General features: G+C 72.4%; 50 protein-coding genes (2 of these 50 only partly in view). 28 read left to right on the top strand and 22 right to left on the bottom strand.

Annotation, left to right across the window (positions count from 1 at the left end):
* On the top strand, positions 1-1,759 hold the 3' portion of the coding sequence (locus CFP66_RS35755) for an AAA family ATPase (protein WP_094929763.1). The gene continues 920 nt to the left of window position 1, outside the view; only the last 1,759 of its 2,679 coding nucleotides appear in the window; its start codon lies off the left edge, out of view; it ends in the stop codon at positions 1,757-1,759.
* A 24-nt stretch (positions 1,760-1,783) separates the two neighbouring features.
* Here CFP66_RS35755 and CFP66_RS35750 read toward each other — a convergent pair whose 3' ends face one another.
* Genes CFP66_RS35750 through CFP66_RS35725 form a run of 6 tightly spaced genes read right to left on the bottom strand, consistent with a single transcriptional unit; the run spans position 1,784 to position 10,363 of the window.
* Complete coding sequence (locus tag CFP66_RS35750) at positions 1,784-3,016, bottom strand: aminotransferase class III-fold pyridoxal phosphate-dependent enzyme (RefSeq protein ID WP_094929762.1); 1,233 nt, start codon at positions 3,014-3,016, stop codon at positions 1,784-1,786.
* A complete protein-coding gene (locus CFP66_RS35745; protein ID WP_094929761.1) occupies positions 3,013-4,047 on the bottom strand; it encodes a transketolase family protein in 1,035 nt (344 codons plus the stop codon). Before CFP66_RS35745 ends, CFP66_RS35750 begins: the two co-directional genes overlap by 4 nt.
* On the bottom strand, positions 4,044-4,883 hold the full coding sequence (locus CFP66_RS35740; RefSeq protein WP_094929760.1) for a transketolase: 840 nt from the start codon (positions 4,881-4,883) through the stop codon (positions 4,044-4,046). The genes CFP66_RS35745 and CFP66_RS35740 overlap by 4 nt, the downstream gene beginning before the upstream one ends.
* A gap of 10 nt (positions 4,884-4,893) precedes the next feature.
* Positions 4,894-7,068, bottom strand: coding sequence for a N,N-dimethylformamidase beta subunit family domain-containing protein (locus CFP66_RS35735; protein ID WP_094929759.1), 2,175 nt, complete (start codon positions 7,066-7,068; stop codon positions 4,894-4,896).
* Positions 7,065-9,341, bottom strand: coding sequence for a N,N-dimethylformamidase beta subunit family domain-containing protein (locus CFP66_RS35730; RefSeq protein ID WP_094929758.1), 2,277 nt, complete (start codon positions 9,339-9,341; stop codon positions 7,065-7,067). Before CFP66_RS35730 ends, CFP66_RS35735 begins: the two co-directional genes overlap by 4 nt.
* Entirely contained in the window at positions 9,317-10,363 is a 1,047-nt protein-coding gene (locus CFP66_RS35725; protein ID WP_158228332.1) for an extracellular solute-binding protein, read from the bottom strand. The genes CFP66_RS35730 and CFP66_RS35725 overlap by 25 nt, the downstream gene beginning before the upstream one ends.
* 254 nt (positions 10,364-10,617) lie before the next feature.
* Here CFP66_RS35725 and CFP66_RS35720 point away from each other — a divergent pair, with 254 nt between their 5' ends.
* The 9 genes from CFP66_RS35720 to CFP66_RS35680 all read left to right on the top strand — a co-directional run bounded on the left by CFP66_RS35720 (position 10,618) and on the right by CFP66_RS35680 (position 18,423).
* The gene (locus CFP66_RS35720; RefSeq protein WP_094929756.1) at positions 10,618-11,523 is read left to right on the top strand and encodes an ABC transporter permease; all 906 of its coding nucleotides are present in this window, start codon (positions 10,618-10,620) and stop codon (positions 11,521-11,523) included.
* Complete coding sequence (locus tag CFP66_RS35715; protein WP_233159985.1) at positions 11,520-12,308, top strand: ABC transporter permease; 789 nt, start codon at positions 11,520-11,522, stop codon at positions 12,306-12,308. The genes CFP66_RS35720 and CFP66_RS35715 overlap by 4 nt, the downstream gene beginning before the upstream one ends.
* Positions 12,301-13,410 carry an ABC transporter ATP-binding protein gene (locus tag CFP66_RS35710; protein WP_094929754.1) on the top strand — a complete coding sequence of 370 codons (1,110 nt, stop codon included), beginning with the start codon at positions 12,301-12,303 and terminating at the stop codon, positions 13,408-13,410. The genes CFP66_RS35715 and CFP66_RS35710 overlap by 8 nt, the downstream gene beginning before the upstream one ends.
* Positions 13,407-14,039, top strand: coding sequence for a class II aldolase/adducin family protein (locus CFP66_RS35705; RefSeq protein WP_094929753.1), 633 nt, complete (start codon positions 13,407-13,409; stop codon positions 14,037-14,039). Before CFP66_RS35710 ends, CFP66_RS35705 begins: the two co-directional genes overlap by 4 nt.
* Positions 14,036-14,977 carry a carbohydrate kinase family protein gene (locus CFP66_RS35700; protein ID WP_094929752.1) on the top strand — a complete coding sequence of 314 codons (942 nt, stop codon included), beginning with the start codon at positions 14,036-14,038 and terminating at the stop codon, positions 14,975-14,977. The genes CFP66_RS35705 and CFP66_RS35700 overlap by 4 nt, the downstream gene beginning before the upstream one ends.
* Positions 14,978-15,010: 33 nt before the next feature.
* On the top strand, positions 15,011-15,793 hold the full coding sequence (locus CFP66_RS35695) for an IclR family transcriptional regulator (RefSeq protein WP_094929751.1): 783 nt from the start codon (positions 15,011-15,013) through the stop codon (positions 15,791-15,793).
* Between the two features lie 32 nt (positions 15,794-15,825).
* Positions 15,826-17,034, top strand: a complete 1,209-nt coding sequence (locus tag CFP66_RS35690) for a DUF480 domain-containing protein (RefSeq protein WP_198961888.1) — start codon at positions 15,826-15,828, stop codon at positions 17,032-17,034.
* A 77-nt stretch (positions 17,035-17,111) separates the two neighbouring features.
* The gene (locus tag CFP66_RS35685; protein WP_233159984.1) at positions 17,112-17,414 is read left to right on the top strand and encodes a helix-turn-helix transcriptional regulator; all 303 of its coding nucleotides are present in this window, start codon (positions 17,112-17,114) and stop codon (positions 17,412-17,414) included.
* Positions 17,404-18,423 carry a serine/threonine dehydratase gene (locus tag CFP66_RS35680; RefSeq protein ID WP_094929749.1) on the top strand — a complete coding sequence of 340 codons (1,020 nt, stop codon included), beginning with the start codon at positions 17,404-17,406 and terminating at the stop codon, positions 18,421-18,423. The genes CFP66_RS35685 and CFP66_RS35680 overlap by 11 nt, the downstream gene beginning before the upstream one ends.
* A 53-nt stretch (positions 18,424-18,476) precedes the next feature.
* Here the strand turns inward: CFP66_RS35680 and CFP66_RS35675 are convergent, their stop codons facing one another.
* From CFP66_RS35675 to CFP66_RS35665, 3 genes are all read right to left on the bottom strand, one after another.
* Positions 18,477-19,796 (bottom strand): aspartate aminotransferase family protein, encoded by a 1,320-nt coding sequence (locus CFP66_RS35675; RefSeq protein ID WP_233159983.1) that lies wholly within the window; start codon positions 19,794-19,796, stop codon positions 18,477-18,479.
* A complete protein-coding gene (locus tag CFP66_RS35670; RefSeq protein WP_094929748.1) occupies positions 19,793-20,854 on the bottom strand; it encodes a phosphotransferase in 1,062 nt (353 codons plus the stop codon). Before CFP66_RS35670 ends, CFP66_RS35675 begins: the two co-directional genes overlap by 4 nt.
* A gap of 109 nt (positions 20,855-20,963) precedes the next feature.
* The gene (locus CFP66_RS35665; protein ID WP_094929747.1) at positions 20,964-22,574 is read right to left on the bottom strand and encodes a PucR family transcriptional regulator ligand-binding domain-containing protein; all 1,611 of its coding nucleotides are present in this window, start codon (positions 22,572-22,574) and stop codon (positions 20,964-20,966) included.
* A 96-nt stretch (positions 22,575-22,670) separates the two neighbouring features.
* Between CFP66_RS35665 and CFP66_RS35660 the strand changes: the two genes are divergently transcribed.
* From CFP66_RS35660 to CFP66_RS35630, 7 genes are all read left to right on the top strand, one after another.
* A complete protein-coding gene (locus CFP66_RS35660) occupies positions 22,671-24,752 on the top strand; it encodes a hydantoinase/oxoprolinase family protein (protein WP_094929746.1) in 2,082 nt (693 codons plus the stop codon).
* Positions 24,753-24,759: 7 nt separating this feature from the next.
* Complete coding sequence (locus CFP66_RS35655) at positions 24,760-26,538, top strand: hydantoinase B/oxoprolinase family protein (RefSeq protein WP_094929745.1); 1,779 nt, start codon at positions 24,760-24,762, stop codon at positions 26,536-26,538.
* Positions 26,535-27,938, top strand: a complete 1,404-nt coding sequence (locus CFP66_RS35650; RefSeq protein ID WP_198961887.1) for a cytosine permease — start codon at positions 26,535-26,537, stop codon at positions 27,936-27,938. The genes CFP66_RS35655 and CFP66_RS35650 overlap by 4 nt, the downstream gene beginning before the upstream one ends.
* An 11-nt stretch (positions 27,939-27,949) precedes the next feature.
* Entirely contained in the window at positions 27,950-28,885 is a 936-nt protein-coding gene (locus CFP66_RS35645; RefSeq protein WP_158228331.1) for an aminotransferase class IV, read from the top strand.
* 1,049 nt (positions 28,886-29,934) lie between these two features.
* Positions 29,935-30,480 carry an HD domain-containing protein gene (locus tag CFP66_RS35640; RefSeq protein WP_094929743.1) on the top strand — a complete coding sequence of 182 codons (546 nt, stop codon included), beginning with the start codon at positions 29,935-29,937 and terminating at the stop codon, positions 30,478-30,480.
* 189 nt (positions 30,481-30,669) lie between these two features.
* On the top strand, positions 30,670-31,422 hold the full coding sequence (locus tag CFP66_RS35635) for a dienelactone hydrolase family protein (RefSeq protein WP_094929742.1): 753 nt from the start codon (positions 30,670-30,672) through the stop codon (positions 31,420-31,422).
* Positions 31,423-31,427: 5 nt separating this feature from the next.
* On the top strand, positions 31,428-31,685 hold the full coding sequence (locus tag CFP66_RS35630; RefSeq protein WP_094929741.1) for a DUF6295 family protein: 258 nt from the start codon (positions 31,428-31,430) through the stop codon (positions 31,683-31,685).
* A gap of 10 nt (positions 31,686-31,695) precedes the next feature.
* Here CFP66_RS35630 and CFP66_RS35625 read toward each other — a convergent pair whose 3' ends face one another.
* Genes CFP66_RS35625 through CFP66_RS35610 form a run of 4 tightly spaced genes read right to left on the bottom strand, consistent with a single transcriptional unit; the run spans position 31,696 to position 35,624 of the window.
* Positions 31,696-33,144, bottom strand: coding sequence for an FGGY-family carbohydrate kinase (locus CFP66_RS35625; RefSeq protein WP_158228330.1), 1,449 nt, complete (start codon positions 33,142-33,144; stop codon positions 31,696-31,698).
* Complete coding sequence (locus tag CFP66_RS35620) at positions 33,141-33,755, bottom strand: bifunctional 4-hydroxy-2-oxoglutarate aldolase/2-dehydro-3-deoxy-phosphogluconate aldolase (protein ID WP_094929739.1); 615 nt, start codon at positions 33,753-33,755, stop codon at positions 33,141-33,143. The genes CFP66_RS35625 and CFP66_RS35620 overlap by 4 nt, the downstream gene beginning before the upstream one ends.
* A complete protein-coding gene (locus CFP66_RS35615; protein WP_094929738.1) occupies positions 33,752-34,801 on the bottom strand; it encodes a mannonate dehydratase in 1,050 nt (349 codons plus the stop codon). The genes CFP66_RS35620 and CFP66_RS35615 overlap by 4 nt, the downstream gene beginning before the upstream one ends.
* 1 nt (position 34,802) lies before the next feature.
* A complete protein-coding gene (locus CFP66_RS35610) occupies positions 34,803-35,624 on the bottom strand; it encodes an SDR family oxidoreductase (protein ID WP_094929737.1) in 822 nt (273 codons plus the stop codon).
* Positions 35,625-35,711: 87 nt separating this feature from the next.
* On the opposite strand from CFP66_RS35610, the gene CFP66_RS35605 reads away from it, so the two are divergent.
* The 3 genes from CFP66_RS35605 to CFP66_RS35595 all read left to right on the top strand — a co-directional run bounded on the left by CFP66_RS35605 (position 35,712) and on the right by CFP66_RS35595 (position 38,974).
* Positions 35,712-36,455, top strand: coding sequence for a GntR family transcriptional regulator (locus tag CFP66_RS35605; RefSeq protein ID WP_094929736.1), 744 nt, complete (start codon positions 35,712-35,714; stop codon positions 36,453-36,455).
* Positions 36,456-36,532: 77 nt separating this feature from the next.
* On the top strand, positions 36,533-37,918 hold the full coding sequence (locus CFP66_RS35600; protein WP_233159982.1) for an Nramp family divalent metal transporter: 1,386 nt from the start codon (positions 36,533-36,535) through the stop codon (positions 37,916-37,918).
* Positions 37,919-37,990: 72 nt separating this feature from the next.
* A complete protein-coding gene (locus CFP66_RS35595; RefSeq protein WP_094929734.1) occupies positions 37,991-38,974 on the top strand; it encodes a zinc-binding dehydrogenase in 984 nt (327 codons plus the stop codon).
* A gap of 7 nt (positions 38,975-38,981) precedes the next feature.
* Here CFP66_RS35595 and CFP66_RS35590 read toward each other — a convergent pair whose 3' ends face one another.
* The gene (locus tag CFP66_RS35590; protein WP_094929733.1) at positions 38,982-39,761 is read right to left on the bottom strand and encodes an SAM-dependent methyltransferase; all 780 of its coding nucleotides are present in this window, start codon (positions 39,759-39,761) and stop codon (positions 38,982-38,984) included.
* Positions 39,758-41,077, bottom strand: coding sequence for an APC family permease (locus tag CFP66_RS35585; protein ID WP_233159981.1), 1,320 nt, complete (start codon positions 41,075-41,077; stop codon positions 39,758-39,760). Before CFP66_RS35585 ends, CFP66_RS35590 begins: the two co-directional genes overlap by 4 nt.
* Positions 41,078-41,197: 120 nt before the next feature.
* Between CFP66_RS35585 and CFP66_RS35580 the strand changes: the two genes are divergently transcribed.
* On the top strand, positions 41,198-41,455 hold the full coding sequence (locus CFP66_RS35580) for a DUF1707 domain-containing protein (protein ID WP_094929731.1): 258 nt from the start codon (positions 41,198-41,200) through the stop codon (positions 41,453-41,455).
* A gap of 4 nt (positions 41,456-41,459) precedes the next feature.
* Here the strand turns inward: CFP66_RS35580 and CFP66_RS35575 are convergent, their stop codons facing one another.
* The 6 genes from CFP66_RS35575 to CFP66_RS35550 form a co-directional block, all read right to left on the bottom strand.
* Positions 41,460-42,359, bottom strand: a complete 900-nt coding sequence (locus CFP66_RS35575) for a slipin family protein (protein ID WP_233159980.1) — start codon at positions 42,357-42,359, stop codon at positions 41,460-41,462.
* 267 nt (positions 42,360-42,626) lie between these two features.
* On the bottom strand, positions 42,627-44,468 hold the full coding sequence (locus CFP66_RS35570) for a glycoside hydrolase family 2 protein (RefSeq protein ID WP_233159979.1): 1,842 nt from the start codon (positions 44,466-44,468) through the stop codon (positions 42,627-42,629).
* 11 nt (positions 44,469-44,479) lie between these two features.
* Entirely contained in the window at positions 44,480-45,916 is a 1,437-nt protein-coding gene (locus tag CFP66_RS35565) for a sulfatase (RefSeq protein ID WP_094929729.1), read from the bottom strand.
* On the bottom strand, positions 45,913-46,806 hold the full coding sequence (locus CFP66_RS35560) for a carbohydrate ABC transporter permease (RefSeq protein ID WP_094929728.1): 894 nt from the start codon (positions 46,804-46,806) through the stop codon (positions 45,913-45,915). The genes CFP66_RS35565 and CFP66_RS35560 overlap by 4 nt, the downstream gene beginning before the upstream one ends.
* Positions 46,803-47,735 (bottom strand): carbohydrate ABC transporter permease, encoded by a 933-nt coding sequence (locus CFP66_RS35555; RefSeq protein ID WP_094929727.1) that lies wholly within the window; start codon positions 47,733-47,735, stop codon positions 46,803-46,805. Before CFP66_RS35555 ends, CFP66_RS35560 begins: the two co-directional genes overlap by 4 nt.
* Complete coding sequence (locus tag CFP66_RS35550; RefSeq protein ID WP_158228329.1) at positions 47,732-49,201, bottom strand: ABC transporter substrate-binding protein; 1,470 nt, start codon at positions 49,199-49,201, stop codon at positions 47,732-47,734. The genes CFP66_RS35555 and CFP66_RS35550 overlap by 4 nt, the downstream gene beginning before the upstream one ends.
* 150 nt (positions 49,202-49,351) lie before the next feature.
* On the opposite strand from CFP66_RS35550, the gene CFP66_RS35545 reads away from it, so the two are divergent.
* The 6 genes from CFP66_RS35545 (at position 49,352) to CFP66_RS35520 (ending at position 56,642) form a co-directional block, all read left to right on the top strand.
* On the top strand, positions 49,352-50,410 hold the full coding sequence (locus tag CFP66_RS35545; protein WP_198961886.1) for a LacI family DNA-binding transcriptional regulator: 1,059 nt from the start codon (positions 49,352-49,354) through the stop codon (positions 50,408-50,410).
* 492 nt (positions 50,411-50,902) lie between these two features.
* Positions 50,903-52,435 carry a sulfatase-like hydrolase/transferase gene (locus tag CFP66_RS35540; protein ID WP_198961885.1) on the top strand — a complete coding sequence of 511 codons (1,533 nt, stop codon included), beginning with the start codon at positions 50,903-50,905 and terminating at the stop codon, positions 52,433-52,435.
* A complete protein-coding gene (locus tag CFP66_RS35535) occupies positions 52,435-53,706 on the top strand; it encodes an ABC transporter substrate-binding protein (RefSeq protein ID WP_094929725.1) in 1,272 nt (423 codons plus the stop codon). The genes CFP66_RS35540 and CFP66_RS35535 overlap by 1 nt, the downstream gene beginning before the upstream one ends.
* Entirely contained in the window at positions 53,703-54,632 is a 930-nt protein-coding gene (locus CFP66_RS35530) for a carbohydrate ABC transporter permease (RefSeq protein WP_094929724.1), read from the top strand. Before CFP66_RS35535 ends, CFP66_RS35530 begins: the two co-directional genes overlap by 4 nt.
* Entirely contained in the window at positions 54,632-55,525 is an 894-nt protein-coding gene (locus CFP66_RS35525) for a carbohydrate ABC transporter permease (protein WP_094929723.1), read from the top strand. The genes CFP66_RS35530 and CFP66_RS35525 overlap by 1 nt, the downstream gene beginning before the upstream one ends.
* Before the next feature lie 49 nt (positions 55,526-55,574).
* Positions 55,575-56,642, top strand: a complete 1,068-nt coding sequence (locus CFP66_RS35520; protein WP_094929722.1) for a LacI family DNA-binding transcriptional regulator — start codon at positions 55,575-55,577, stop codon at positions 56,640-56,642.
* A 6-nt stretch (positions 56,643-56,648) separates the two neighbouring features.
* On the opposite strand, the gene CFP66_RS35515 is transcribed toward CFP66_RS35520, so the two are convergent.
* Complete coding sequence (locus tag CFP66_RS35515; RefSeq protein WP_198961884.1) at positions 56,649-57,413, bottom strand: polysaccharide deacetylase family protein; 765 nt, start codon at positions 57,411-57,413, stop codon at positions 56,649-56,651.
* Positions 57,414-57,570: 157 nt separating this feature from the next.
* Between CFP66_RS35515 and CFP66_RS35510 the strand changes: the two genes are divergently transcribed.
* Positions 57,571-57,671, top strand: partial view of an enoyl-CoA hydratase gene (locus tag CFP66_RS35510; RefSeq protein ID WP_094929721.1) — the start only. Its footprint extends 688 nt past the window's final position; the window shows 101 of its 789 coding nt (coding positions 1-101); its start codon is at positions 57,571-57,573; its stop codon lies beyond the right edge, outside the window.

The following is a 57,671-nucleotide window of genomic DNA, read 5'->3' as shown; positions in this document are numbered from 1 at the left end:
CCGCGCGCGGTTCTGCCACCCGCTGGCGCGCTCGGGCGCCTACCGCGCCGCGGAACCGACGCTGCGCCGGACCGCGCATCGAGCGCTGGCCGACGCCACCGACCCGGTGGCCGCGCCGGACCGGCAGGCCTGGCACCGTGCCCAGGCCACCACCGGCCCCGACGAACAGGTCGCGGTGCAGTTGGAGTCGTCGGCGTCGCGGGCGCAGGCGCGCGGGGGCGTCGCCGCGGCCGCCGCGTTCCTCCGCCGTGCTGCGGCGCTGTCAGGCGATCCCGGCAAGCAGGTCGAGCGCACGCTCGCCGCTGCGCGCACGACGCTCGAGACGGGCGGGGCGGACGCGGCCGCCGACCTGCTGGGCAGCATCGACACCGAGACACTGGACGACCCCCGGCACGCGGCCGTCGACATGCTGCGCGGGCAGATCGCCTTCGTCCACGGTGCCGACGGCGTGGTCCGAGGGCCGGAGCTCATCGTCCGGGCGGCGCGGCGGCTCGCGGCCGTCGATCCGGAACGCTCGCGCGAGTACCTCGTGGCAGCGCTGGACATGGGGCTCGTGGTCGGGCGGGCCGCCGGGGTGATGGACCGCGTACTCGAGGCGGCCCGTTCGGCGCCTCCGGCCGCGCGACAGCCGGACCTCCTCGACGCGCTGGTGCGGCTGAACGCCGACGGGCACCGCGTCGCTGTGCCGATGGTGCGGCAGGCCCTCACCGGCGAGGACGCCGGCTGGACCCGGAGGCCGGCTCTGGCCACGGTGCTCGCGGGCGAGCTGTGGGACATGGACCTGCACACGACGATCGTCGACTGGCTGGTGCGAACCGGGCGCGAGACGGGCGCACCGATGACCATCCGGCTCGGCCTGGGCCAGGCGGCGCTGCACGCGGTGCTCACCGGGCACTTCGGGCAGGCGATGGCGGCGATCGCCGAGGAGGAAGCGATCGCCGACGCCCTCGGTGACCTGCCGCAGCTGTATCCGAGGGTCCATCTGGCCGCGATGCGTGGCCGTCGCCAGGAGGTGCTCGACCTGTTCGCGGAGGCCACGAGCCGGGGCACCGGCTTGCTCACCGCGAACCTCAGCTGGGCGAAGGCCGTGCTCGACAACGGCCTGGCCGACTATCCGGCCGCGCTCGACGCGGCACGCAAGGCCGTGGCGAGCGGTGACCTCTTCCTCGCAGGCTTCGCGCTCCCCGAGCTGGTGGAGTCCGCCGTCCGGTGCGGTGAGGACGCGGTCGCGCGGTCGGCGCTGGAATCCCTGCTCGAGCGCACCGATGCCGCCGGAACCGACCTCGCCCTCGGCGTGGCGTCCGGCGCGCGGGCACTGGTCAGCGACGCGGAAGACGACTACCTGGAGGCACTCGACCACCTCACGGGCAGGTCGCTGCCGTCGCACCTCGCGCGGGCGCACCTGAGGTACGGGGAGTGGTTGCGCCGGGCGGGCCGCCGTCGCGACGCCCGGGAACACCTGCGCATCGCCTACGAACAGGCCTCGAAGATCGGGTTGGAGGCGTTCGCCCAGCGGGCCGCAGGCGAGCTGCGGGCGACCGGGGAGGTGGCCCGCAGCCGCTCCGAGCACACCTACGACCACCTGACCATGCAGGAGATGCACATCGCGCGCCAGGTCGCGACGGGTGCGACGACGAAGGAAGTGGCCACGAACCTGTTCCTCAGCCCGCGGACGGTGGACGCCCATCTGCGCAACATCTTCCGCAAGCTCGGCGTCACCTCGCGCAGACAGCTCAGAGACATCCCCGACCTCGGGTGAGGCGGGATCTCGCCCGGAGTCGCGTCAGAGGCGGACCGCGGTGAAGGCGTCGTCCGTGCGCGTCAGGATCTCGTCGATGTCCTCGTCGGTGTGGGCGGCCGAGAGGAACCAGTTGTGCCACGGGTGCAGGTACACCCCGCGCTGCACCGCGGCCTCGGCGAACGCGGTGGCCAGCCGGAAGCCCTCGTCGCCCGCGAACGAGAGCATCGGCATCTGCACCGGTCCGGTCTGGCTGATCTCGACCCCGTGCGCGGCGGCCTGTGCGGCGAGCCCCTCGCGCAGCCGGGTACCGGTGCGGGCCATGTCCGGCAGCGCCACGCCCTTGCGCAGCTCGGTGAGGGTCGCGAGCCCGGCGGCGAGCGGCACCGCCGCCGTCCAGAACGACCCGGTCACGTAGATCTTTCCGACCGCGTCGCGCAGCGCCTCCACACCGGTGACCGCGCCCAGCGCCTGCCCGTTGGCGATCGCCTTCGACCAGGCCGAGAGGTCCGGCCGGACGCCGAGGGGCTCCCAGCTGCCGCCGAGGTCGAGCCGGAAGCCGCAGCGGACGTCGTCGAGGATCAGCACGGCGCCGGTGCGGTCGGCCAGGGCGCGCAGGCCGCGCGCGAAGGCGGGGTCCACGAGCTCCTGCTCGCGCTTGATGTCGTGGCGCATGGGGCAGACGACGATGGCGGCGAGGTCGTCGCCCGCCTCGGCCGCGGCGGCTTCGGCCGAGGCGAGGTCGTTGTACTCGTAGTGCACGAGGTGCGCCTGGTCCTCGGCGGTCACCCCGGAGCCGCGCAGCGAGCACCACGGCACCGCGCCGTGGTAGGCGCCGTGGGCCACCAGCAGCTTCCGCTTCCCGGTGGCGGCGCGCGCGATCGTGACACACGTGGTGGTGGCGTCGGAGCCGTTCTTGCAGAACATCGCCCAGTCCGCGGACGGGATCGTGTCCACCAGCAGCTCGGCGAACTCGACGGCCACGGGGCTGGTGCCGTCGAGGCAGTCGCCGCGATCGAGCTGGTCGAGCACGGCGGCGGTGACGCCGGGGTGGCGGTGCCCGAGGACCACCGGGCCCCAGCCGCACATGAGGTCGAGGTAGGTGCGCCCGTCGGTGTCGGTGACGCGGCAGCCGTCGCCGGAGGCCATGAACTGGGGGTGCGCGGCGCTGAACGCCTGCACGGACATGTGGCCGTACATCCCGCCGGGGATCACCTGGCGGGCGCGGTCGCGCAGCGCGAGCTCGCGCTCGCCGAGGACGGTCGGTGCGGTGGTCATCTCTGGGTTTCCTTGCCGGAGTCGAGCAGCTCGCGGGCGACGGCGGCGATGCCGGGGCCGTCGAGGCGGTAGTGGGCGTAGAGGCCGGCGGGCGGGCCGACGGGCACGTGCTCGTCGGGCACGCCGTGGCGGCGGAACGGGACCCGGGCGCCCGCCTCGAACAGGCACTCGGCGACGGCGGAGCCCAGACCGCCGGTCACGTTGCCCTCCTCGACGGTGAGGACGGCGCCGGTGGCGCGAGCGGCGTCGAGCACGGCGTCGCGGTCCAGCGGGGCGATCGTGAACATGTCGACGACCCGGGTGGAGACGCCCGCGCCGGCGAGCTCGTCGGCGGCCTGCAGCGCGGGGTGCACCTCGGAGCCGGTGGCGATGATCGTCAGGTCGGTGCCGTCGCGGACGGTCTCGGCGCGCCCGATCGCCAGGTCCGGCACCACGTCGTAGACCTGCGGGTCGCGGCCGCGGCCGAGCCGGATGTACATCGCGCCGGGGTGGTCGAGCGACAGGCGCAGCAGCGCGCGAAGGTGGTTGGCGTCGGTGGCGCAGACGACGGTGAGGTCGGCGATGCAGCGCATCATCCCGAGGTCCTCGAGGCTGTGGTGGCTCGTGCCGTAGAAGCCCATGGACATGCCGGAGTGGTGGCCGACGACCCGCACCGGCATCCCCGGGTAGGCGCAGTCGGTGCGGATCTGCTCGGCGCACAGCAGCGCCGCGAACGCGCCGAACGTGGCCGCGAACGGGACGTAGCCCGAGGCCGCCATGCCGGCGGCCATCGTGACCATGTTCTTCTCGGCGATCCCGACGTTGACGAACCGGTCCGGGTGCCGGTCCGCGAAGTCGGTGGCCCGGTTGGAGCGGGCCAGGTCGGCGGTGAGCACGACGATGCGCGGGTCGTGGTCGGCGAGGTGGGCGAGCTCCTCGCCGAAGACGAACGCGGGGATCGCGCGCGTGTCGGTGCCGTCGACCGAGCGGGCGTCCTTCAACCCGACGTTCGCGGTGCCGTTGAACAGCTCGGACTGGTCCTGGGTGCTCATGCCCGTCCCTCCAGCTCGGCCAGCACGTCGTCGTAGTCGGAGCCGGCGAGGTTGCCGACGTGCCAGTCGGGCGACAGCTCCATGCGCGCCACCCCCTTGCCCTTCACCGTGTCCGCGACCACGAGCTGCGGAGGACCGTCCGCGGCGGCCGGCAGGCCCGCGAACAGCTCCAGCAGCGCGGGGATGTCGTGACCGTCGACGCGGTGGGTCTGCCAGCCGAACGCGGCGAAGCGCCGGTCGATGGGTTCGGCGGCCATGACGTCGCGGACGAAGCCGTCGATGCCGAGCTGGTTGGCGTCCACGATCGCGACGAGGTTGCCGAGCCGGAAGTGCCCGGCCGACATCGCGGCCTCCCAGATCTGGCCCTCGGCGAGCTCCCCGTCGCCGAGCATGCAGTACGTGCGGTGGTCGGAGCCCGACATCCGCCCGGCCAGCGCCATGCCCGCCGCGATCGACAGGCCGTGCCCGAGCGAGCCGGAGGAGAAGTCGACGCCGGGGATGCCGCGCATGTCCGGGTGGTCGCCGAACGGGCTGCCCAGCCGGGTGTAGGTGTCGAGCTCGAACGGCTCGAAGAAGCCGAGGTCGGCGAGCACCGGGTAGAGCCCGATCGCCGCGTGCCCCTTGCTCAGCACGAACCGGTCGCGGTCGGGCCAGTCCGGGCGGGTCGGGTCGAGGCGCAGCTGCGCGTAGTAGAGGACGGCGAACAGCTCCGCGCAGGAGAACACGGCGCTGTAGTGGCCCGCTCCCGCGATCCGGGTGAGCCGGACGGTCTCGGTGCGCACGAACTTCGCCCGGTCAGCGAGGTAGGCGACCTTGTCGGTACTGGTGACGGGCACTCCTGCTCCTTTACTGCTCGCCGAGAACCGGGCCGGGCTCGTCCCGGAACCGGTCGAGGACGTTGGCGGTGATGCGGGAGACGTCGTTGTCGCCGTTCTCGTGTGTCATCGCGGTCGACCAGGCGATCGAGCCGACGGAGAAGACGGCGCCGCCGCCCGGCCGCCCGAGCAGGACGACGTCGGCGCGGACCTTCGGGTGGATGCCGGGCGGCGCAGCGGCGTAGCCGTGGTCGGCCTCCTCGGGCACCAGCGCGATCTTCTCCGAGTGCCCGACCGACGAGGCCAGCACGACGGCGCCGGCCGGCGTCCCGAGCGTGACGTCGGCGCGGTCCAGCTCGTCGCCCGCCGCGCCACCCAGGCCCGGTCCCTCGGTGCCGAAGACCCCGCCGACGTGGGCGCTCACGCCGTCGAACACCCAGGAGACCGACGGGTCGGCGCTCGCCGCGGAGCGGGCGTACCCGTAGCCGGAGTCGAAACCCTGCGCGGTGAACCCGACGCCGGCCAGCAGGTTCGGCGCGCGCCCACGCATCCGCCAGAGCCCGCCGGGCTCACCGGTCGCCGCGAGGTGCTCCTCGCCGGGGTCGGAGACCCAGGTGGCCACGCCCGCGTGGCCGCGGCGGATCTCCAGCGCGTCCGGGTGCCCGGGATGGCGGGCCGTCACCTGGTAGAAGCCGTTGCCGCCCAGGTACATCAGCCGCCCGCCGGCGTGCGTGTAGCCCAGGTAGGCGTCGAGCATGCCCGCCGAGCAGTACTCCGGGTGGCTGCCGGTGAGCACCACGTCGTAGCGGGAGAGCAGGTCCGCGCCCTCGCGCTCGACCTCGTCGTCGGTGACCACGGCGTAGTGCTCGCCGCGCCCGTCGAGCCAGTCGAGCAGCAGCAGGTCCTGCGCGTAGTGGCGGAACCCGCGGGTGGTGGGCGTGAAGTAGTCGGGGCGCAGGTTGACGATCGGGCGCAACCTGCTGGAGTGGCAGACCCCGCTGCCGTCGGTGTGCACGTCGTAGAGCGAGCGGCCGAGCTCGGGGTGCGCGACCAGCCAGCGGTCGCGCTCGTCGATCCCGCGCGCCTCCCCGTAGATGATCAGCCGCTCGGCCTCGTACTCGGCGTAGGTGCGCCAGTTGGCGTAGGCGAGGTAGGTCCAGGTGGGCAGCACGACGAGGACGGGGGCGTCGTGGCGGGCCGGGGTGACCACGAACGGGATCCGGTCCACGTCCCCCTCCGCGCTCGTCTTCAGCGCGTAGACGCCGCTGGACAGGTCGGTGGGGACGGTCCAGCGCAGGTCCGGCGCCCAACCGGCGTCGGCGAGGTCGTCGTCGTGCAGGTGCAGCGCGTCGAACTCGGCGGGGGAGCGGCGGAAGTCGGTCTCCGCGCCGGCCCAGAACGGGCCGGGCACGCCGCGGGTGGGCAGGTGGTGGACCGTCGCACCGCTGGTCAACCCGCCGCGGTCGGGCACGCGGGTGCCGCCGGGGTCGGCGGCGAGGTCGAGCGCGCTCGTCGTGGCGGGGACCAGCAGGGCGAGCGGGTCGGCGCCGGCCGCGAGCGCCGCCGTCGTCGCCTCCGGCCACGCCGCCGCGGCGACGACCGGGCGCGCCACCTTGCCGTTGAACGTCCGCCCCAGGCTGCCGGTGGCCGTGCCGTCCGAGCCGATCCGCAGCACCCCGGCCGCCGGGGCCGGCTCCACGCGGGACGCCGCCGTGGCGACCGGCAGGTCCGGCCGGTGCAGGTGCAGCCGCACCTCGCCCGCGGCGTCGAGCGTCGCGGCCGCGAACGCCCAGCGTCGCTCGGTGGGCGCGGCGGCGAGGGTGGCCAGCACGGTGTGGCCCCGGCGCAGGCCGATCCCGGCCGCCGATACCTCGAGCACGAGGTCCCCGACGGCCAGCAGCGGCCGGGGTCCGTCGCCGGGCAGGGTGGGCTGGAACCAGATCGCGAGGCCCAGCTCGTCGAGGGAGCCGCCGGGGGTGGCCTCGACGAACGAGCCGGAGGTGGTGCTCTGGACGCGACCCGGCAGCGTCGCGGGCAACCCGGCTTCGACCGGCTCCTCGACGAGTGGGCTCCCGTGCCGTTCCGAGCCGCCGCGGCGCAACCGGACGATCTCCGGCGCGTACGCGTCGTGCTCGGAGCTGACGCAGAACGCGATCTCCTCGCCCGCGCGGACGGAGAGCCGGTCGGCGTATCCGACGATCCTCATGCGCCCGCCACCGGCCCGGGGTGGTCGCGGAAGCGGTCGAGGACGTTGGCGGTGATGCGGGAGACATCGTTGTCGCCGGCCTTGTGGGTCATGGCCGTGGACCAGGCGATCGAGCCCACCGCGAAGACGGCACCGCCGCCGGGCCGGTCGAAGACCACGATGTCGGCCCGCACCCGCGGATCGGGCGCGACCGGCGGCTTGTAGGAGATCGTCCGGTCGTCGGCGACGAGCACGATGCTCGACGAGTGCCCGACCGAGGTCGCGAGGACGACGGCGTCGGCCGGTGTGCCCAGCGCGACGTCGGCGCGGTCGATCTCGTCGCCCGCCGCACCGCCCAGGCCCGGGCCCTCGTCGCCGAAGACCTCACCGACCGTGGCGTCCACGCCGTCGAAGACCCACTCGACCGCGCGGCTCTGCGCGGACCGGCGGTAGCCGCTCGCCTTGTCGAAGCCCTGCGCGGTCATCCCGACCCCGAACGCCCGCTGCGGGGCCCGGCCGCGCCAGCGCCACAGCCCGCCGGGCTCGCCCGTGCCGGACAGGTGCTCCTCGCCCGCTCCGGACGCCCACGCCGTGGTGCTGCCCCGCGCGCGGCGGATCTCGATCGCCCCCGACGGCCCGGGGTGGCGGTTGGTGACGTGGTAGAAGCCGTTTCCGCCCAGGTACATGAGCCGGCCGCCGTGGGCGGTGAAGGACCCGTACGCGTCGAGCATCCGGGCCGACGAGTACTCGGGGTGGCTTCCGGTGATCACGACGCGGTGCCCGGACAGCGCGTCGGCGCCGCGGTCCTCGATCTCGTCGTCGGTGATCACCGCGTAGTCCTCGCCGCGCTCGTCGAGCCAATGCAGCAGCGAGAGGTCCTGGGCGAAGTGGCGCAGCCCGCGGGTGGTGGGGGTGTAGTAGTCGGGCCGGATGTTGACGATCGGCCGCGCCCGCGAGGAGTACATGACGCCGCTGCCGTCGGTGTGGACGTCGTAGAGGGACTTCCCGAGCTCGGGGTGGCGCGCGAGCCAGCGGTCGCGGGCGTCGACCCCGCGCCGCTCCCCGTAGAGCCCGACGCGCTCCTCCTCGAACTCGGCGTAGGTGCGCCAGTTCGCGTAGGCCAGGTAGGTCCAGGTCGGCAGGACCACCAGGACCGGGGCCGGCCGGGCGTCGGCGGGCGGGGTGACGACGAACGGGATGCGGTCGACGTGCTCGCCCGCGGTCACCTTCAGCGCGTAGGCCCCGCTCGGGAGACCGGCCGGGACCGTGAGGACGACGTCGGTCTCCCACCCGGCGTCGTCGAGGTCGTCCTCGTGCAGGTGCAGGGCGTCGTACTCGTCGGGGACGCGCCGGAAGTCGGTCTCGGTGCAGCGCCAGAACGGGCCGGGCACGGCGCTCGCCGGCCGGTTGACGATCGTGCCGCCCGCCGTCACGGCCCCGTCGTCGGCGACGGTGGTGGCGGCGGGCTCGCGACCCAGCGCGAGCGCGCTCACCCCGGTGGCCCCGAGAACGTCGACGGCGGCCGCGCCCGCGGCGAGCCGCGCGGCGGCTTCGGGCGACCACCCGGCGACGGAGACGACGGGCCGGGCGATCCGCCCGTTGAAGAACCCGCTGGCCGCACCACGCCCCCCGGCCCCGACCCGGATGAGGCCCCCACCCCAGGCCGCCACGCCCCCCTCCGGAAGGGCAGGAAAGCCACTTTCCTGCCCTGCAGGTTCATGAATGTGGCTTTCCTGAACCATCGGGGCGGGGCTGCCCGGGCGGTGCAGTTCCATCCGGGCCTCGCCCGTGGGGGAGAGGGTCGCTGCCAGGAAGCTCCATTGGCGCTCCACCGGCGCCGTGTCGAGGCGGGCCAGCTCCGTCCCGGTCGCGTTGCGGAGCACCACGCCGTCGGGCGTGACGGCCAGTCGGTACCCGGCGCTGCCATCGGATGCTGTCAGCGCGAGGACGGTGTGCTCGCCGTCCAGGAGGGTCGGGAAGATCCACGCCGCCAGCCCGGCGCCGTGCACGGTGACGTCCTCGCGCACCGCCGCCTCGACGTAGGAGCCGGCGTGGGCAACCTGGACGCGGCCGGGCACGCTCGCGGGGAGGTTCGCGATGACCTCCTCGTCGAGCACGTCGTCCTCCAGCAGGTCGCACTCGTGCACCGGCGACCCGCCGCGGCGCAGCCGCTGAAGCGTCGGCCTGAACTCCGGCAGCTCGCAGCTGACCTTGAACTCGATGCGCCCGCCCGCGGGCACCGACAGCCGGTCGCCGTAGCCGAGCAGCCTCACCGGTTCACCCAGTTCGTCCACCGCTGGGTCGCCTCGTCGAGGTTCGCCGCCCACCACTCGTTGTCGCGGTTCACCTCGGTGCCGGTGACGTTGCTCGTGGCGATGAAGGAGTTCAGCAGCGGGTCCTCGGAGGGCTTCGCGTTCGCGTTGGCCGCCCCGTAGGGCTGGCGCTTCATGATCTCTTCCTGCGTCGGCACCGCGATCAGGGAGTTGATCAGCTCGTACGCCTCGTCCATGTTCGGGGCGCCCTTCACGATGCCCAGGGAGTCGGTGTAGTAGAGCGGCTGGTTCCAGACGACCTTCAGGTTTGCGCCGTTCTTCGCCGCCTCGTAGGCGCGGCCCGGCCAGGCGAGCATCATGTCGACCTCGCCGGACTCCAGCGCCTGGGTCTGCTGGGCGCCGGTCTCGTAGAACCGCACCGAGGGGCGGATCGTGTCGAGCGTGGCGAACGCGCGCTCGTAGTCGAGCGGGTAGAGCTGGTCACCGGGCACGCCGGAGGCGAGCAGCGCGGTCTCGATGCCCGCGTCCTTGGCGTAGTTCATGATCCCGCGGGTGCCGGGGAAGTTGGTGGTGTCGTAGAAGTCCGTCCAGCTCTGCGGGGGCTGGTCCCCGTACTTGTCGGCGTTGTAGACCAGCAGGAACGCGGACTTCAGCACGGGCACGCCGCACTCGGAGGTGAGCTCGGGGTCGAGGCCGTCGGTGTTGATCCGCGACATGTCGAGCTTCTCGAACAGGACGTCGCACTTGGCGACGGTGCGGTAGGGCGAGGCGTAGAAGACGTCCCACGTCGGGGTGCCCGACTCGACCATCGCCGTCAGCTTCGCCTCGTTGTTCGGCGACTCCTCGGCCACCTGGACGCCCTGCTCGGCGAGCTGCTTGTAGGCGGTGTCGGCGAAGATCGAGGCGAGGGCGCCCCCGGTGTTGCTGAAGACGACGGTCCCGCCGGCTCCCGCGTCCCCGCCCACCGTGGCGAAGCACCCGGTGGCGCTGATCGAGACGGCCGCGCAGAGGGCCAGTGCGGACAGGAGTCTGCGGTTGCGCACGGGGACCACCTTCGTTGACGGGGCGAGACGCCGAAGCCGTTTCACCATCCAGAACGCACTTCGCGATGTGGTACCGGCAGGATGGTCGGGCAACCGAGGGGCGTCAAGAGGGTGGACGTGAATTGGCTGCTCCGTTGCGTTTCGACTGCGTAACCGGCCCGACGAAGGGTTGACAACACGCGCCGTGACCCCGACGCTCCCATTTCGGTTGGTGAAACCCGTACCGGATTGCGTGATCGAAGTGGGGTGTGTCCATGGTGTCGGTCAGCCCGGTCGACGCGGCGCCCGCCGCGACCGTGCCAGCGGCGCCGCGCCGCAGGTCGCGAGCCCGTCCGCTGCTGTTGCTCGCGCTACCGGCGGTCGTCGTGCTCGCGGTCTTCTTCGTGGTGCCGGCGGCCCGGCTGGCCTGGCTCTCGGTGAGCGAACCCGCCCTCGGGTTCGGCAACTACACCGGGATGGCCTCGGACGGCGTGGTCGTCACGGTCGTGCTGCGGACGTTGGGGATGGCCGCCGTCGTCACGGTGCTGTGCGTGCTGTGCGCCTACCCCTACGCCTACCTGATGACGATCGTCGGGACCCGGTGGCGCGCGGTGCTCACGGCGCTGGTGCTGCTGCCCTTCTGGACGTCGCTGATGGCGCGCACCTTCGCGTGGGTCGTGCTGCTGCAGGACACCGGCCTGGTCAACGGGCTGCTCGCGGCCGTCGGGCTGGGTCCGGCGCGGCTGCTGGGCACCACGGCAGGCGTCAGCGTCGCGATGGCCCAGGTGATGCTGCCGTTCATGGTGCTGCCGGTGTACTCGGCGATGCGGGGCATCGACCAGCGCCTCGTCGACGCCGCGATGGGGCTGGGCGCCACCCCGGTCGCGGCCTTCCTGCGCGTCTACCTCCCGCTGTCGCTGCGCGGTGTGGCGGCGGGCGCGACGCTGGTGATGGTGCTGTCGCTCGGCTTCTACGTCACGCCGTCGCTCGTGGGCTCGCCGCAGCAGTCGATGCTCGCCCAGCTCATCGCGGTGCAGGTGAACCAGCTCGTGGACTTCGGCGCGGCCGGTGCGCTCGCCGTGACGCTGCTGGTCGTCACGCTCGTGCTGGTGGCGGGCGTGCAGCGGCTCACCCGCACCGGCGGCGCGCCGGTCGGCCTGGTCGGGGGTGCGGGATCGTGAGGTCGGTACGCCTGCGCCGGGCGCTAATGGCGGTGGGGGTCCTGATCGGGGCGTGGCTGCTCGTGCCGACCCTGATCGTCATCCCGATCAGCTTCTCCGGCGAGGACAGCTTCGCGTTCCCGCCGAGCTCGTGGAGCCTGCGCCACTACGCGACGTTCTTCACCGAGCCGAGCTGGCTCAACGCGCTGCTGGTCTCGATCCAGCTCGCCGTGATCGTCACGGTCGTCGCGACGGTGCTCGGCACGGCCGCCGCGTTCGCCCTCTCCCGCACCGCCTTCCGGGGCAAGGGCGCGGTGAACGGGCTGTTCCTGGCGCCGCTCATCGTGCCCGGCATCGTCGTGGCCATCGCCGTCTACGCCGCGTTCCTGCAGTGGGGCCTGATCGGCACCCCGACTGGCTTCATCCTCGCGCACACGGTGCTCGCGATCCCGTTCGTCACCGTGAACGTGGGCGCGGCGCTGGGCGGGTTCGACCGCACGCTCGAACGCGCGGCGGCCGGCCTCGGCGCCTCGTCGCTGGCCACGTTCCGCAGCATCACGCTGCCGATGATCATGCCGGGGGTGCTGTCCGGCGCGGTGTTCGCGTTCGTCACCTCGTTCGACGAGGTGGTGGTGTCGCTGTTCGTCCAGTCGCCGCAGCTGCAGACGCTGCCGGTGCGGATGTTCACCTCCGTGACCAACGAGGTGGACCCCACGATCGCCGCCGCGTCGACGGTGGTCATCACGGTCACCACCGCCCTGCTGGCCCTGGCCACCGCACTGAGGAGGAACCGCCGCAATGCCTGACACCACGTCCGGAGCCCGGATCGAGGTCGCGGGGCTCACGAAGGTCTTCCCGGGGGCGGCCGCGCCCGCGGTCGACGGCATCGACCTGGAGATCCGGCCCGGCGAGTTCATGACCCTGCTCGGGCCCAGCGGGTCGGGCAAGACGACGACGCTGAACATGATCGCCGGGTTCGAGTCGATCACCGCGGGCCGGATCGGGCTCGACGGCGCCGACATCGCCCAGCTGCCGGCCTACAAGCGCAACCTGGGCATGGTGTTCCAGAACTACGCGCTGTTCCCGCACATGACGGCGGCCGAGAACGTCGCCTTCCCGCTCAAGCAGCGCAAGGTCGGCAAGGGTGAGATCGCGCGGCGCGTCTCGGAGGCGCTCGAGCTGGTGCACCTGGGCGGGCACGGCGAGCGCCTGCCCTCGCAGCTGTCGGGCGGGCAGCAGCAGCGCGTGGCGCTGGCCAGGGCCGTCGTCTTCGAGCCCCGTGCGCTGCTGCTCGACGAGCCGCTCGGGGCGCTGGACAAGAAGCTGCGCGAGTCGCTGCAGCTGGAGATCTCGCGGCTGCACCGCGAGCTGGGCATCACGTTCGTCTTCGTCACCCACGACCAGGACGAGGCGCTGGCCCTGTCCGACCGGATCGCGGTGTTCCGCGACGGGCGCATCGAGCAGGCGGGCACGCCGGCGCAGCTGTACGAGACCCCGTCGTCCCGGTTCGTCGCGACGTTCCTCGGCGACTCCAACGTGTTCACCGGCCGGGTACACGACGGCCTGCTCGACACCGGGTGGTGCAGCCTGCGCGCGCCGGGTGGGCCGGAAGGCCAGGTGGCACTCGTCGTGCGCCCGGAGAACCTGCGCCTCGCCGTGCGCGGCGGGCCTGCGGCGGAAGGCAACATCCTGTCCGCCACCGTCACCGACGTCGTCTACCAGGGCGCGTTCCGGCGCGTGCTGGTGCGGTTCGACGGCGGCGGCAGCGGGCAGGTGCGCGACACCGCCGGGGTGAGCCGCTCGGTCGCCGTGGGAGAACGGGTCGAGGTGTGCTGGGCCGAGGACGCGGGCGTGCTCGTGCCGGACGGCGAGGAGACGCCGGCGGAGCAGCCGGTGGGTGCCCGGTGAACGACCTGGACGACGCTCGCCGCCAGGTCGCCGAGTGCGGCCGCCGGATGGTCGCGGACGGCCTGGTGCTGGGCACGGCCGGCAACGTCAGCGTGCGGGTGGGGGAGCTGGTGGCGGTCTCGCCGTCCGGCACGCCCTACGACCGCATCGAGCCGCAGGACGTGTCGGTGGTCGACCTCGCGGGGCAGCGGGTGGACGGGCCGCACGCGCCCTCGTCGGAGACCCCGATGCACCTCGCGGTCTACGCCACGACCGGGGCGGGTGCGATCGTGCACCACCACGGGCTGCACAGCGCCGCCGTGTCCACCGTGGTCGACGAGCTCCCGGCGCTGCACTACTACGTCCTGCAGCTGGGCGGGCCGGTGCGGGTGGCCGGCTACGCGACGTACGGCACCCCCGAGCTGGCCCGCTCCGTCCGGGCGGCCCTGGAGGGACGGACCGCGGCACTCATGCAGAACCACGGCGCGGTCGCGCACGGCGACACGCTCGAGGCCGCCTACGACCGGGCCCGGCTGGTGGAGTGGCTGTGCGCCCTGCACGTCACCGCGACCGGGATCGGCACCCCGCGCGTCCTGAGCGGGGAGGAGCTCGCCGCGGTCGCGCGGCGCCGGACGGAGGTCCCGGCATGAAGGTCGTCTGCCTCGGCGCGCACATCCTCGACGTGCTCGGACGCCCCGTCCCCGACATCCCGCCCGGGCAGGGACGCAGGGTCCTCGACGAGATCCGGATCACCGCGGCGGGCACCGCCGGTGGCACCGCGGTCGACCTGGCGAAGCTCGGGGCCGAGGTCGTGAGCATCGGCCCGGTCGGCGACGACACCACCGGCAGGCTGCTGCTCGACCTGCTCGCCGACCACGGCGTCGACGTGCGCCACATGGCGCACCGGCCCGGGCAGGCCACGCCGGCGACGATGCTGCCGATCCGGCCGAACGGCGAGCGGCCCGCGCTGCACGCGCCCGGCGCGATGGCCACGCTGACGGCGGCCGACGTCGACCTGCAGCTCGTCGCCGAGGCCGACGTGCTGCACGTCGGCGGCCCGGACGTCCTGGGCGACTTCACCCGTGACGCCCTGCCCGACCTCCTGCGCTTCGCCGCCGAGAACGGCACGGTCGTGAGCATGGACCTGCTCAGCATCGGGCGGCCCGAGCTCGTGGACGTGCTGGCGCCGTCGTGGGCGCACACCGGTTTCCTGCTCCCCAACGACGACCAGATCCGCGGCGTCACCGGCCGCGACGACCTCGTCGAGGCCGCGGGGGTGGCGCGCGCGTGCGGCGTCGGCACCGTCGTCGTCACGACCGGCGCGCAGGGAAGCCTGCTCGTGACCGAGGACGGCGCCGAACGGATTCCCGCGTTCGACATCCCGGTCGTGGACACGACCGGCTGCGGGGACGCCTTCACCGCGGGCTTCCTCGTGGGTTTCGGGGCGGGCCGGTCCCTGCCCGACGCGGCCCGGCTCGGTACCGCCGCCGCTGCGCTGGTGGCCCAGGGCCTCGGCTCCGACGCGGGCATCGTCGACCTCCCGTCGACCCTCGCGTTCGGCGCCGAGCGCTCACCCGGAGTCGCGTAGCGTGATCGAGCGGTGGACGGAAGTGGGGCGCTGATGGCCGAGAGGGCCGCCGGTACGGGTGAGCCCGTCCGGGTTCTGGTGAAGGCGATGGCGGTGCTGGAGCTGCTGGCCGAGGCCCCGGACGAGCTGAGCCTGGGCGACATCGCCGCGCGCCTCGAGCTGAACAAGAGCACCTGCCACCGGATCCTCACCACGCTGGCCGCAGGTGACTTCGTCGAGCGACCCTCGCCGGGCACCTACCGGCTGGGCATCGGCGCGTTCCGCGTCGGCAGCGCGATGGCACGTCGGCTCACCGTCCGCGAGCGGGCGCTGCCCGCCATGCGCGAGCTGTACCGCCACTCCGGCGAGACGGTGTTCCTGCTGGTCCTGCGCGGTGACGAGGCGGTGTGCGTGGAGCGCCTCGACGGGCGCTACGCATCCACGCACACGCTGCGCGTGGGCGGCACCCTGCCGCTGCACCTGGGTGCCGGGCCGCGGCTGCTGCTGTCCGCCCTGCCCGACGAGCAGGTGGAGGGCTACCTCGCGGGCCCGCTGCAGCGGCGGACCTCACCGACTCAGGCCACGGCCGAGCAGCTGCGCGAGGAGGTCCGGCGGATCCGCGCCGACGGCTACGCCACCAGCCGCGACGACGTCGAGCTCGGCGTCAAGGCGCTGAGCGTGCCGGTCCGGGACCACACCGGGGCCACGGTCGGGGCCCTGAGCCTGAGCGGCCTCACCGCCCACCTGCCCGACTCCGAGCAGGAGCACCAGCTCACGCTGCTGCGCACGGCGGGCGACGAGGCGTCGCGGGCGTTGGGGCTGCGCGCTGCGGGATGAGTGCGATGGCGGGTCGCTACTAGGCTCCCGGCGTGGCCGAGACGCGACCGCAGTTGTCCGCCGCCGAGCAGCGGGTGCTGGGTGCGCTGTTGGAGAAGCAGCGCACGGTCCCGGCGAGCTACCCGCTCACCCTCAGCTCGTTGCGCACCGCGTGCAACCAGGCGAGCAGCCGTGAGCCGGTCACCGACTACGACGACCCGTTGCTGCAGGCGACGCTCAAGGACCTCAGGGACCGCGAGCTGGTCCGCCCGGTGTGGACCGGCGCGGGATCCCGGGTCGTGAAGTTCCACCAGCGGCTCGAGGAGCACCTCGGGATCGGTGAGCCCGAACTGGCGGTGCTGACCGTGTTGTTGCTGCGTGGGCCGCAGGCCTCCGGCGAGCTGCGGACCCGGACCGCGCGGCTGCATCCCTTCGAGGACCGCGCCGAGGTGGAGGCCGCGCTCCGCGGGCTCGCCGAACTGTCGGAGCCCGTGGTCGTCGAGTTGGAACGCAGGCCGGGTCAGCAGGACCGCCGGTGGCGTCATCTGCTCGGCGCGCCGCCGGACGCGACACCGCCGCCCGCGCCGGTCGACCGGGACATCGTCATCGCTGCGGGCACCGAGGCCCGCAACGCCCGTGTGCTCGCCGGGTACGACGCCGCTGCGGCGGGCTACGCGCGGGAACTGTCGGCCGAGCTGGCGCAGAAACCGTTCGACTGCTGGTTGCTCGACCGCATCGCCGGCGACGCGAGCGGTGGTCCGGTCGCTGACGTCGGTACCGGACCGGGGCACGTTGCTGCCCGGCTCGCGGCATCCGGGGCCTCGGTGGTCGGCGTCGACCTGTCGCCTGCGATGATCGACGAGGCCAGGAACTCGTTCCCGGATCTGGAGTTCGAGGTCGGTGACCTGACGAACCTGCTGCGCCCGCGCGCCGCTGCGGGATGGTCGGCCATCACCGCGTGGTACGCGTTCGTGCACATGGCCACCTCCGAGCTGCCGGCCGTGATCGCAGGGCTCACCCGCGTGCTGATCCCCGGCGGACGGTTGGCGTTCGCCTTGCACGCGGGTGAGGAGGTGCGCCAGGTCGACGAGCTCTTCGGTGTCCCCGTCGACCTGGAATTCGTGCTGCACAACGCTTCCGAGGTGGTCGACGCCGTCGCCGCCGCCGGGCTGGTGGACATCGAGTGGTACCTGCGTTCCCCACTTCGCGACGTCGAGACGCCCACCGAACGCCTCTACGTCGTCGCGTGCCGACCCCTCTGACCGACGCCTCGCCCCGCAACCAGCGGCGGCTACGGCGCGACATAGACAGGGAATTAGCAAAGTGACATAGTCCCTTTGTGCTGGATGTGGGCCTTGTCAAGGCGTTGGCCAACACCAACCGACTCCTGGTTTTGGACTGGCTGCGCGACCCGCGAGCGCACTTCCCGCCCCAGCGCGACGGCGACCTCGTCCGAGAGGGGGTCTGTGCGCTGTACATCGCCGAGAAGCTCGGAGTGAGCCAGCCGACCTGTGGAGAGCATCTGAAGGTGCTCAGCCAGGCCGGGTTGGTCCGCGGTAAGAAGATCAAGCAGTGGGTGTTCTACCGGCGTGACGAGGAGCGGATCGCGCAGGTGAAGGAGATGATGAGCGGTGACTGGTAAGGCTCCCCGGCTCGATCGGGTCGGTGCTGCCGAGCACCGGGTCTCGGCCCAGGACATCGCCGACACCTACGACCTCATCGGCTCGCACCTTCGGCGCACCCCGCTGCTCGAGGTCGGCCTCGACGAGCTGGATCCCGCGTGCTCGCCCCGATCAGTGGTGCTCAAGCTCGAACAACTCCAGGTCGCGGGGTCGTTCAAGGTACGTGGCGCGTTCGCGAACCTGATGCTCCGTGACCTTCCCGAGGCCGGAGTCGTCGCTGCCTCTGGCGGCAACCACGGGGTTGCGGTTGCCTACGCCGCCCAGCGCCTCGGCGTGCGGGCCTCGGTGTTCGTGCCCACTGTCTCCGCCCCGGAGAAGATCGCGCGGATCCGCGCGCTGGGTGCCGAGCTGGTCGTGGGCGGTGAGCGCTACGCCGACGCGCTGGCCGCGGCCGAAGCGCACCAGTCGGCGTCGGGCGCCCTCGGGGTCCACGCATTCGATCAGCGCGAGACGGTGCTGGGCCAAGGGACGCTGGCCGTCGAGCTCGACCGGCAGCTGCCCGCGGTCGACACCGTGCTGGTACCGGTCGGCGGTGGTGGCCTCATCGCCGGGATCGCGGCCTGGTACGGCGACGCGGTGCGGGTCGTCGGTGTCGAACCCGACGAAGCGCCGACCTTGACCCGGGCCCGCGCGGCTGGGCGCCCCACCGACGCACCCGCCGGGAGCGTCGCCTCCGACGCGCTGGCCCCTCGCCGGGTCGGCGAGCTCGTCTTCCCGATCACCCAACGCTTCGTCGACGACGTCGTTCTGGTCGACGATGCCGCGATCATCCACGCTCAGGCCGCTCTGTGGCGAGCGGCACGCGTCGTCGCCGAACCTGCGGCGGCGGTCGGGGTGGCAGCCCTGCTCGGTGGTGCCTACACGCCGTCGCCCCACGAACGGGTGGCCGTGGTGATCAGCGGAGCGAACACCGCCCCGGCGGCACTCGAGGTCACCACGGCCGGATCCCGGAATGAGCCCCATGCCTGACCGGCGGCCCGACGTAGCGCGACCCGGATGAGCGCCGCGGCCGGTCGCCGCCCTCAGACGGCCCCCGGCGGGATCGTGGCGAGGACCGTCGCGAGCTCCTCGACGAGCCGGTCGGCGTGGCCGCGGGTGAACGGCAGCGGCGGCCGGATCTTCAGGCACGCGCCGTCGGATCCGGTGGAGCTGATGAGGATCCGCCGCTGTCGCATCCCGTCCACGACGGCCTGGGCCAGCGCGGTGCCGGGCGCGCCGTCCGCGCCGGCCAGCTCGACACCCAGGTACAAGCCCGCACCGCGGACCGCGCGGATGCGGTCGTCGCCCAGTTGCCGCAGCCCGCTCGCGAGGTGGGCGCCCACGTCACGGGCGTTGCCCGGCAGATCCTCGTCGCGCAACACGTCCAGGACCGCGTCGGCGGCGGCGATGCTCACGGAGTTGCCGCCGAAGGTGTTGAAGTAGCGGGCAGCGGTGGCGAACGGCGCGAGCACCTCGTCGCGGGCCATCATCGCGGCGATCGGCTGGCCGTTGCCCATCGGCTTGCCCGTGACCGCGAGGTCGGGCGTCAGGCCGTGGCGCTCGAAGCCCCAGAAGGTGCTCCCGGTCCGGCCGAAGCCCGGCTGCACCTCGTCGGCGACGACGAGCCCGCCTGCGCGGCGGACCGCTGCGGCCGCGGGTTCGAGGAACCCCGCCGGATCGGGGATCACACCGTCGCTCGCCAGGATCGTGTCGACGATCAGGCAGGAGACGCCGAACCCGTGTCGTTGCAGGTCCGCGGCCGCGGCGGCCACCGCGGAGCCGAACGCGGCACCCGGGTCGGTGGCGTCGGACGGCGGAGGGGCGACGGTGCGCACGTGCGCCCCGAGCGGCACGCCGGGACCCAGCGACGGCGAGATCTCGGCGGATCTCGCGGTCGTGCCGTGGTAGGCGTTCGCGGTGACGATGATCCCGGTGTGGCCGGTCGCGGCGGCCGCGACGCGCAGCGCCAGGTCCACCGCCTCGCTCCCCGAACACGTGAACATGACCTTGTCGAGCGCGTCGGGCAGAGTGGCGAGCAGCCGCTCGGCGTAGGAGACGAGGGGCTCGCTCGCGTAGCGGGTGTGGGTGTTCAGGGTGGCCGCCTGCGTGGCGACCGCTGCGACGACGTGCGGATGGCAGTGGCCGACCGACGGCACGTTGTTGTAGGCGTCGAGGTAGGCGTTGCCGTCGAGGTCGTAGAGGTACACCCCCTCGCCGCGCGCGAACTGGACGGGCTCGGAGTAGAACAGCCGGTAGGCCGGGCCCAGCGCGCGTGCCCGTCGCTCGACGACGGTGCGCGTCCGGTCCGGCAGGGAGCCCGTGCGTGCCGGATCGAATCCGTTGACCATCCCCCCGGCGCTCATGGGGCTGCTCCCTCGGCACGGAGCGCGAGGAGCTCGTCGCCGAGCGCGTCAGGGGAATGCTCCTGCATGTCCGTCAGCTGGCCCCAGGTCCGTGCGACGTCGCGGAGGATGTAGTCCCGGTTCTCGGGGAAGCGCGCCGCCCGCCACTCGCTGATGGCCAGGCGCGCGACCATCCGCGTCATCATCAGGTCGGGGAGCATCCGCAGCTCCTCCTCGGTGAGCGCGGTGACGGACTCGTAGCCCCGCACGAGGTCGGCGACCGCGGCGAGCGGGCGGGCACCGGTACCGGCGATGTGCGTGGCGGCGATGGCGACGTCGTTGACGAGCTGCGTCTCGGCCATGTCCCCGAAGTCCAGCACCCCGCTGACCCGGGTGCCCTCGACGAGGATGTTGTCGCCGTTGAAGTCGTTGTGGACCCACTGGCGGCGCTGATGCGCGAGCCGGGGGGCCAGCTCCCGGTCGTAGCGGTCGAGGAAGGCTTCGAGCTGTCGACGCCGCTCGGGGCGGTCGATCTCGCCGACCATGGAGCGGAGTTCCGACGCTCGGGCGAGGTCCCAGAGCAGCCGCGGGTGGGACCCGGGCGCGGGTCCGAAGCTGCGCAACGCGCGCGCCACCCGCGCCAGCGTCATGCCGAGAACCTCGCGCAGAGCCGCCGACGGGGTGGCCTCCCGCAGCGGTGTGCCGGCGCAGAAGGTCGTCATGCGCAGGGCCCGGCCGGCCGCGGTGCCGCCGGTCGCCCGTGGCGCGAGGGCGCCGTCGGTGGCCGGGACCAGGCGGGCGATCGGAAGCCCGGGATCCGTGCGGGCGACGTGGTCGAGCACCTCGGTCTGAGCCGTGGTCACCGCCGCGACCTCCGCCGGGTGCACGACCTTCAGCACCAACCGGCGGCCGTCGATCGTGGTCAGCGCGAAGTTGTCATCCCGTTCCCCCGCCAGCGGGTACGCCCGCACGGACAGGCCGTAGTGGTGTGCGGCGAGATCCTCGGCGGCAGCGAGGCTGATCGGCGGCGCGGCCTCCAGCAGCGATGCGGTGCCCGTGCCGGTCGGCCGATCGAGCATCGTCCCTCCTTCCGGGGATCCCCCTCAGCCTCGCCCGCGGGCCGATGCTCGTGCCATCGTGTTCTGCACGAAACGCAGCGGTGACATTCGTGCAGGAAACGGATCGTGATCAGAGCAGGTTCGAGGCCGCGCACGCGAGGTAGAGGCTCGCCAACGTGCTCGGGCGGCGGATCGGGGCTCCCAGCACGCCGGCGGCGCGCTCCAGCCGGTAGCGGAACGAGTTCGGGTGCAGGTGCAGGCGCTGAGCCGCGGCGGCGACGTCCTGGTCGCAGCGGAGGAACTCGACCACGGCGTCGAGGAGCAGCGGTTGCTCGACGAGGGGGGCGAGGAAGTCGTCGACGGCGTCGTCGCCGAGCACATCCCGGATCTGCTCGGCCGCCAGAGCCGCGGGGGGCAGCCCCGCGAAGTCGAGCGCACCGAGGCGGGGGGCGGACCCGGGCCGCGCGTGGTGGTGCTCGGACCGGAGCATGCGCAGGGCGAACTGCGCCTGTCGCACCGAGGCCGGCAGGTCCTGCGGGGCGACCGGCCCCCCGATCCCGGCCGGGACGCCGAAGCGCTCGGTGAGGGCGAGCGCGACCTCGGACGAGCACTGCACCGCCGCCACGAGGGTGTCGTGCTCCACGGCCCACGCGTGGGGGATCCCGGCGGCGCGCAGGACCCGTGCCAGGTCGTCGGGTCGGTGCGCCGCGAGATCGAGATCGTCGGCCACGATGGCTCGGATCGGATCGCTGGTGGTGAACCCCAGCTCACGCAGCACGGCCATGCTCGGAGAGCCGACGAGGGCGTTCAGATCACCGGCACCGGTTCGCGGCCGGCGCGCCGGCTGCCGCAGCAGGTGAGCCATCAGGTGCTGGCCCAGTGCCTCGAGGTTGTCGGTGCTGCGCCGGCGGGCGAGTGCGGCGACCGCGATCAGCATGGCCGCGGCCTCGGCCGCGGCCAGGACGTAGCGGTGCCCGTCGGTCCTCGAAGGCAGGTGCACGACGAGCCAGCCCGTGAGGCGGGCGCCCACCCGGCAGGGCACGGCGAGCACGTCCTCGCCGTGCACGCGCAGGTGCGTGCTGCCCTGGTCGGACACCCCGTTGACCACCGAGCTCAGCTCGACCGCGCCGCCGTCCTCCGGGTCGACGGGTGAGCCCTGAACGTCGACGTGGTCGACCGACAGCCCCAGCATCTGGCGCAGGGTCACCACGATCCTCGTCTCCGGCACGAGCGAGGGGGGCATCGGCCCGTCGAACCCGGTGAGGAGGTAGTCGGTCAGCGCGATGGCGCGTTGCAGCAGCACGTCGTCGGTGCCGAGCACCAGCCGGTGGACGTGGGTCATCACGTGCCGCACCGGGACGTGGTAGGGCACGTCGAACAGCGGGAGCCCCAACGTCGCCGCCTCGTCCAGCAGGGCAGGTGGCACGGCCTTGGTCTTGATCCCGGTGCAGTACCCCAGCGCGGACGCGTTCATCGTCACGAGGTCGCGCACCAACTGCCGCTGCCGGGCGGGGTCGCGGTACATCTCGACCCCGCTCGTCATCATGATCCACTCTTCTTCGAGCCAGATCTGCGGATCGAGGATCTCGCTGAAATGGGCGCCCCGGACGATGGTGGTGGTTGCGTTGCCGCCACCGCAGACCAGCTTGAGCTCGAGCTCGGGCGGAGCGAGCACGTCCGCCAGGGTGACGACCTCGTTCATCACCATGCTCGGTGGATCATCCGGCGTGTCGTCGTGCATCGCCCGACTGTAGGAACCCTCCTTCTGGGAATCAACGAAATCTCCGGTGCCGCGACTGGGCTAGCGTCGATCGCCACACGCACCGAGGGAGCTGCAATGTTCACCATCTCCGTCGACACGGGCGGTACTTTCACCGACGTCGTGGTGGCAGATGCCGAGGGCGGGATCTGGCTGGCGAAGGCGCTGACCGCCGGGGACCGCGCCTACAGCGCGATCGACAGCGCACTGCAGGACATCGGAACCCGGCTCGGGATCAGCCCGCGCGAGCTGCTCGCGCGAACCGGCAGGTTCAACTACGGGACCACCCGCTCGACGAACGCGGTGGTCGAGGGCGCCACGGCCCGCACGGCGTTCTTCACCACGGCGGGGTTCCCGGACATCCTGCTCCTGCGCGAGGGCGGGAAGCCCGATCCCTTCCGGCCGATGCCCTACGGGCGGCCCTACGTCCCGCGGCATCTCACCTTCGAGATCGAGGAGCGTATCGACTCCGACGGGTCGGTGTACCGGCCGCTCGACGAGGACTCCGTCGTCCGGGCCATCGAGTCGGCACGGGCGCAGCGCGTCGAGGCCGTTGCGGTGTGCCTGCTGTGGTCGGTGGCGAACGCGGCGCACGAGCGGCGCGTCGGCGAGCTGCTCGCCACGCACGCCCCGGAGCTGGCGGTCACCCTGTCCCACCAGCTCAACCCCACGATCCGGGAGTACCGGCGGGCGTCGGCCACCGCCCTGGACGCCTCGCTGAAGCCGCTCATGCAGGCGTACCTGCGCACCCTGGAGACGGACCTGCGCGACGCCGGGCTCGCGGGCGACCTGTTCATCTCGACCTCGTACGGCGGATCGTGGCGGGTGCCGGAGATCGTCGACAAGCCCATCTACTCGATCGGCTCCGGGCCGTCGATGGCGCCGGTGGCAGCGGTGCACTACGCCGATGCCGATCTGCCCGGCGGCGCCGCCGCGCACGACCTGCTGGTGACCGACACCGGCGGCACGACGTTCGACGTCGGCCTCGTGCGCGGGGGCGAGATACAGCAGACCGGGGAGACCTGGCTCGGCGGCAGGTGGGTCGGAGCCATCACCGGGATCCGGGCGGTCGACGTCAAGAGCATCGGTGCCGGCGGCGGGTCGATCGCGTGGATCGACTCGGGAGGGCTGTTGCGGGTGGGTCCGCGCAGTGCCGGATCCTCGCCCGGCCCGGCGTGCTACGGCCGCGGTGGCACCGAGCCCACGGTGACCGACGCGGCGCTGCTGCTGGGCTACCTCTCCGGCGAGAACTTCCTCGGGGGCCGGCTCCCGATCGACAAGGGGGAGGCCCGGACGGCCTACGCGGCGCTCGCCGCGCAGCTGGACATGTCGGTCGAGGAGGCGGCGCACGCCGCGCTCACGATCGCCACCGACAACATCGTCACCGCGGTGCGGGAAGCGACGATCGCCCAGGGCGTCGACCCGCGCGAGGTCACGATCGTCGCGGGCGGGGGCGCGGCCGGCGTGAACGTCGGCCGGATCGCCGCGGAGCTGGGCACGCGCACCGTGCTCCTGCCGAGCACCGCGGGCGCGATGAGCGCCTGCGGGGCGTTGTTCTCCGACGTCGTCTCGGAGTTCACCACCGTGGACTTCACCGCGACCGCATCGCTGGACGCGGCGCGGGCCGCCGAGGCGCTCGCCACGGTCCGCGCCGGTGCGCAGCGGTTCCTCGACGGGCTCGCCGACGGCACCACGAAGGAGCAGCAGATCGACTTCTCGGTCGAGGCGCGCTACCCCCAGCAGGTGTGGGAACTGACGGTCCCCCTGCCCGAGGGCCGGCTGACGTCGGCGGACACGCCGGCGCTGCACGAGGACTTCCACCGGGTGCACGAGCGCATGTTCGGGGTGCGGGAGCCGGGCCAGACGCTCGAGGTGGTGGCGTGGAAGGCGCGTGCGACCGCCGTGCTGGAGAAACCGACCGTGATCGTCGATCCGGCCGGCAGGCGGGAGAGCGCCACCCCCGAGCGGGTGTCGCAGGCCTTCTTCGGCGGTACCGGCTGGGTCGACGTCGCGATCCACCGCGGTGATCGGCTCCCCATCGGCGCCGAGATCGCCGGGCCGGCCGTCATCCAGGAACCGACGACCACGATCGTCGCGTACCCGGGTCAGCGGATCCGCGTGACCGCGGGTGGCAACTACCTCCTCGAGACCGGGAGCTGAGGGCGAGATGACGACGACGTTCGACCCCGTCCAGCTGGCCGTGCTGTCGAACCGCCTGGACAGCATCGTGCGGGAGATGGAGAACACCCTCCTGCGGTCGGGCCGCTCCGCGGTCCTGAACATGGCGCGGGACTTCTCCTGCAGCATCATCACCGGCGACAACCGGCTGCTGTCCACGGCGGAAGGGCTGCCGGTGCACGTCATCGGCACCGAGCGGCTCGGCGTGGCGATGACCGACCTGCACGACGACATCGCCGACGGCGACGCCTACCTGCACAACGACCCGTACCTCGGGAACACCCACGCCGCCGACCACACGATCCTGGTCCCGGTCTTCGTCGACGGCCGGCACATGTTCACGACCGCGGCGAAGGCGCACCAGGCCGACATCGGCAACTCGTCCCCGACGACCTACACCCCGTACGCGCGCGACGTGTACGAGGAGGGTGCGTTGATCTTCCCGGCGGTGCGGATCCAACGCGACCGCGAGGACGTCGGCGACATCATCCGCATGTGCCGGCGTCGTATCCGGGTGCCCGACCAGTGGTACGGCGACTACCTCGCGATGGTCGGGGCGGCGCGGATCGGGGAGATGCGGCTCAAGGAGCTGTGCGACCGCTACGGGGTCGACACGGTCGCGGCGTTCATCGAGGAGTGGTTCGACTACTCCGAGCGGAAGATGTGCGCCGCGATCGGGGAGCTCGCCGAGGGGACCGCGACCGGCACGGGCTGCCACGACCCGCTCGACCCCGTGCTCCCCGACGGCATCCCGGTACGCGTCACCATCTCGGTCAAGCCCGCGGAGCAGCGCATCGAGCTCGATCTGCGCGACAACGTCGACTGCGTCGACGCGGGGCTCAACGAGTCGGAGACCTGCTCGGTCAACAACGTGATGACCGGCATCCTCAACGGGCTGGATCCCGACGTTCCGCGCAACGCGGGCAGCTTCCGGCGCATCACCGTGCACCTGCGCGACGGGTCCGTGGTCGGGGTCCCGCGCTTTCCGCACTCGACCTCGGTGGCCACCACGAACGTCGGTGAGCGCCTCGTGATGACCACCCAGAAGACCTTCGCCGACCACTGGGAAGGGGTCGGCTACGCGGAGGGCTCGTGCAGCATCGGGCCGGGCTTCGCGGTGGTGTCGGGCACCGACACGCGGGGCGCGACCCCGACGCCGTTCATCAACCAGGTCTTCATCGGTTCCCAGGGCGGTCCGGCCAACACCGAGTTCGACGGGTGGCTGACCTACGGCAACTCGGTGACCAACGGGCTGATGTTCCGCGACAGCGTCGAGGTCGACGAGCAGAAGTACCCGATGCGGATCGAGGAGCTGCGTGTGCGCACCGACTCCGAGGGCGCCGGCCGCCGCCGCGGGGCGCCCGGCACGATCTGCACCTACGGCACCAAGGAAGAGCGGATGACCGCGTTCTACGCGGTCGACGGCATGGTCAACCCGCCACGGGGCGCACGGGGTGGCGGCTCGGCGGCCCCGTCGATCCCGTTCGTCCTCGAGGCCGACGGCACGGAGCGGCCCGCGCCGCCGATCGGCAGCGTCGAGCTCGGCGCGGGGCAGCTCCTGGGGCACCGGCTCAGCGGTGGCGGCGGGTACGGCAACCCGTTCGAGCGCGAACCCGAGCTCGTGCGGGAGGACGTGCTCGCCCGGTTCGTCAGCATCGAGCGCGCCCGCGACGTCTACGGCGTCGTGTTCGCGAACGCCGAGCTCACCGACGCACTCACCGTCGACCACGCGGCCACGGTCGCCCTCCGGAACAGCGTGATCGCATGAGCGGCGCGGCCGAGTCGGACTGGGCGGAGAACCGGGAGGACTACGCGCAGTCGAGCGTGCCCGTGCAGTACCGCACGTGGAGCACGGTCTCCCTGTTCGGCGTGATGTTCGGCATCACCACGGCGATGTTCTTCCTGTCCTGGGGCGGCACCCTGGTCCTCGCCTACGGCACGCAAGCCCTCGTCTGGGGCATGGTGATCGCGGGCGTCGCGATCGGCGCCCTGGCGTACGCGTGGTGCCGGAAGGCGTCGGCCACGGGTCTGGGCGCCGACCTGATGAGCCGCTCCTCCGGGTTCGGCTACTTCGGGTCGGCGGTCACGTCGCTGATCTACACGCTGACGTTCCTCATGTTCTTCGCGTTCGAGGGCGCGATCATGGCGAACGCGATCCACGCCCAGTGGGAGTGGATCCCGATCTGGGTCGTCTACCTCGGCACCGGGCTGCTGATCATTCCGATGACCTGGTTCGGCATGCGGCTGATGAACATCATCATGTGGGTCACGCTGCCGGTCTACTTCGTGTTCCTGGCAATCACGATCGTGCAGGCGGCGAACCAGCCCGTCGAGGTGGACTTCTGGTCCTATATGCCCGCCGAGACGACCAACCCGGCGGCGGGGCCGCCGCTGCTGCAGGTGCTCGCCGGTGCCCTCGCCGTGGTGTCGCAGGTGACCATCTCGGCGGACATGGGGCGCTTCATCCCGCCGCGGCGGCGCACGTCCGGGGCCGTCATCGTCGGGTTCGCCTCGCAGATCCTCACCTTCACCGGGTGCGGAATCCTCGGCGGCTGGCTCACCCTGCGGTTCGGCGAGAGCGACCCCGGTGTCTACCTCCCGGCGATCATGGGCGCGTGGGGCGTGCTGTTCGTGGTGATCACGCAGATCCGGATCAACGTGACCAACGCCTACTCGGGCTCGATCATCTACAGCACCCTGTTCACCCGGCTCTTCGGTTTCAGCCCCGGCCGGCACTGGTGGGTGGTGCTCACCACCGTCCTGGGGACGGCACTGATGTTCGGCGGCATCTACAACAGCCTCAACCAGGTCCTCACCTTCGAGGCCGTCTTCATCATCGCGTGGGTCATGGCGGTGGTCGCCGACATGTTCGTGGTCAAGCGCTGGTTGAAGATCGTCCCGGACGTCTCGCCCCACGAACGGTCGCAGCTGCGCGACTACAACCCCGTGGGGCTGGTCTCCGTCGGTGTCGCGCTGCTCGTCGCGGTGCCGATGGCCTTCGGCGTCGCGGGCCCGCTCGGGGTCTCCCTCGCGCCGTTCGTCTCGGGCGCGGTCGCCTTCGTCCTGGTTCCCGTCGTGGCGCTGGCCACCAAGGGGCGCTACTACGCGCCCGCCGTCCCCGCCGGGGATGCGGCCGCCGGCAGGGACGACGCGGCGGTGACCTCGTGACGAGCCGGGGCGTGATCCGGTACAGCGAGCACGACGTGGACACCACCTCGCCGCTCGCCGGTGGATGCGCCTGGATCGACGGGGAGTACGTCCCCGCAGCCCAGGCCCGGATCAGCGTCTTCGACGCCGGCTTCGCCCACTCCGACCTGACCTACACCGCGGTGTCGGTGTGGCACGGCGGGATATTCCGGCTGGGGGAGCACGTCGAGCGGCTCGTCGCCGGGGCACGGAAGCTGCGCATCGAGAGCCCGCTCGCCGCCGAGGAGATCGAGGCGATCGCGCTGCGCTGCACCGCGCTGTCGCAGCTGCGGGAGGCGTTCGTCTGGATCGGGGTGACGCGGGGGCTCGGCCCCACACCGGGGGACCGGATGTCGCCCGCGATGGCGCCGAGGGTCTACGCCTACGCCATCCCATACCTGTGGGTCTTCCCGCTGGAGGCCCAGCTCGACGGGGCGAGCGCGGTGGTCGCCCGGCACGTTCGCCGCTCCGGCCGCGGGACCGTGGACCCGACCGTCAAGAACCTGCAATGGGGCGACCTCACGAAGGCCACGCTGGAGGCACGGGAGCGCGGGGCGATGCAGCCGATACTGCTCGACTCGGACAACTGCCTGGCCGAGGGCGCGGGGTTCAACGTGCTCGTCGTGAAGAACGGGACGATCGCGACTCCGGTGCGCAACTGCCTGCCGGGGATCACCCGGCGGACGGCGATCGAGATCGCCGCTCGACGAGGCGTACCCGTCGAGGAGCGGGACGTGAGCTCCGAGGAGCTCTACGCGTCGGACGAGATCTTCGCGACCACGACGGCCGGTGGCGTGACGCCCATCGTGGAGCTCGACGGCGCCCCCGTCGGAACGGGGCGACCGGGCCCGATCACCACGGCGATCCGAGACCGGTTCTGGCAGCTCGTGGCCGAGCCGTCCGCCCTCGTCCGCAAGATCGACTACTGAGCGGGCTCCGACCATGTGGTGGTGAGTCGCACGTGACGCTCTCGCGCCATGATCGCCGGGAGTAGCGGGGGAGTCCGTCTCTCTTGCGCCACTTTCGCCGATCGAGTCCGCCCCTCACGTTCCGCGGAACGCCCTTTTCATGATCAGATAGACGTGAGAGGGATTCGGGAAGATCCAAAAACCCTCACGTCTATATCGTCATGAAACACCTGTGGGCGCGCCGTCCCCGGCTCGCAGCCACTGCCCCACACCCCGCCCCTGGTCTTCGGCGCAGTCGGCCGAGTTCCCCTGCCCTGTCCGCCGGCGGGGTGGCCGGGTTGGCGGAACTACCGAATATCCGGGCTGGGTGGACAGCCGTCCCCGGCGCGGGCCCAGGCCCGTTCGGGACGAGCCCGTCCCTGCCGGGTGGGGCCCACCTTGCGGTGGTCCCGTTCCACACCCCCTTATCGATGATCAGCGGTCAGTTCGGAGGCGTGCCCACCTCCGGTGACCGGCGGGATCAGGACGTGAGGGGTACGAGAACGCCACCACAGCAAGGTGGGCACGGACCCGGCCGTCACGGACTCGGCCGGAACGGGCCTGGGCCCGCGTCGGGGACGGCGACCCGGCCGACCACGATATTCGTTGCTTGGACCCCACCCAGCCACCCTCGGCGCGGAGGACGGGCTCGGCGCCGGACCGACTGCGCGTGAGACCCCGGGTGGCGGCGGGGCAGGAAGTCTCGAGCCGGGGACGGCGCGCCCACCGCAACCGGGGCTACGAGGCAGAGCCACGGGGGAGGGGCAGCGGCAACGCCTCGCGGCGCAGGGCCGAGGAGGTGCGCACGCACCCGTGTCCTGTCATGCCCCCGGATCCGCGCAGCGCACCCCGTCGACGGGTGGCGTGGGAGGAGGAGGGGAGCGTGGTGGCCGCCGCGTCACCAGGCGAAAGACAACCCGGGTCCGGCGGTCACCTGACCGCCATGTCCCGTGCAAGCCGGGTTGAGGAGTGCGTCACCGCCGCGTCCTTCACTCACGGGCGACGACCGGCCACATCCGAACGGAGCCGCCATGACCGAGGGACCGACCGAACCCGCCGCCACGCGCGAGCGGCTGCGGGCCGACCTGCGCGCCGTCGCGGACCTGCCATACGGCGGCGAGGCCGTCGACCAGTTGGCGCACGCCCTGCAGTGCGGCACGCTCGCCGTCCGGGCCGGTGCGCGGCCCGCGGTCGTCGCGGCCGCCCTCCTGCACGACATCGGCCGCTCGCCCGCGGTGACGGCGCAGCTCCCGGACGCGCCGCACGAGCGCGCGGGGGCCGCGTACTGCACGCGGTTGCTCGGCCACGAGGTCGGCTGGATCGTCGGGGCGCACGTGCTGGCCAAGCGCGCGCTCGTGTCGCTCGACCCCGGGTACGCGGCGCTGCTGTCGCCGGTGTCGGTCCGCTCCCTCGAGGTCCAGGGCGGGCCGGCTGCGTCCGCCGAGGTGGACCGGTTCCTGCGCCACCCGCTCGCGCGCGAGGCGATGGACGTGCGGCGCTGGGACGACGAGGCGAAGGTGCCGGGCGCGCCGACGATGGCGCTGGACGAGCTGCTCGACGTCGCGACGGCCGCCTGATCACCCGGGCGAGCCGGCTCGTGTGATCACCGGTCCGGTGCAGGAACGGCGATATCCGGCCGCTTCTGCGCCGAACTGGTGATCACGGACGATGGAGCGTTCGGAACCGGGGGCATGTGGATCTCCGGCGCCGTTGCGAGAAGACTGGGGGGAGACGCAGTGCTGTCGTGATCGAGAGGGGAATTCCTCGTGCGCTATGACGCCGTGCTCGCCGAGACCGTGGGCATCCGGGGCGCGAACGACGACGAGATCGAGGCCTACACCGCGCGCCCGATGGACGGCGGGAGCCGGGGCGGTGTGGTGGTGATCCACCACATGCCCGGGTTCGACCGCGGGAGCAAGGAGGTGGTGCGTCGCTTCGCCACCTCCGGCTACAACGCGATCTGCACGAACCTCTACAGCCGGGAAGCGCCCGGGGCCGACCCGGACGACGCGGCGGCCACGGCGCGGGCGAACGGCGGGGTGCCCGACGAGCGGTTCGTCGGGGACGCGGCGGGCGCGGCGCGCTGGCTGCGCGCGCTGCCGACCTCGAACGGGAAGGTCGGCACGATCGGCTTCTGTTCCGGTGGGCGGCAGGCGTTCCTGTCCGCGCTGGAGCTCGACGTCCAGGCCGCCGTGGACTGCTACGGCGCGTTCGTCGTCGGCACGCCGCCCGAGGGCTTCCCGCTGCAGGTCCAGCCGCTGGCCGACCGCACGGCCGAGCTGCGCGCCCCGCTGCTGGGGCTGTTCGGCAACGAGGACTCCTACCCCTCGCCCGACCAGGTCGACGAGCTGGAGAAGCTGCTGCAGACCCACGGCAAGACCTACGAGTTCCACCGCTACGACGACGCGGGCCACGCGTTCTTCGCCGTGGACCGGCCCTCCTACCGGGTGGCCGCCGCGCTCGACGGGTGGCAGCGGGTCGAGGCGTTCTTCGCCGCGCACCTGGACGGGGAGGCCTGATCGCCGTGTGCACCTACAGCACCGAGAAGATCGCGGTCAGGGCCAGCAGCGGCAAGGGCCCGCAGGGCTGGTTCCCGCTGCAGACGGCCACCGTCTACTACGACCACCCCGTGCACGCCCCCGACGAGCACACCGTGAACATCGACTTCCTGAACCCGGAGCACGGCCCGTCGGCCCGGGTTGCGGTGGAGCTGAGCCTCGAGTCCGCCCGCGAGTTGCTGGCGGCGTTGGAGGTGACGGTGGAGCGGGCGCAACACCACTGACACCCGCCGGTCAGGCGGGGGCTCGGCGGGACAGCTCGGCCTTCACGTCGTACAGGTACTTCTCGTACAGTTCGGCGCCCGTCCTGATCTCGGTCCTGTCCGGGTGCTCGACTCCCGACCGGCCGCCCAGCCGGCGCGAGCAGGTGCCCAGGGCGTCGCCGGTCACCGCGGCCGCCGCGAGGACGGCCGCGCCCAGCGCCGCCGTCTCCGCCTCGCGGTGCGCCACGAGCGGGCGGCCCAGCGTCTCGCGCTGCACCCGTGTCCACTCCGGCTGCGCGGCGCTGCGCCCGCCGACGTGCACCGGTCCGGCCGGCACGCCGGTGGCCTCCGCCGCGGTGCTCAGGACGTGGCGCGTGCTCAGCGCGACCCCGCGCATCACCGCCCGGGCGACCTCTGCGGGCCCGGCCGCGCTGCCCAGGTCCTGCAGGACGCCGCGGACGTCGGGGCGCCACAGCGGTGCGCGCTCGCCGTCGAGGTAGGGCAGGAACCGGGGGACCGCGGCGGGGTCGGCGGTCATGGCCAGCGCCACCAGGTCGTCGGGCTCGCGCCCGAGCAGGGCGGCCGCCCAGGCGAGTGCCGCCCCGCCTGCCTGGGTGGGGCCGTAGCAGATCGGCAGCGGCGCGCAGGTGGCCGGCACGGTGAGCAGCGGTGTGGGCCCGGCGGGCTCGGCGCCGGTGAGCCCGGCGATCTGCGAGGTCCCGGTGAGCAGGAACGCCGAGGGCTCCTCGAACGCGCCGATCCCGGCCATCCCGGCGAGCGCGTCGCTCCAGCCGACGGCGACGGGCACACCCTCGGGCAGCCCGGACGCCGCGGCGCCGGCGCTGTCCACGCGGCCCAGCAGCGACCAGGGGTCGCGCCGCGGCGGCAGCAGCGACGGGTCGGTGCCGGCCGCCGCGAGCACCGGGCCGACCGGTCGTGCACCCGCGTCCACGCGGCACAGGCCCTTCGACGACCACGGGTCGGTGGCGGCGACCCCGGTGAGCACGTAGCCGACGTGGTCCTTGGGCTGCAGCAGCCAGCGCGCGGCGTCCAGCGCGTCCGGCGCGTGCCGCGCGGCCCACAGCAGCTTGGCCGGCAGGTACGACGGACCCCACGGCAGCTCGGTGCCCACCAGCGCGCGGGCATCCGGGAAATCGCGCGCGAGCTCCCGCGCCTCGTCGCCCGCGCGGACGTCCTGCCAGGTCAGGCACGGCAGCACCGGGCGCCGCTCGGCGTCGGCGAGCACCAGGCTCGGCGTGTGCCCGACCACCGCCACCCCGTCCGGGACGCCCGCGGCCGCGCACTGGGCGACGACCGCGGCGAGGCCGCGCACCCAGTGGTCGGGGTCCTGCTCGACCCGGTCCCCGTCGCGCCGCGTCGGGTGCGCGGCGTGACCCCGCGCGAGGACGGTGCCGTCGTCGGCGAGGGCGAGCGCCTTGACCGACGACGTCCCGACGTCGATCCCGAGCCAGACCGTCACGCGGCGGCCAGCTCGACGGCGCGGGCCGCCCGCCTGCGCACCTCCTCGACGCCGTGCTCGCCGCTGGTGCCGAGCTCGCGGCCGACGGCCACCGCGCGCGCCCCGGCGGCGCGCCACGTCGCCAGCACCTCGGGGTCGAGCCGGATCCCGCCGCTGATGACGTAGCCGGCGCCGGGCACCAGCGGTGCGAGCTCGCCGAGGTAGCCCGGGGTGATCATGCCCGCCGGGAACAGCTTGATCAGGCCCGCGCCCTCGGCGTGCGCGGCGTGCACCTCCGACGGGGTGAGCGCGCCGGGGACCGAGAGCAGGTCGCGCTCCCGCGCGGCCGCGACGAACCCGGGCGCGCAGCGGAACGACACCACGAAGCGCGCCCCGGCGTCGGCCGCACGGTGCACGTCGTCGGGGTCGGTGATGGTGCCGACCCCGACCGTGACGCCGTCGTCGGCGAGCCGGCGCACGGCCGTGAACACGTCGGGCGTGCTCATCGTCAGCTCCACCGCGCGCAGCCCTCCGTCGCGCAGGGCGGTGCCGGTGGCGACCGCGTCCTCGACGTCGGGGCAGCGCAGCACCGGCACCACGAACTGGGCGGCGAGCGTGTCGGCGAGGTTCATCGGGTCCTCCCGGTGGTGGCGGCGATCAGGGCCTGGATGTAGCCGATGGCGTGGGCTCGACCGCGGTAGCCGTAGCCGTCGTCGTCGACGAGGCCGGGCGTGTGGTCGTCGAGGATGAAGCCGTCGAAGCCCACGTCGTGCAGCGCCCGCACGACCTCGAGCGGCGAGTAGTTGCCCTCGCCGAGGAAGCACTCGGTGAAGCGGGGCATCGTGCCGGCGACGTCGCGCAGGTGCACGTAGAGGATCTTGCCGCGGGCGCCGAGACGCGCCACGGCGTCGAGCACGGCCTCCTGCCCGCCCATCTCCGAGACCGTGCCGAGGCACAGCTCCACGCCCAGCGCCGGGCTGTCGACGACGGTGGCCGCGCGCTCCAGCGCGTCGACGCTGGTGAGGATGCGCGCCACGCCGTGCAGCTCGTCGGCAGGCGGGTCGTCGGGGTGGAACCCGATCCGCACGCCGGCGTCCTCGGCCGCCGGCACGAGCGCGCGCACGAAGTACGCGTAGTTGTCCCACAGCCGGTCGTGGTCGATCCGCGCGTCGCCGCCGAGGTGCGCGCCGCGCACCCAGGAGTCCTTCGCGTCGGCGATGCGCCGGTCGCGCCGGGCCACCCAGATCTCGTCGCGGCGGGCGGGGTCGGCGGCGATCGCCTGGTCGTAGGTCGAGACCGTGGCCCCACCGCGTCCGGTCGGGCCGAGGCCGGTGCGCCAGACGGACTGCAGCATGAAGTTCAGCCCGAGGATCGGCACGCCCGCCCGGCCGAGGTGGGTGATCGTCGCGCGGACGTGCTCGATCTGCTCGTCGCGGCCGGGCAGGCCGAGCAACGCCTTCTCGTAGAAATGGTTGGGCAGGTTCTCGATCGCCTCGACCCGCAGGCCGAACGCGGCCACCCGGTCCACGAGCGCCTGGACGTCGGCCTGCTCCCAGCGGTGCTCGCCGGGCAGCTCCGGGGTGTTGAACTGGACGCCCTCGACGCCCAGCTGGGCGGCGAAGGTGAGGTAGGCGTCGGTGGCCACCGGTGACTGGCCGACCGCGACCCGCAGTCCCACGTCAGCCGCCCTCGGGGAGGACGACACCGACGGTGGCGGTGAGCCCGCCGTCCACCCGGACCTCGCTGCCCGTCATGAACGACGAGCGCGGTCCGGCCAGGAACGCGCACACCTCCGCCACCTCCTCGGGGCGGGCCGTGCGGCCCAGCGGGTGCGACCGGCCCCACTCGGCGAGCAGCTCGGCCGGCTCGCGGTCACCGGAGAACCGCGCCGCCGACGTGCGCAGCATCGGGGTGTCGACCGAGCCCGGGCACACCACGTTGCAGCGGATCTGTTCGTGCGCGTGGTCGACGGCGATCGCCCGGCTGAGCGCGTTGATGGCGCCCTTGCTCGCCGAGTAGGCGACGACGTCGGACTGCGCCACGAAGGCCTGCACGGACGAGATGTTGACGATCGACCCGCCGCCCGCGGCCCGCAGCAGTGGCACGAGGTGCTTGGCGAACAGGAAGATGCTCGTGACGTTGACGGCCAGCACCTCGTTCCAGACGGCTTCGTCGGTGCTCTCCACCGTGCCGTAGCGCTGGATGCCGGCCGCGTTGACCAGTACGTCGGCGCCGCCGAACTCGGCCTGCGCCTGTTGCGCGGCCTGCGTGGCGGTGGCGGCGCGGCTGACGTCGCCGACGACCTCGACGACCCGGGCGCCGCCGGCCCGCATCCGCGCGGCGTGCTCGCCGAGCGCGTCGGCGTCCACGTCGCAGGCCACCAGGCCGGCGCCCGCCGCGGCGAGCCGGGCGGCCACGGCGCCGCCGATGCCCGCTGCGGCGCCCGTGACCACGGCGGTCCGGCCCGCGAACTCCGCAGGCGGGGCGGGCGGGGTGTTCATGACGAACCTCCTGCGGTTGGTATGGCTGCTACCATACAAGCTGAAATGGTAGGGGCCGCAAGACGAGATCGGGAAGGCCTCCCGCACATGGACGCACCTGGAGTGCCGGACCGCAGCGCGCTGCTGCTGGCGCGCACGGCGAACGCGCCGGCCCCGCAGCTGAGCGCGCGCCGGCGCGTCCACGCGCTGCTGCGCGCGCGCATCGTGTCGCTGGACCTGCGGCCGGGCACGGCGCTGTCGGAGAACGAACTCGCCGCCGAGCTGCAGGTGAGCCGTACTCCCGTGCGGGAGAGCCTGATCCTGTTGGCCGACGAGGCACTGGCGGAGATCTACCCGCGGCTGGGCACCTTCGTGTCCCGCATCCGGCCGGAGGCGGTTGCCGAGGCGCAGTTCGTGCGGGAGGCGATCGAGCTGGCGGGCCTGCGAGAGGCCGCTCCCCGGGTGCGCGAGGGCGACATCGCCGATCTGCGTGCGCTGCTCGTGGCGCAGCGGGAGGCCGTCGCCGAGCCGGGGGCGGCCCGGTTCTTCGCGCTCGACGAGGCGTTCCACCAGCGGCTGCTCGAGATCAGTGGGCACCGGACCGCCTGGAAGGTGGTCAACACGGCCAAGGCCCACCTGGACCGCGCGCGCCGGCTGAGCCTGCCGATGCCCGAGATCGTCGCGCGGATGGTCGACCAGCACGAGCAGGTCGTGGAGCGGCTGGCAGGTGGTGACGGCGACGGCGCCGAGGCGGCGCTGCGCACCCACCTGCGCGCGGTGCTGCACGACATCGACGAGATCCGGCGGCGCACCCCGTGGTACTTCGCGGAGCCGGAGCCGGGCAGCACGTAGTCCCGGTTGGTGCGTGATCGCGACGAGGCGAGGGAGGCCCCATGGCGGGAGACGGCAGCGCGACGGAGCGGGGATCGGTGACGGCCGGAGATCCGTACCGGCTCACCCCGGAGGGGATCAAGGAGCCGCCGCAGGGCTGGCGGCACAGCCTGCGCTACCTCGGCCCCGGCCTCGTGCTCAGCGCCGCGATCGTCGGGGCGGGTGAGCTGGTGGCCACCACCACCCTGGGTGCCGAGGTCGGCTTCGTCATCCTGTGGCTGGTCATCGTCTCCACCCTGGTCAAGGTGGCGGTGCAGATCGAGCTCGCACGCTGGACCATCTCGACCGGCCAGCCCGCGCTCACCGGCTACAACAAGGTGCCGCCCGCGGTCGGCCGGCTCGGCTGGATCAACGTCCTGTGGGTGGTGCTGGCGCTGTCGAAGGTGCTGCAGACCGGCGGGATCGTCGGCAGCGTCGCCGTCGCGTTCAGCATCCTGCTCCCGATCGGGGGCGACCCGCTGGGGTTCACCTCCGTCCTCGTCTGGACGCTGGTGGTCGTCGCGGGCACCGTCGCCGCGCTCTACTCCAACCGCTACGCGCTGATCGAGAAGGTGGCCGTCGGGCTGGTCGTGATCTTCTCGCTGGTCACGGTCGTCATCGCGGTCGGTCTACCGTTCACCCCGTTCGCCTACGGCGCCGACGACCTGCTCGGCGGCCTCACCCTCAGCATCCCGGCCGGCGCGCTGGGCGCCGCGGTGGCGATGTTCGGCCTCACCGGCGTGTCCGTCGACGAGATCAGCAGCTACCCGTACTGGTGCATCGAGAAGGGCTACGCCCGCTGGGTCGGCCCGAACGACGGCAGCGCCGACTGGGAGCGCCGCGCCAAGGGCTGGATCCGGGTCATGTACAAGGACGCGCTGCTGTCCTGGGTCGTCTACACGGTCACCACCATGGCGTTCTTCGTCATGGGCGCCGCGGTCCTGCACCCGCAGGGGATCGTGCCCGAGGGCAACGAGATGATCACCACGCTCTCCCGCCTGTACACCGACACCCTCGGTGAGTGGGCGAGCGTCCTGTTCCTCGTCGGAGCGATCGCCGTGCTCGGCTCCACGCTGTGGGCAGCCACCCCGGCCTGGTCGCGCATGTACGCCAACCTGCTGTCCTGCGCCGGCGTCTTCGACTGGAGCGACCCGGTGGCGCGCACGCGCTGGGTCCGCGTCTTCACCGTGGCGCTGCCGGTGGTCTGGGGAGTCGTCTACCTGTTCGTGCAGTCGCCGGTCGTGATGATCCTCATCGGGGGCGTGATGAGCGGGGTCTTCCTGCTCGCCGCGGTGGTGGCCGTCTGGTACCTGCGCCGGTCCGAGATCGACCCGCGGCTGCACGGTGGCGCGTTGTTCACCGTGGCCCTCGTCGTCAGCAGCGTCGCCATCGGGCTGGTGGGCGTCTACTCGGTGCTGAACGTGTTCGGATTCTCGATCGGCTGACCCGGGCGGCCCGCCTCCGCCTAGTGTCAGGACAGCACCGCGGGCGACGGCGGCCGCGGCGGGGGAGGACTGGTGCGCGCAGCGTTCGTTCCGGAACCGGGCAAGGTCGAGGTCGGCGACTTCCCGGTGCCGGTCGCGGAGGCGGACGGTGAGCTCGTGGTCCGCATGGAGCGGGCGTCGATCTGCGGCTCGGACGTCCACGCCGTCTACGACGGGTTCCACAACGAGGAGTGGCTCGGCAGGCCGGGGTACCCGGGCCACGAGGGTGTGGGCGAGATCGTCGAGAGCCGTTCGGCGCGGTTCCCCACCGGGGTGCGCGTGCTCACGGTTCCCGTCGGCAGCGCCGGGGGGTGCTTCGCCGAGTTCCAGCTCCTCGACGAGGACCACGTGGTCCCGCTCCCGGTGGACGGCGACCCGGCCCGCCTGCTGATGGCGCAGCAGTACGGCACCACGCTCTACTCGATGCGGATGTTCTGCCCGGAACCGGGCACCGGGACCGCCGCGATCATCGGCGCCGGGTCGGCCGGGCTGTTCTTCCTGCAGCAGGCGCTGCAGCGAGGCTTCGAGAACCTGGTCGTGTCCGACCTCAACGCCGAGCGGCTCGCCGTGGCGGGCCGGCTCGGCGCCCGCACGCTGATCCACGCGCCGGAGGAGTCCTTCGTCGACGCGGTCCTGGACGTCACCGGCGGGACGGGCGCCGACCTCGTGATCGAGGCCGCGGGGTACGACGCGCTGCGCGCTGACGCCGTCGCGGCCGTGGCGGTCCGCGGCACGCTGGGGTTCTTCGGCTTCCCGGAGCGGCTCGGCATGGCGCGGTTCCCGATGTACGACGCGTTCCGCAAGATCGTGCGCATCCAGTGGGCGGGCGGCACCCAGTCGGAGCCGGGCCTGGTCGCGTTCCGCGACGCCGTGCAGCACATCCACACGGGCGCGATCGAGGTGGAGCACTGCCTCGGCCCCGCGCACCGGCTCGACGACGTGCCTGCCGCGCTGGAGATCGCGCGGGACCAGGGGCACGGCGCGGTCAAGCTCTCCATCGACATCACCGGCCGCTGAGCGGCCGTCAGGGCTTGCGACCCACCGCGCAGTAGGAGTCGATCGGCTCGGGTGTGCCGATGTCGGTGGGGGCCGGTCGCCACAGCGGTGTCGGGACCAGACCCGGTTCGACCATCTCCAGGCCTTCGAAGCACTGCCGGAACTGGTCGAGCGTGCGCAGTTGGTAGTTGTTCATCACTGCGCTCTCGCGGACGGTGTCGCTGGTGTCGCTCCCGTCCTGCAGGACGAGGTAGCTCCCCGAGGGCAGCCCGGCCATCAGCGTCGTGATGATCGAACGCATGTCGGCGAAGTCCGGTGCGGCGTGCCCGAGGATGCCCAGCAGCATCACGGCGACCGGCCGGTCGAGGTTGAGGACGTTCCGGGCGTCCGCGAGGATCGTCTCCGGTTCGCGGACATCGGCGTGCACGTAGGTGGTGACGCCCTCGGGCGCGGTGTTCACGAGCAGCGTGCGGGCGTGGGCGAGCACCAGCGGGTCGTTGTCGACGTAGACGATCCGGGCGGCGGGCACGTGCTGCTGCGCCACCTCGTGCGTGTTCTGCATCGTGGGCAGGCCGGTGCCGATGTCGAGGAACTGGTCGATGCCTGCCTCGGCCGCGAGGAAGGTCACCGCGCGCACGAGGAACTGCCGCGCTTGCCGCGCGATGACGAGGATCTCCGGGTTCTGCGCCGCCACCGCATCCCCGACGGCCCGGTCGGGCGGGTAGTTGTCCTTGCCACCCAGCCAGTAGTTCCAGACGCGGGCCGAATGCGGGACGTCGAATCTCAGCTCGGTCGAGCGATCGGTCACGGGGCAGCTCCTTCGTACGGTTCGAGGCGATCGTCGAGTTGCAGCTCCGGCGGCCTGCGGGTGAACATCCGCGTCAGCCCGAGCAGGTAGACGAAGCCGACGCCGACCCAGGAGAGGCCGACCGCGAACGTCGTGCCGGACAGGCTCGTCCACAGCCACAGCGTGAGCAGCACGCCGACGCCCGGCACCACGGCGTAGGCCAGGACGTCGGCGGGGGAGCGGCGCCCCTGGTCGAGGACGTAGTGCTTGATCACCGACAGGTTGACGAGCGAGAACGCGACCAGCGCGCCGAAGCTGATCACCGCCGAGGCCAGTTCCAGGCTGATGACCAGCGCGACGCAGGACAGCAGCCCGACCACCACCGTGGCGAGCGTCGGGGTGTGGAAGCGCTGGTGGAGCCGTCCGAAGAACCGGTGGGGCAGGACGCCGTCCCGGCCCATGGCGAACAGGATCCGGGACACGCTCGCCTGCGATGCCATCGCCGAGGCGAAGCAGCCGGCGATGTAGGCGGCGGTGAAGAAGGCGGCCAGAGCAGCGCCGCCGGCGAACCGCATCACGTCCAGGGCCGCCGAGTCGACGTCGGTGAACTCCTGCCAGCGGGGGAAGACCAGGTGCCCGACGTAGGAGATGACGATGAACGTCACGCCGCCGATCACGGTGACCAGCATGATCGCGCGTGGGATGCGGCGCCGCGGGTCGCGGGTCTCCTCGCAGAGCGTCGAGACCGCGTCGAAGCCGAGGAAGGACAGGCACAGGATCGCGGCGCCGCCGAGGAGCGCCGGAACCTGCGAGCCGCTCACCAGGAACGGCTCGGTCGGCGACGGCAGGCCGTTGCCGGCGATCGAGGCGGCCGCGGCGACCAGGAACACCGCGATGAACACCACCTGGAACGCGACGAGCACGAAGTTCATCCGCGCCACGAGGGTGATGCCGAGGATGTTCAGGCCCGTCACCAGCAGGATCGCGGCGAGGATCCAGACCGCGACCGGCACACCGGGGAACGCCGCCTCCAGGTAGATCCCCATCACCAGGTAGTTGATCATCGGCAGGAACAGGTAGTCGAGCAGCAGCGCCCACCCGGTCATGAAGCCCAGGTGGGGTCCGAAGGACCGCTGCGTGTAGGTGTAGGCGGAGCCCGCGAACGGGTGGGCGCGCACCATCTGCCCGTAGCTGTAGGCGGTGAACAGCATCGCGGTGAGCGTGACCACGTAGGCGGCCGGCAGGTGCCCCGCGGTGAGGTCGGTGACCACGCCGTAGGTGGTGAACACCGTCAACGGCACCATGTAGGCGAGGCCGAAGAGCACGATCGAGGGCATCCCCAGCACCCGCCTGAGACGGGGTGCCGCGTGCGGCCCGGGTGGGGACATCGTTGCTCCGCCCTCGCTGCCTGGTGGCGGAGTAGACCAGCACCGAGGACACCGCGCAAGCATGCAGACGTGGAGATCGTGCTGCGTGCGACCGCGCCGGCGGCCTTATCCTCGAACCGTTCGATGAGGGACGGAGCAGGCGTGCATCGGGATCTGCGGGTGTCGGACGCCGAACGGCAGGCGGTCGCGCGGCGGCTCGAGCGGGCGCTGCGGGACGGGACGCTCACGATCGTCGAGTTCGACGATCGCGTGGCGGGCGCCTACGCCGCGAAGAACCGCGGTGAGCTGGAGGACCTGACCGAGGACCTCCCGCCCGACCTGTGGTGAACCCCTAACGATCCACGCCGTCACCGTCGACGGGTTCGGGCCTACCGACACGGGCGCTGCGCAGCACCGGAGGTGCCGAGGGCGGCGTGGGAGGCGTCGGCTCGGCGATGGCCGGCGTGGAGGTCGACGGGGTGGTGTCGGCCGCCCCCTTCTCGCCGGTCGGGTTCTCGAAGAAGCGCAGCAGCTCCACCGGCAGCGGCATGACGAGGGTGCTGTTGTTCTCCGAGGCCACGTCGCTGACGGTCTGCAGGAGCCGCAGCTGCAACGCGCCGGGGGTGTCGGCCATGACCCGCGCCGCGTCGGAGAGCCGCCTCGAGGCTTCGAACTCGCCATCGGCCGAGATGACCCTGGCGCGGCGGTCCCGCTCCGCCTCGGCCTGGTGCGCCATCGCCCGGCGCATGCTCTCGGGAAGTGCGATGTCCTTGATCTCGACCCGGTCGACGCTGACGCCCCAGTCGTCGGTCGGTGTGTCGATCACTGCGCGGAGCTCGTTGTTGACCTGCTCGCGGTCCGACAGCATGGTGTCGAGGTCGGCCCGGCCGATCACCGACCGGAGCGAGGTCCGCGCGACCTGGGAGATGGCGCCGAGGTAGTTCTCGACGTTCACCACGGCCTTGACCGGGTCGGTGACGCGGAAGTACACGACGGCGTCGACGCTGAGCGTGACGTTGTCCTTGGTGATCGCGCCCTGCGGGGGCACGTCGAGCACGATGGTCTGGACGGGCACCTTCACCATGCGGTCGGCGACCGGCACCAGCAACTGCAGGCCGGGTTGACGGACCTCGGGCAGCAGCCGTCCGAAGCGCAGGACGACGCCCTTCTGGTACTGCTGCACCATCTTGACGCTGCTGGCGAGCAGCAGCGCGATCAGCGCGATGACCACGATCAGGACTGTCGTGAGCACGGTTCCCACTTCCTTCGGTCGACGACGTGGGGGACTCAGCCCGACCTGACGTGCTCGATCGCGCGAAGCAAGGTGCGGGAACGCCTGCCGATTCGATCCGATCGCACGCCCGTGCAGAACGAGGATCGGGCGTGCGATCGGCCGGCTCCCTGCCGACCGGACGGCCGAGGTGTCCTTTTTGTCAGGGTAGGCCTCATCCGTCTCATCGGCCACCATCGCGCGGGTCCACGAGTCGGAGGCGGCGCACCGGCCGCTCGCCGGGGACGCTCACCGTGACTCCTCGCCGCTGCCCTGAACAGCGCGACGGCGGTTGGCCTCGACCACCTCGCCCGGCACCGCCGCCGCCGGGCGGGTGAGGATCTCCCGGATCGTCGACACGGGGAGCTTCGGCTCGCGGTCCTCGGTGAGCAGCCCGTTGCGCTCCTGCTCGGTGTCGGTGAGCTGGGTGTAGCAGAAGCCGGCCAGCTCGGGGTTGTCGAGCACGGCGTCGACGAGCTCGCGCAGCCGCTCGGCCAGCTCCTCGGGCGAGCCGACCGTGCCGTAGCCGAACCACTTCTCGCCTGCGGCGGGGGCGTAGCTCAGCCCGCCGAACTCGGTGAGCACCACCGGCTGACCGCGGTCGACGGGGTCGCCGAGCACCACCTTCTTGCGCCCGGGCCAGCGGTCGTCCAGCACCCGGTCCACGGCCGCGGCGCCGTCGTAGCGCTCGCGCAGCGACTCCCCGCGCGGGGCGTAGTCGTGCACGCCCCAGATGTCGGTCTCGGTGATCTCCCAGCCGTCGTTGGAGATCACCGGGCGGGAGCCGTCGAGGCTCTTGGTGAGGTGGTAGAGCGCGGTGGCGTAGTGGCGCTGCTCGGCGACCTCGGCCATGTGCCACACCCCCCAGCTCTCGTTCATCGGCACCCAGGTGACGACGCACGGGTGGCTGCGGTCGCGGCGCACGACCTCCAGCCACTCGCGCACCACCCGCTCCACGGCGCGGGGCGCGAACTCGAAGGCGCTCGGCATCTCGTCCCACACCAGCAGGCCGATGCGGTCGCACCAGGCCAGGAAGCGGGGGTCCTCGACCTTCTGGTGGATGCGGATCCCGTTGAAGCCCAGCTCCTTGATCCGCTCGGCCTCGTGGCGCAGCGCGTCCGCGTCCGGCGCGGCGAGGTGCGACTGCGGCCAGTACCCCTGCTCGAGGGCGAGCCGCAGGAACCGGGGCCGGCCGTTGAGCAGAAACCGCCCGTCCTGCACACCGACGCTGCGCAGCCCGAAGTACGAGCCGACGCAGTCGAACGCCGCCCCGCCCTCGTCCAGCAGCTCGACGTCGGCGTCGATCAGGGTCGGCTGCTCGGGCGACCACAGCAGCCTGCTGTGGTGCATGTCGTGGCGCGCCGCCGGGATGGCCACGTCGAAGCGCGAGTGCGCGTCGCGTACCCGCACGGTGTGCTCGGCGAGCTCCTCCTCGCCCAGGCACAACCGGATCCGCAGCCGGACGGGCCGGTCCGGGCGGCGTGACAGCGCCACCTCGCAGGTGACCGCGGCGCCGGGGACGTCCGGGGTCCAGTGCAGCTCGGAGACGTGCAGGTCCGGAACGATCTCCGCCCAGACCGGCTGCCAGATCCCGGTGGTGCGCTTGTAGAAGATCCCGTGCGGCTCGGCGCGCCAGTCCTGCTTGCCGCGGGGCTGGGTGACGTCGTCGGCGTGGTCCTCGGCGCGGACCACGATCAGCTGCGTGGCCCCGGGCACCAGCGCGTCGGTGGCGTCGAACGAGAACGGCGTGTGCCCGCCCTCGTGCCCGCCAAGGTGCACGCCGTTGACCCAGACCTGCGCTTCGTGGTCGACGGCCCCGAAGTGCAGCAGCAGCCGCTGCTTGGGCCCGGGTGCGGGCAGCTCCACCTGCCGCCGGTACCAGACGACCGGGCGAGGGCTCGGATCGCCGATGCCCGACAGCTGCGACTCGTAGGGGTAGGGCACCGTGATCGTCTGGTCGAACGGGTCGGCCGCCGTGGCCCAGCCCGCCGCGCGCCCGGTGTCGGCGTCGTCGAAGGCGAAGCGCCACTGCCCGCACAGGTCCTGCCACTCCGAGCGGACGAGCTGGGGACGCGGGTACTGCTCGTGCACGTTCTCTCCGTTCACCAGTGCGCCAGCCGCGGCCGGCTGCGGTCCTCGATGCCCACGAGGACGTCGATCAGCAGTTCCTGCAGGTCGGCCCGGGTCTCGCGGTGGGCGGGGTCGGCCCAGCGGTTCACGAGCTCGTCGGGGTCGGATTCCAGGTCGTAGAGCTCGCCGGTGCGCTCCCGCGCGCTCGCGGGCCCGCCGTGGTGCACGACCAGCTTCCAGCGGTCGTGGCGCAGCATCGTGGCGTGCACCGGCGGGTCGTAGGCGTGCCCGCTGTTGCGGTACTGGCACAGCGCCCAGTCGCGCCACGCCGTGTCCTCGCCCGTGAGCAGGCCGCGCAGGCTCGCGCCCTGGTGGCGGGGCGACGGCGCGACGCCGGCGAGGTCGAGGAAGGTCGGCGCCAGGTCGACCCACTGCACCAGCTCGGCCCGCCGTGCGGGGGCGAACCGGCCGGGCCGGCGCACGATCAGCGGCACGCGGACCGCGCAGTCGTAGTGGAACGGGCCCTTGAGCATCTGCTGGTGGTCGCCGAGCATCTCGCCGTGGTCGCTGGTGAACACCACGACGGTGTCGTCGGCCAGCCCCTGCGCGTCGAGGGCGTCGAGGATGCGCCCGACCTCGTCGTCGACGAGGGTGACCATCGCGTAGTACGCGGCGCGGGCCTCGTCGAGCTCGTCGTCGGTGTAGTCGGCGAAGCCGCGCGCGTGGCCCGCGTAGGAGCCCTTCGAGGCCTCGGTGAACAACGGGGGCGCGGACGCCAGCTCGCCGTCGGTGGTCACCCGCGGCGGCAACGACGCCACGTCGTAGCGCTGCCGGTACTCCGGCGGGGCGCCGAACCCGTGGTGCGGGTCGAAGAAGTTGGCGACGAAGAAGAAGGGCTTGCCGTCCTGGCGGCCCGAGGAGAGGAACTCGATCGTCTCGTCGGCGATCCAGTGGCTGTAGTGCGCCTTGGTGGGCAGGGTGTCCCAGGTGACCTCGCCGCCGGGCGCGGACGCCTGCGCGTACAGATCGGGGTGCGCGGCGCGCAGCCACCGGTGGTAGGCGTTCTCCGACGACCCGGGGTACGGGTCGTGCGCCCACCGGAACACCCGGAAGCCGTCGTCGAGGCGCGGCTCGGAGCGGCCGGCGAAGCAGGCACCGAGGTGGAACTTGCCGACCAGGCCGCAGTCGTAGCCGTCGTCGGCGAGCAGTTGCGTGAACATCTCCTCGTCGGGGCTGATGTCCACGCCGTTGGCGTGCAGCCCGTGCGTGGAGACGTAGCGCCCGGTCATCAGGGACGCCCGCGACGGGGAGCACACCGGGTTCTGCACGTAGCAGTTCTCGAACAGCACGCCCTCGGACGCCAGGCGGTCCAGGTTGGGCGTGGCGATGTGCGGGTTGCCATAGGCGCCGAGCGCGTCGAAGCGCTGCTGGTCGGTGCAGAGGAACAGGACATTCGGTGCGGGACTCACGACTTCACGGCTCCGGCGATCCCTTCGAAGAAGTAGCGCTGCAGGAACAGGAACAGGGCGACGATGGGGAGCAGCGACAGCGTCGCGGCGGCGGCCATGCCGGGCCAGTCCACCGAGTTCTCCCCGACGAACGCCTGCATCCCGACGGCGAGCGTGCGCAGTTCCGGGTTGCTGAAGGTGAACACCAGCGGGAGCAGGAACGCGTTCCAGGTGGCGAGGAACGTCAGCACGACGACGGTGGCCGTGACCGGGCCGGCCAGCGGCAGCATCACGCGGAAGAACACGGTGAAGAAGCCGGCGCCGTCGATCACGGCGGCCTCCTCGAGCTCGCGGGGGATGCCGCGGAAGTAGCCCATGTAGAGCAGCACCGCGGCGACGTGCCCGCCGCCGGCCAGCGCGACGACCACGCCCGTCAGCGAGTTGAGCAGGCCGAGCCGCTGGGTGAGCTCGACGACCGGGATGATCGTGTAGCCGGCGGGCACGAACAGCGTGCCGACCAGCACCCCCACCACGAACTTGCGCCCGAGGAACGAGTAGCGCGCCAGCACGTAGCCCGCCATCGCGCACCGGATCACGACGATGGCCACGGTGAACGCCGTGACCAGGATCGTGTTGAGCAGGTAGGTGCCGAAGTTGCCGTCGACCCAGGCCCGCGAGTAGTTCTCCCAGACGAAGGCCTCGGGCAGCAGCGACAGGCCCGCGGTGAAGACCTCCAGCTGTCCCTTCACCGACGCCGAGAGGACCCACACGAAGGGGTAGATCCACACTGCGGCGAAGCTGAGCAGCAGCAGCGTGGCCAGCCACAGCAGGGGGCTGCGGTGGACCCGCCCGCGCACCGGCCGGGCAACCTCGCGCCGCGCCTCGCGTGCTCGGGTGTCGGTCGCGGTCATGCGGCACCTCCGGCCGTGCGCCGGGCCGCCCGCACACCGAGCAACTGCCCGATGCCCACCACCAGCAGGACCAGGCCCAGCACCACCGCGGCGGCGCTGGCGAACCCGAGCTCGGGGATGGTGGCGGCGAAGGCCCAGCGGTAGATGTAGAGCTCGATGACCTCGGTGGCGTAGTACGGGCCGCCGCCGGTCATGGTCATGACGAGGTCGAAGATCTGCAGGTTCTGCTCGATCGTCAGCAGCGTGATGATGACGAAGAACGGGATCAGCATCGGCACCGTCACGTGCCGGAAGGACTGCCAGCCCGACGCGCCGTCCACCTGGGCGGCCTCGAGCACGTCGCGCGGCACCGTCTGTAGCGCGGCCAGCCAGTAGATCATCGTGACGCCCACCCACTTCCAGGTGTGCACGGTCATCACGGTCCAGATCGCGGCGCTCGGCGACCCGAGGAAGTCCACCCCCGGCGCGCCGGCGCCCGCCAGGACCTCGGCCACGGGACCGTCGGAGGGATCGAAGATGAACTGCATGACCACGCCGACGATGGCCGTGGTCGTCACCACCGGCAGGAAGAACGCGGTGCGGAACAGCCACTGGAACGGCAGCCGCGGGTGGTTGAGCAGCAGCGCGATCGCCAGGCCCAGCAGCACCCGCAGCGGTACGGTCACGACCATGAACAGCATCGTGATCCCGAACGCGTTCCAGAACAGCGGGTCCGCGAGCACGTCGCGGTAGTTCTGCAGGCCGACGAACGTCTTGTCGCCCTCGAACCCGCTCCAGGACAGGAACGAGTACCACCAGCTCGCGCCGATCGGCCAGAGCGTGTAGAGGCCGTAGAGCACGGCCGTCGGGAGCAGGAACAGGTAGGGCCAGCGGGCCTGCCACAGCTGGCGGGCCACTCCCGGCCGGGCCTTCTGCACGATGGAGGTCATGCGCTGTAGTCCTCTCCGCGCCGCCAGTCCGGGAAGGCCCAGTCGTCCGTGCTGACGCCGCCGACCTCCGCGATGGCGGTGTCCCGGGCGGCGGCCTTCTCCTCCGACAGCTGCCGCAACCGGCCGCGCGCATCGGTGATCTGCCCGCTCGCGATGCCCTGGACGATCTCGCCGAGGTCCGGCTCGACCGGGGTCATCGCGGCGTGGACCTGGGCCGTCCGCGGGTTGCGTGAGGTGGCGGCCGGCGCGATGAAGACCTGCTCGGTGAACATCTCGACGCAGCGCTTGTACGTCGGGTGCGCGTCGGAGGCGGCGACGACGGAGAGGTCGAGCGGCGGCTGGTCCATGGCCGCCGCCAGGCCGCGCTGGTACTCCCCGGTCACGAGCAGCTCGAACAGGGCGGAGGCGCCGTCGACCTCGTCGGACTGGCTGGACACGTAGAACGTGCCGGCGGTCGGTGGACGGGTGATCACCGGCGGCCGGCCGTCCGGGGTGGGGATCGGCCCGACGCCGAGCCGCCCGAGTACCTCCGGGAACTGCGTGGCGATGGCGCCCGCGTTGTAGGGGCCGTCGGGGAAGAAGGCCGCCCCTTCCGCGGCCCAGCGCACGCGCGCCGAACGCGCGTCCAGGGCCGTGCTGGCCAGGAACATCGTGTCGTCGTGGGCGAAGGATCGGAGGAACTCGATGGCGGCGAGGAACGCGTCGTCGTGGAAGCGGTACTCACCGGTGGTGAGGTCGATGCCGTCCAGATTCCCGGTGCGGGTGCCGGGGAAGCCCGCGGTCTGGGCGAGCTCGAGGACGAAGCTGGACAGCCGGTCGGGGAACTGCAGCGGCAGCACGATCCCCGACGCCGCGCCGCTGCGCTGCACGGCCCGGGCAGCAGCGCGCAGGTCGTCCCACGACGCGGGAGGCGACTCGGGATCGAGGCCCGCCTGCGCGAGCAGATCGCGGTGGAACCACACCAGCGTCTCGTACTGGCGCGGACTGAAGATCGGGAACGAGTACAGCTCGCCCTCGAAGCTGTGCACGCCCTCGGCGAGGGTGCCTGCGGGAAATCCGGCCCGGATCGCGTCGGGACGCCGGAGCGGGGAGAACCAGCCCTGCTCGCGCAGCAGCGGCACCGGAACGGCGAGCCCGCCGAGGGAGAACACGTCGGGCAGCTGCCGGCTCCCGAAGGCCAGCTGCAGGGCCTGCTTCTGTTCGTTGGGGTTGTAGACCGTGTACTCGACGGGCGCCCCGCCACTCTGCGCGAACCGGTCGAACGTGGACTGCTGCAGCTCTTCCAGCGGCCCGAAGTGGTCCCACCAGCGCAACGCGCCAGGGGCGCCGGAAGCGCCGCCCGTGTCGGCCGGCGCGCCGCCCGGCGACGGCGCGGTGGTGCACCCGGCGAGCGCTGCCGTGCCGGCGAGGAGGCCGGCCGAGCGCAGCAGCGCGCGCCGGGTCAGCGGTCTTCCTGGGGTCTTCACGGACACCTGCCTCGTCGCGGTCGCCGATCGTGCGGCGAAGGTTTACTACGAAGTAGAGCTCCGTGTAAAGAGCTACTGGCACAGCGCCTGTCGCGTGTCTACTACGAAGTAAGGGTTCGGGTACGCTACGTGCCTGCGGAAAGGAGCCGAATGGACGTCGATCGCGTCGCGTCGTCCGCGCGGCCCCGGATGGTCGACGTCGCGCGCGTCGCCGGGGTCTCGCAGAAGTCGGTGTCGAACGTCCTCGGCGGCTACGCGGAGGTCTCGCCCGAGCTGCGCGCGAAGGTCGAGCGCGCGGTCGCCCTGCTGGGCTACGTGCCCAACTCCGCCGCCCGGACGCTGCGCACCGGCCGCACGGGCGTGATCGCCCTCGCGGTGCCGAACCTGTCGGCGCCGTACTTCGCCGAGCTGGCCAGCCACCTCACCGACGCCGCGGCCGAGCGCGGGTTCACGATCCTCATCGACGAGACCCACGGCGAACAGGACCGCGAAGCGCTCATCGCCCGCGGGCTGCGCCACCACGTGATCGACGGCCTCATCATGAGCCCGCTCGCGATGGATCCCGCGAGCATCGCGGCCGCTGCGCGCAGCGTCCCGATGGTGCTGCTCGGCGAGCGGGAGCTTCCCGCCTCCGTCGACCACGTCGCCATCGACAACGTCGCCGCGGCGCGCGAGGCCACCGAGCACCTGCTGCAGCTGGGGCGGCGCCGGATCGCCACTGTCGGTGCTCCGCTGGACGACGCCACGAGCACCGGGTCGCTGCGGCTGCGCGGCTACCAGGCGGCGATGATCGACGCAGGCCTCTCCGACGATGGCCTGGTCGTGCGCACGCGGCGCCTGCAACGCCACCACGGCGTGGAGGCCGCCGAGCAGCTCCTCGCGGCCCCCCGGCCACCCGATGCGGTGTTCTGCTTCAGCGACATGCTCGCGATCGGCGTGATGCACGCCCTGCGGATGCACGGCCTGCGCGTACCCGACGACGTCGCCGTCGTCGGGTTCGACGACGTCTCCGAGGCCGCCTACGCCAACCCGACCCTCACCTCCGTGCACCTCGACCGGCGGCGGATCGCCCGTGCCGCCCTGGACATCCTGGTCGGGCGGCTCGACGGGTCCCGCGCGCAGGGCGCCGGGCGCACGATGATCGAGCACCGGCTGGTGGTGCGGGAGTCGACCGGCGGGCGGCCGGACGGCGCAGCGCTCCAGCCGTAGATCGAACTGCCCGGTCAGCGGGCGGCCGGGCCCGTCCGCGTCAGACCGGGGGCCGCGGCCCCCGGTGATCCGTCCGAGAAGTACACCCCAGCGGCCCCGGAGCACTCACGTACTTCTGACGACGATCACCGCCCGGTGATCCGTCCGATCAGCACGGCAGAGTGCACCCCGGAGCCCTGAGGTGCGGCTCACCACGATCACTGCCCCCGGTCGGGCCGCCTCGCGCGCACCCGGGACCCGACTCGCGGGATTGGTGGCGCGACTCGTGCACCTGGTGGCGCGACTCGCGGTGTTGGTGGCGCGACTTGTGTGTCTGGTGGCGCGACTCGCGGTGTTGGTGGCGCGACTCGCGTGTCTGGTGGCGCGACTCGCGGGTTCATGGGGGAGGGCTCTTCGGCATGACTTTACAGCGCTGTAAATCGCTGCTAGAAATCCGCCAGACACGACGGCCCGACCGGCTGTCGCCTTGATCCCACCGATGCGGAGACGACGTTGTCAGTCCCGGAGCGCTCCCCGGCGCCGAACATCCTGCTGATCATGACCGACCAGCAGCGCGCCGACTTCACCGCGGCCGGTGGCTTCGGCCTGGACACCATGCCGTTCGTCGACTCGCTGGCCGCGCGGGGCACAGCGTTCTCCGGCGCCTACACCAGCTACCCGGCCTGCGTCCCGGCCCGCACGAGCCTGCTGACCGGGCGCTTCCCGACGGCCCACCGGGTGCGGCAGAACAGCACGCCCGGCGCGGCCACCTTCGCCGAGGACATGCTCGACGTCGTCCGCAAGGCCGGCTACAGCACGCACTTCGTCGGCAAGCCGCACATGCACCGCGGCCCGGACGACTTCGACTCCTTCCGCGGCCCCTTCATGCACACCAACGGTCCGGCGGACGGCCGCAGCGAGGAGGAGGCGGCGTTCGACGTGTGGCTGCACGGGCTCGACCACGGTGTGCACCCCGAGCCGACGCCGTTCCCGCTCGAGTGCCAGCTGCCCCACCGCATCGCGTCGGGGGCGATCGAGGCGATGGACGAGGCCGACCTCGAGCGGCCGATGTTCCTGTGGGCCTCGTTCCCCGAGCCGCACAACCCCTACCAGGTCCCGGAGCCCTACTTCGGGCTGTTCGCCGAGGGCGAGGTCCCCGAGCGGATCGCCGGCCCCGAGGCGATCGCGGGCAGGTCCGAGAAGTACCGGTGGCTGCGCGCCCTGATCGAGGAGAAGCGACCGGGCTACGACGACGCGTGGCGCCGCTACCGCGCCAACTACCTGGGCATGCTCCGGCTGCTGGACGACCAGATCCGCCGGCTCGTGGCGCACCTCGGCCCGCGGGCGGACAACACGGTGATCGTGTTCCTCGCCGACCACGGCGACTACGTCGGTGAGTACGGGCTGCAGCGCAAGGGCGCCGGCATGCCGGAGTGCCTGCTGCGGATCCCGTTGCAGTTCACCGGTCCCGGCATCGCGGCGCAGCGGCGGTCGGAGCTGGTGTCCATGGTCGACGTGCTGCCGACGCTGTGCGCGCTGGCCGGCGCGCCGGTGCCCGAGGGAGTGCAGGGACGCAGCCTGGCGCCGCTGCTCGCGGGGGAGGATCCGCCGGCCGAGGAGTTCGACAGCGTCTACGCCGAGCTCGGATACGGCGGCGTCCCCTACGGGGTCGACGAGCGCCCGCCGCTGCACTTCCCCTACGAGGGCGCGACGTTCGACGAGCTGAACTCGGTGACGCAGAGCGGCGGCCAGCGGATGGTGCGCCTGGGGCGGCACAAGCTGCTGATGGACGGCGAGGGCAACGGCGAGCTCTACGACCTCGACGCCGACCCGGCCGAGCTGGACGACCACTTCGACGACGCGGAGTGGGCGCAGGTCCGCGACGCGCTGCTCGTGCGGCTCGCGCGCTGGATGGTGCGGGTCGCCGACGACCTGCCCACCGGGGCGTACCGGGCGAAGACCGTCCCCCACAACTGGCGTTGGGCCGAGCAGGCCCGCTCCTCGACGACTCGCCCCTCGACGACGACGGGAAGCAGGGATCTCTGATGACTCGACACGTGATGGACCGGCGGGGGTTCCTCGGGCTGGGCGCCGCCCTGCTCGCCGCCACCGCCGTCAGCGGGTGCGGCGGTGGATCGGGCTCGGGCCTGCGGGTCGCCTGGTACGGCGGAGCGCCGGTGCACGAGGCGCTGGACAAGGCGCTCGCCGCCTTCTCCGGTGACCACCCGGACGCGCAGCTCGCCGCGGAGAAAGCGGCCTTCGCGGACTACTGGGACAAGCTGGCCACCCAGGCCGCGGGCGCGCAGGCGCCCGACGTCTTCCGGATGTCCATGAGCTACTTCAGCGAGTACGCGAAGCGCGGCGCGCTGCTCGACCTGGGCGACGCCGGTATCCGGACCGGGGACCTCGACCCCACCGTGGCCGACAGCGGCACGATCGACGGCAGCGTCTACGGGATCGGGCAGAGCACGATCACGCAGGCCACGTTCGTCAACCGGACGCAGGTCGAGGCGCTCGGCCTCGCCGTCCCGCAGCCGGGCACGACGTGGGAGCAGTTCGCGCAGTTCGCGCGCTCCTTCGCCGCGGCCGCGGGTGACGGGCGCTTCGGGACCTCCGACCCCGGCGGCAACCTGGAGATCTTCGACGTCTTCGCGCGCCAGCACGGCACCGACACCTTCACCGCGGACGGCGCGCCGGCCGTGGGGCGCGACGTGCTCGAGGAGTGGTTCACCTTCTGGGACGAGCTGCGCCGCGACGGCGTGGCGCCGCCCGCCGACATCACCGCCGAGTCCCGGACCTTCGAGACCTCGACCCTGGTGGCGGGGCGCTCGCCGATCCAGTTCGGCTGGGTGCAGCAGGCCACCTTCTTCCAGCCGCTGGTGCAGGACACGCTCGAGGTCGTCGCGATCCCGGCCGGGCCCGACGGATCGCTCGCCGGGCAGTACACCAAGGCGCTCGACTTCTGGTGCGTCTCGTCCGAGACCGGCGACGCCGAGCGGGCGGCCCAGGTGATCGACTTCCTCGTCAACGACGACCGGGCGATCGACGCCATCGGCGTCACGCTGGGGATCCCGCCGTCGGCCCGCGCGCGCGAGCGGCTGGCGGCCGACCCGAGCTCCGCCGCCGGCAAGGCCGTCGCGTTCGTGGAGTCGATCAGCGGGCAGGTCGGCCCGCCGCCGGCGGCCTGGCCGCAGGGCTACGGCGAGCTGAAGACGACGTTCCAGCGGGTGAACGAGGAGGTCGGCTTCGGGGAGTCCGACCCGGCGCGGGCCGCCGCGGACTTCGCCGACGAGGCGGACCGGGTCCTGTCGTCATGACCGCCCCCGCGGTGCACCGCGACACGACGGTCACCCGGCTGCGCAAGAGCCTCCCCGCGTACGCGTTCCTCGCCCCGTGGATCGTCGGGATGCTCGGCATCACGCTCGGGCCGATGCTCCTGTCCCTGTACTACTCGTTCACCGACTACTCCCTGCTCGGCGATCCGCAGTGGGCCGGCGTGGACAACTACGCGCGGCTGCTGACCGACGAGCGGTTCCACGCCTCGCTGCGGGTGACCTTCCTCTACGTGGCGCTGTCGGTGCCGCTGGAGCTGGTGTTCGCGCTGCTCGTGGCGGTCGTGCTCAACCGGGGGCTGCGCGGGCTGGCCACCTACCGCGCCATCTACTACCTGCCCAGCCTGCTGGGCGGCAGCGTGGCCGTCGCGATCCTGTGGCGCCAGATCTTCGGCCGGGACGGCCTGGTCAACGACGTGCTCGCGATCGTGGGCATCGACGGCCCCGGCTGGATATCCACCCCGGAGTACTCGCTGCTCACGCTCGTGGTGCTGCGGGTGTGGCAGTTCGGGGCGCCGATGGTGATCTTCCTCGCCGGCCTGCGCCAGATCCCCGACGACGTCTACGAGGCGGCGACGATCGACGGGGCGAACGCGGTGCAGCGGTTCGTGCGGATCACGCTGCCGCTGCTGAGCCCGATCATCTTCTTCAACCTGGTGCTGCAGACGATCGGGGCGTTCCAGGCGTTCACGCCGGCGTTCATCGTCTCCGGCGGCAGCGGCGGGCCGTCGGACTCCACGCTGTTCTACACGCTCTACCTGTACCAGCGGGCGTTCGGCAGTTTCGAGATGGGCTACGCCGCGGCGCTGGCCTGGGTCCTGCTGCTGATCATCGGTGTCCTGACGGGCCTGAACTTCCTGCTCCGCCGGTACTGGGTGTACTCCGAGGACGAGCCGGGAGGGCTGCGCTGATGACCTCGATCCTGCAGGTCCGGACCACGGAGCCGCCGGCGCCCGCGCCGCCCGGCAAGGCGCCCCGCCGGCGTCGCGGCCGGCTGCTCGCCCACGCCGGGCTCGTGCTGGGCGCGCTCGTGATGCTCTACCCGGTGCTCTGGATGCTCGCGAGCTCGTTCAAGTCGCAGGCCGAGATCTTCACGTCCTCGTCGCTGGTGCCCGTGGCGCCCTCGGTGGCCAACTACGTCGACGGCTGGGACGGGCCGGGCCTGCCGTTCTGGGTCTACCTGCTGAACTCGCTGCTCGTGTGCGCCGGCGTGGTGATCGGCAACCTCGTGTCCTGCTCGCTGGCGGCGTACGCGTTCGCCCGGATGCGCTTCATCGGGAGCGGGCCGTTCTTCGCGCTGATGCTCGCCACGATCATGCTGCCGCACCACGTCACCCTCATCGCGCAGTACGCGATCTTCCGCGACCTCGGGTGGATCGACACGTTCCTGCCGCTGGTGGTGCCGAAGTTCCTCGCCACCGACGCGTTCTTCGTGTTCCTGATGGTGCAGTTCATCCGCGGGCTGCCCCGGGAGCTGTACGAGGCGGCACGCATCGACGGCTGCGGCCCGTTCCAGATCTACCTGCGCATCGTGCTGCCGCTGCTGAAGCCCGCACTGGTCACCACCGCGATCTTCTCGTTCATCTGGACCTACAACGACTTCTTCAGCCAGCTCATCTACCTGTCCAGCCCGGAGAACCTGACGGTGCCGCTGGCGCTGCGCTCGTTCCTGGACGCCTCGGGCGAGTCGGAATGGGGCCAGATGTTCGCGATGAGCGTGGTCACCCTCGTCCCGGTCGTCATCGTCTTCGTCTCCTTCCAGCGCAAGATCGTGGCCGGGATGGCGCACACGGGTCTGAAGTGACGGGCGCCCCTATCCTGGGCGCCATGCTCGCTCGCGGTGCGCCGCCCCGATGAAGCCGCGCCTGCAGGACGTCGCCGACCGGGCCGGCGTCTCGATGAAGACGGTCTCCAACGTCATCAACGGGTACGTCCACGTCTCGGAGGCGATGCGGACCAAGGTCCTCGCGGCGATCGAGGAGGTGGGCTACCGGCCCAACCTCTCGGCGCGCAACCTCGCCCGCGGCCGCGCCGGGATGATCGCCCTGGTCGTGCCGCAGCTGGACATGCCCTACTTCGCCTCGCTGTCGATGCACGTGCTCGAGGCGGCCGAGGAGCAGGGCTGGGTCGTGCTGATCCAGCAGACCCGTGGCGACGCCGAGAAGGAGCGGGCCGTCCTGTCGGGCCGGTTCGCGCAGCGCGTCGACGGGCTGGTGTTCAGCCCGGAGGGCGTCACGGCCGAGGAGATCGGGCAGCGCAGCGACCGGACGCCGCTCGTGCTGCTGGGCGAGCGCGCCACCGGCGGCCTGGCCGACCACATCGTCGTGGACAACGTGGCGGCCGGGAAGCTCGCGGTGTCGCACCTGCTCGACCTCGGCCGCCGGCGCGTCGCGATGATCGGCCCCGAGGGCGTGGCGACGACGAACCGGCGTTTCGACGGCTACGCCGCGGCCCTGGCGGAGCGCGGTCTCGAAGTGGATCCCCTCCTCGTCGAGCCCGTCCCGCGCAACCTCGGCGAAGCGGGCGAGGCCGCCATGAACGCCCTGCTGGCACGGTCGGTGCCGCGTCCGGACGCCGTCTTCTGCGTCACCGACTGGGTGGCGCTGGGCGCCATCCGCTCCCTGCACCTGCACGGGCTGCGCGTGCCCGAGGACGTGGCCGTGGTCGGCTTCGACGACATCCCCTACGGGCGGGCGTCCACCCCGACCCTGACCTCGATCTCCCCGGATCGCGCGGCGGTGGCCCGGGCCGCCGTCGCCTCGCTCGCGGCGCAGCAGGGATGCAGCTCCGAGCCCCGCGAGATCCCCGCCGGGTTCGAGCTGGTGGTGCGGGAGAGCACCGCCGGCGTAGGGGGCGCGGCGTTCGTCGCACCCGCCGCGGTGGACGACGCAACGCTCCCGTTCGGCCGCGCGGCGCCCTGAGGGGTTCTAGCCGCCGTCCGGGAACGTGGTCACGTAGCACCGTGACGCGAGCCAAGGCAGGAGTTGCGCCAGCGCCGCGACCGTCTGGTCGCGGGGCCCGCCGCCGTCGTGCAGGAGCGCCACCGCGCCAGGGCTCATCTGCTGCTGCACCTGCTCGACGATCGCGTCGACCCCGGGTCTGGTCCAGTCCCGGGAGTCGACGCTCCAGCCGAGCGGACGCATGCCGTGTGTGCCCGCCGCCTGTTGTACACCTGCGGACCACACGCCTCCGGGCGCCCGGAACCAGGGCACATCGGTTCCGGCGAGTTCCGCGAGTTCGTCGTGGGCCATTCCCGCTCCGGGCCTCGACGGGTCGATCTCATGCCGATGGCTGTGGTCGCACAGCTGCATCCCGGCATCGACGATCGCCCGGACCAGCTCCGGATGGCGCATCGCGTTCTCGCCGACGATGCAGAAGGTGGCCACGGCGTGGTGGCGGGTCAGCAGGTCCAGCACCTGGGGCGTCCAACGGGGGTCCGGACCGTCGTCGAACGTGAGGGCGACGGTCCGGGCAATCGGCGAAGCGTCCTCCACCCCGGTGACGACCGCGGGGACGGATGGGGGTGCGATCAGCGAGCCGGTCGCCGCGCCGGCGTCCACCGCGATCCCCACGCCGGAGGCCGCCACGGGCTGTAGGACCGCCGACTGCTGCGGGACGAGCGGGGTGATGAGGCCGTGCGCGAGCAGGGCGAGCGCGCAGGCGCGGATCTCGAATCGCGTCAGTGCTCGCATCCCGCCTCCGCACGCTCGGCCGGGGACGAGATCTACCCGATCGGGTGACGCGAGGGCGCTCGACGCGCCGGTGGGTCAGGGAACGGCTTCGCAATCCCGGCCGGGTCCGTGACGGGGCGAGGATCATGCTCGACGGAACAGCGGAAGGAGCATCGGCATGACCGACGACCACCGGGGTGGTGCATCCCGCCACGTAGAGGTCGACGTCGACGGAGCCGGCGTCGCGACGTTGACGTTCCGGGACGCGAAGGGGTTGAA

This window comes from Pseudonocardia sp. MH-G8, from assembly GCF_002262885.1.
Lineage (GTDB): Bacteria > Actinomycetota > Actinomycetes > Mycobacteriales > Pseudonocardiaceae > Pseudonocardia.
The sequence above is the reverse complement of the archived record's forward strand: the minus strand, read 5'-3'. Positions and strand labels throughout refer to the sequence as shown.

What these genes read in the sequence shown, in the direction of transcription:
- CFP66_RS35560 (WP_094929728.1), bottom strand. Translation starts at nt 46,806, where the DNA reads ATGACCGCGACCGACACCCGAGCACGCGAGGCGCGGCGCGAGGTTGCC.
- CFP66_RS35555 (WP_094929727.1), bottom strand. Translation starts at nt 47,735, where the DNA reads ATGACCTCCATCGTGCAGAAGGCCCGGCCGGGAGTGGCCCGCCAGCTG.
- CFP66_RS35525 (WP_094929723.1), top strand. Translation starts at nt 54,632, where the DNA reads ATGACCTCGATCCTGCAGGTCCGGACCACGGAGCCGCCGGCGCCCGCG.
- CFP66_RS35610 (WP_094929737.1), bottom strand. Translation starts at nt 35,624, where the DNA reads ATGAACACCCCGCCCGCCCCGCCTGCGGAGTTCGCGGGCCGGACCGCC.
- CFP66_RS35670 (WP_094929748.1), bottom strand. Translation starts at nt 20,854, where the DNA reads ATGCTCGATCGGCCGACCGGCACGGGCACCGCATCGCTGCTGGAGGCC.
- CFP66_RS35655 (WP_094929745.1), top strand. Translation starts at nt 24,760, where the DNA reads ATGACGACGACGTTCGACCCCGTCCAGCTGGCCGTGCTGTCGAACCGC.
- CFP66_RS35520 (WP_094929722.1), top strand. Translation starts at nt 55,575, where the DNA reads ATGAAGCCGCGCCTGCAGGACGTCGCCGACCGGGCCGGCGTCTCGATG.
- CFP66_RS35640 (WP_094929743.1), top strand. Translation starts at nt 29,935, where the DNA reads ATGACCGAGGGACCGACCGAACCCGCCGCCACGCGCGAGCGGCTGCGG.
- CFP66_RS35620 (WP_094929739.1), bottom strand. Translation starts at nt 33,755, where the DNA reads ATGAACCTCGCCGACACGCTCGCCGCCCAGTTCGTGGTGCCGGTGCTG.
- CFP66_RS35700 (WP_094929752.1), top strand. Translation starts at nt 14,036, where the DNA reads ATGAAGGTCGTCTGCCTCGGCGCGCACATCCTCGACGTGCTCGGACGC.
- CFP66_RS35665 (WP_094929747.1), bottom strand. Translation starts at nt 22,574, where the DNA reads ATGCACGACGACACGCCGGATGATCCACCGAGCATGGTGATGAACGAG.
- CFP66_RS35650 (WP_198961887.1), top strand. Translation starts at nt 26,535, where the DNA reads ATGAGCGGCGCGGCCGAGTCGGACTGGGCGGAGAACCGGGAGGACTAC.
- CFP66_RS35675 (WP_233159983.1), bottom strand. Translation starts at nt 19,796, where the DNA reads ATGAGCGCCGGGGGGATGGTCAACGGATTCGATCCGGCACGCACGGGC.
- CFP66_RS35745 (WP_094929761.1), bottom strand. Translation starts at nt 4,047, where the DNA reads ATGAGCACCCAGGACCAGTCCGAGCTGTTCAACGGCACCGCGAACGTC.
- CFP66_RS35585 (WP_233159981.1), bottom strand. Translation starts at nt 41,077, where the DNA reads ATGCCCTCGATCGTGCTCTTCGGCCTCGCCTACATGGTGCCGTTGACG.
- CFP66_RS35720 (WP_094929756.1), top strand. Translation starts at nt 10,618, where the DNA reads ATGGTGTCGGTCAGCCCGGTCGACGCGGCGCCCGCCGCGACCGTGCCA.
- CFP66_RS35605 (WP_094929736.1), top strand. Translation starts at nt 35,712, where the DNA reads ATGGACGCACCTGGAGTGCCGGACCGCAGCGCGCTGCTGCTGGCGCGC.
- CFP66_RS35530 (WP_094929724.1), top strand. Translation starts at nt 53,703, where the DNA reads ATGACCGCCCCCGCGGTGCACCGCGACACGACGGTCACCCGGCTGCGC.
- CFP66_RS35695 (WP_094929751.1), top strand. Translation starts at nt 15,011, where the DNA reads ATGGCCGAGAGGGCCGCCGGTACGGGTGAGCCCGTCCGGGTTCTGGTG.
- CFP66_RS35710 (WP_094929754.1), top strand. Translation starts at nt 12,301, where the DNA reads ATGCCTGACACCACGTCCGGAGCCCGGATCGAGGTCGCGGGGCTCACG.
- CFP66_RS35735 (WP_094929759.1), bottom strand. Translation starts at nt 7,068, where the DNA reads ATGAGGATCGTCGGATACGCCGACCGGCTCTCCGTCCGCGCGGGCGAG.
- CFP66_RS35545 (WP_198961886.1), top strand. Translation starts at nt 49,352, where the DNA reads ATGGACGTCGATCGCGTCGCGTCGTCCGCGCGGCCCCGGATGGTCGAC.
- CFP66_RS35535 (WP_094929725.1), top strand. Translation starts at nt 52,435, where the DNA reads ATGACTCGACACGTGATGGACCGGCGGGGGTTCCTCGGGCTGGGCGCC.
- CFP66_RS35660 (WP_094929746.1), top strand. Translation starts at nt 22,671, where the DNA reads ATGTTCACCATCTCCGTCGACACGGGCGGTACTTTCACCGACGTCGTG.
- CFP66_RS35515 (WP_198961884.1), bottom strand. Translation starts at nt 57,413, where the DNA reads ATGCGAGCACTGACGCGATTCGAGATCCGCGCCTGCGCGCTCGCCCTG.
- CFP66_RS35750 (WP_094929762.1), bottom strand. Translation starts at nt 3,016, where the DNA reads ATGACCACCGCACCGACCGTCCTCGGCGAGCGCGAGCTCGCGCTGCGC.